The sequence below is a fragment of the Kitasatospora sp. NPDC053308 genome (assembly GCF_055585785.1).
On record NZ_JBVJJY010000005.1, the window covers coordinates 235,937 to 291,468 of the forward strand.

The following is a 55,532-nucleotide window of genomic DNA, read 5'->3' on the forward strand; positions in this document are numbered from 1 at the left end:
GGAACCCGGGCTTACCGGGATCTCGAAGAAGTCTGCTGAGTACCCTGGTGAGGTACGTGTAGACCTATGGAAGCGGAAGACATGGCGGAGCAGGCCGAGCAGCACGATCACTCGCACGAGCACGAGCACGACGTGGAGGGGGCGGCGCCCGAGGCCCCCTCGAAGGTGATCGGCGAGGAGCCCGACCTCACCAAGGGCACCGCCCGTCCGATCACCGTGGTCGGCAACCCCGTCCTGCACCGCGAGGTCAAGGACGTCACCGCCTTCGACGACGAGCTGTCCGCGCTGATCGACGACATGTTCCAGTCGATGTACGCCGCCGAGGGCGTCGGCCTCGCCGCCAACCAGATCGGCGTGGACCTGAAGGTCTTCGTCTACGACTGCCCGGACGACGAGGGCGTTCGCCACATCGGCCACGTGATCAACCCCAAGCTGGAAGAGTACCCGGCCGACCGCCGCCGCGTCCTCGACGACGGCAACGAGGGCTGCCTGTCCGTCCCCACCGCGTACGCCGAGCTGCCCCGCCCGGACTACGCCGCGGTGACCGGCGTCGACAAGGACGGCAAGCCGATCCGGGTCGAGGGCACCGGCTTCTTCGCCCGCTGCCTGCAGCACGAGACCGACCACCTGTACGGCACCCTCTACATCGACAAGCTGTCGAAGCGGGACCGCAAGGACGCCCTGCGGCAGATGGCCGAGGGCACGCCGAAGTACGCGACCGTGCCGAACGCGTAACGGCGGGAAGGCCGTTGGGGCCACCGTCGGGCCGAAGGCCGCTGCCGGAACGAAGGTAGCCGTCGGAACGAAGGCAGCTGTCGGAACGAAGGCCGGTACGGAGCGCTCCGTACCGGCCTTCGGCGTTCCCGGCCCCGGCCATGTCACGTTCTGCCGGTCCGCCCGGTCCATTCCCCAGGAGTGACCGAGCGGAAGGAGAACCGGCATGAAGGCCGTCATCGTGTGCGCGTCCGTGTCCCACGGCAACACCAGGAGGGTCGCCGAGGTCATCGGCCGGGTGCTGTCGGCGCCGGTGGTCGAGCCCGAACAGCTCGACCCGGCCGGGCTGGCCGACTACGACCTGGTGGGGTTCGGCTCGGGGATCTTCACGGGCCGGTTCCACCCCCGGCTGCGCGCGTTCGTCGGGGCGGTACCGGAGGGGCAGCCGGGCCGGGCGTTCGTGTTCGCCACCAGCGGGCTGCCGGAGCTGCCGGTCCGGCCCTTCACCCGCCCCCTGGCGCGGCAGCTCGAAGGCAAGGGCTTCGAGGTGGCCGGCACCTTCTCCTGCCGCGGCTTCGACACCTGGCTCCCCTTCAGGCTCGTCGGCGGCCTCAACAAGGCCCGGCCCCACGGCGGGGACCTGGCGGCGGCCCGGGCGTTCGCCGAGGGGCTGAGGCCTGCGGGCCCCGGTGGCGGCGAAGACTGAGACAGGGAGGCCGACGCGGAGGGTGAGCGGGCTCCTCGGGCTCCCGCCCGGCGTTCGCGCGCCGGGCGGGAGTTCGGCGGGTCGACGGGGACGTCCGGCCTGGTGGGGACGTCGTGCCGGGGCGTACGGAACGGCGCCGCGCCTTCGGGGACTTGGGCGGAGGCGTGAGGGTGGAGTCAGCTCCAGAGGCTGATACGGGTCGTGAGCTGGTCGACGGGAACTCGGCGGGGAGGGGCGTCCGGCTCGAACAGCGGCCGCACCAGGGCCCGGCCGTCCTCGGCACCGACGATCTCGACCAGCCGCCCGGTGGTGAGGTCCTTTCGGACCGGGTTGTTGTTGACCCGCTCCATGAGTTCCGCATGCGTACGGCGCCGCTTCGGCGCCGGGCTCGTCTCGCTCGACTGGGCGGAATTCGTGGCGCACATGGCGACTCCCGGGATTCTGGGGATGGTTCAGGGGAGCCACCAAGCTACGAGAGGCCCGGCGTGATCCCTACGCGCTTTCCTGTTCCCGCAAGAACTCGTCCGGGCTGCCGTTGTGGCGCAGGAAGTCGGACCGGCCGACTTCCTGCGCTCGGGTACCGGCGAGCCCTTCAGGAGTGGGGACTGGGGATCGCGTCTCAGCGGCTGCCGTCCTGCTCGGCCAGGAACTCGTCCCGGATGTCTTCGAGCATGCGTCGCATGGCGTCACCCGTCAAAGCCGTGAGCTCGAACCGGCTGAACCGAGCCAGGTAGAGCTCCACATCCTTCGGCTCGCTGGTGGTGATTTCCGCATGGGGGATCTCCACGATCACCATGCGGCTGTCGTAGACGACGAACGATGAGGACGGCGCCTCAGCCATGGGGGCCGTGAGTGGCACGATGCCGATCGACACATTGGGGAGGCGGGAGAGCGAGATGAGCCGGTCCAGCTGAACGGCCATTTCGGGTGGGGAGACGAGGCGCCAGCGCAGCACCGATTCGGTGATCAGGTAGCGAAAGGACTTGGCGGTCTCGAAGAGGACGGCTTGGCGTTGGAGCCGGGCGCCGATGGTCCGCGACAGCGTCTCCTCTGTCAGACCCTTCGAGCTGAGGATGGCCCGGACGTATTCCGGTGTCTGGCACAGGCCAGGGACACAGGATGGTTGGAAGACCCGTTGGACGGCAGTCTCGGCCTCCACGGCTCGAATGGCGTCCTGATGAAGATGGAACCCGCTGCGGCGGTAGAAGCGCCACGCCGTGGCCTCGGTAGCTTCCCGACGTGCCGTCTCGACCAGACCGGCCCTGATTTCAACCGACACCCCGATAGCGGTGAGGATGCGGTCCACGTCCATTGCCGTCGGGGCGATCTTCCCCGTCTCGATGCGGCTCAGCTTGGACGGAGACATGGCGGCGCCGCGGGCGACTGCTTTGGCCTCTTTTCCGCTGGCCTTTCGCAGTTCCCGCAGCGTGCTGCCGATGCGTCCTTTCACGTCCTGTTGTGTCGCCCCCACCAGTCCATGAACGGCTCAGCATGGTCCAGGGCCGTGTCTCGCCAGTGAACCCACTTGTGCACGTCGGGCTCTTCCTCCGCACCGAGGAACGCGCCCTCGTCGTCGTAGGTCATGGAGACGGTCCTGGACTCATCGAACATCCAGAAATCGGGAACGCCGTCGAGAGGGTTCGGGTTCTCCGTGATGTCGAGGATGAAGAACTCCTCGCCAGCGGTGGCGTTCGTCCGGTAACCCCAACCCATCTCGAACTGGAGATACGGCGTCAGCGGTCGGGTCAGGATGTGAACCCGGTACATTCGTCGGCCGGCGTCGGTGTTCCGCCGGACCTTCTCCAGCCATGCGGCGTTGTAGTCGGCCGGCTGAGCCTCCCCGGCCAAGAAGGCCTGATAGGCGTCGACGTTGCCGGACTTGCTGTAGTCGTCCAGCGTCTCCAGCCGGAACGCTTCCCGCCGGAAGTCGTCGAAGAGGGCGCCGAAGGCGTCAGGAGAGATGGCCACGGGCTACCCTCACCAGGAGATCGATCGGAATACGTACGGCAGTCTCGGTGTCCGGCAACCGCATCGTGGCCAGGGCTTCCGGGTCGTCCACCCGGAAGCCCTGGACGACCAGTTCCCCGGTGTCAGTGGCGTAGATCGTCGGGCACGGCCCGTTGTCGCAGGAGCTGTCGAGTTCGGTCAGCTTCATGGCTGCTTCCTCCCCGTGGCTTCTCGCTCGATGTTCCCGACTGCCGGGGACCCGGGTCAAGAATTCGATCTTTCGAGAACGAGAAATCGGTCTGGTGGGTGATGGCCGCCCCGGCCCGGCGCGAATGCCGGGCCGGGGCGGGGGAGTTCAGAGGGTGTGGGTGGTGATGGTGAGGGGGTGGGCGGTCCAGCGGGGCGTTTCGCCGAGGTAGAGGGTGGTGCTCCAGCTGCCGCTGCGGGTGAGGCGGTTGGCGACGGCGGCTCCGCCGCTCGGCCCGATGCAGAGGCGGATGAAGTCCCGGTGGGCCTCGCGGACCGGCAGGTCCCGCACCCGCTCCCACAGGACCGGCAGCGCATGGTCGAGTGTGGGGAAGAGAGCGGGCCTCATGATGCCGGTGATCCCCGCCCGGACGACGCTCACGCGACGGCCTGACACGGCACGGAGATGTGGCACCAGACGAACTTCCCGATGCCGCCGGCGCGCGGGCAGCAGCCCCAGCTCTCGGCCAACTCGTGGACGAGGAGCAGGCCCCGGCCCGTCTCCGCGGTGGCGGACGCGTCGCGGAGCGCGGGCTTCTCGCTGTCGGCGTCGTGCACCTCGATGCGGAGGGTGGCGTCCGGGGCGAGGTGGAAGCGGACGAAGATCAGGCGTCCGCGCGGGGCCCGGGCGTGCTGGACGGCGTTGGTCACCAGCTCGCTGACCAGCAACTCGCCGGTGGGGAGGAGGAGTTTGCCGGAGGGGTGGGGGAGGAGGAAGCCTCGCAGCTCCTGGCGGGCGGCGCGGGGGGACTTGCGGTGCCGGGGCAGCCAGCAGGTCTGCTCGGCGGGGGCGGGGGAGTCGGTTTCAGGCATGGCGGGGCCACCTCTGGAGTGTGCGGGTGACAGCGGCTGAAGAAGGCATGGGAATGCCCGGGTGATGAGCCCGCCATGATCACTTTGTGTCGTGAAGCGGACTACGTTGAGTAGCATGCACCTGTGGCGTTGCGGACTGCAAGCGAAACGAATGCAACGATGCAGAATGGGTCCTGGCTGGATTGACGCAACGTCACCATGCACACTGGGCAACGTCAGGGAGAGGATCCACGCATGGCTGAAGAACCGAGGCCGACCGTCCGGGCTCGCCGACTTGGCTCGGAGCTTCGTCGTCTCCGTGAAGCCGTGAACAAGGGCACGGACGACGCGGCGAAGGCCCTTGCCTGCTCCCGGGCGAAGATCAGCCGCATAGAGACCGGAGTCTCCGGTGTTCGCCGACTGGACCTCGGGATCCTGCTGGACCTGTACGGCGTGGTGGGGAAAGAGCGCGCCGCACTTGAGGAGTTGTCCAGGGAGAGCAAGAAGCGCGGGTGGTGGCACGACTACGGTGACACGATTCCGTCGGCCTATGTGGATGTGCTCGGGCTCGAAGACGACGCCCGGTACATCCGCATGTGGCAGACCATGGTCGTGCCGGGCTTGTTGCAGACGGAGCGGTATGCCCGGGCGCTGCTCGAAGCCAATCCGGCGGCTGTGCGACCGGAGCGCATCGATCAGCTGGTCGAAATCCGGATGGAGCGGAAGGAAGTCCTGGCGAAGCAGGATCCTGCCCGCTTCTGGGCGATCATCTGGGAACCAGCGCTCAGGTGCCCGGTGGGAGGGGCCGAGGTTCACGGTGAGCAGCTGGCGCACCTGACGGAGATGGCGCGGCTCCCCAATGTCACCCTGCAAGTGGTGCCACTGGGCGTTGGTGCCACCGCCGGTGCCTGCGGGGCTTTCGTGATGTACGGCTTCTCTGACTCGCCCACTCCGGGAGCGGTGTTCCTGGAGACGCTGACAAGCAGCCATTACCTGGAGCAGCAGGGCGAACTGGATGGCTATGGGTTGGTCTTCGAGTACCTGCGGTCAGCGGCTCTGAACCCCAAGGAGTCGCTGGATATGATCGCGGCCATCGCGGCGGAGACGTGACGACGAGATCGGACAAGAGGTGTGAGCGCATGACCGTGCCGGAGATCGCCGTTCGGGGTTGGTACAAGAGCAGCTACAGCGCCCAGGCGAACGAGTGTGTGGAGGCCCGCCGGCTCGTAGCGGGCGGAATGGCGGTCCGAGACTCCAAGGACTCCACCGGACCGGCTCTGCTCTTTCCGGCTGACGCCTGGTCCTCCTTCCTCGCCGGGGTCAAGTCCGGCGAGTTTCCGACCGATTGAGGTACCAGGGTGCCCCGCACGGGCTGTGGCCGGGCGGGGCACCCCTGGTCGATCAACTGAAGTTGTCGAACCAGAAGAAAACGGTCCTCAGAACCGCGCCCGGGGCGCCGGCGCCGAAGCCGACCACCATGGCCTGGCCGACCGCCACATCCGTCGGGTCGATGCCCTGGGACCAGGTGATCCTCGCGTCGAGGCCGGGGATGGTGCAGCCGGGGGAGTAGGAGCGGAACGTGCCGCGCGCATGGGCGATGAGGACCCCGTTGCGGCGCAGTTCGGCGTGGCGCAGGCTGGTGGGCCTTAGCTCGTAGCTCCGGTCGCCGACGACGGCGGTCCGGGTGCGGTTGCGGGCCCGGCTCAGCGGCACGTTCTGGCCGTGGACGTTCATCGCGCCGTGCTCGCGGTCGGGCACCACCGTGACGGTGGGCATCCCCGGCCCCTGGATCCGCGCCACGACGGCCGGCCGGCGGTCGTGGCTGAGCTGTATCGGCCCGAAGGGGCCGTCGATCACGCGCTGTTGGAGCTTGGGCATGCCTGGGCTACTCCTGAACACCGGGTATCGAACAGCGGAGCCGCCATGACGGCGGCTCCGCTGTTCGCTGAACGATCGTGCTTTAGAAGTCGTCGTCGAAGGAGACCGAACCCTCGACCGCGACCTGGTACGCCGACACGCGCCGCTCGAAGAAGTTGGTCAGCTCCTGGACGTTCTGCAGCTCCATGAAGCCGAACGGGTTCGTCGAGCCGTACCGGATCGGCAGGCCGAGCCGCGCCAGGCGCTGGTCCGCCACGGCCTCCAGGTACTGGCGCATCGACTCGGTGTTCATGCCGGCCAGGCCGTCACCACACAGGTCCTTGGCGAACTGGAGCTCGGCCTCGACGGCCTCCTCCAGCATCTCCGTCACCTGCTTGGCCATCTCGTCGTCGAAGAGGTCGGGCTCCTCCTCGCGGACGGTGTCCACCACCGACATCGCGAAGTCCATGTGCATGGACTCGTCGCGGAACACCCAGTTGGTGCCGGTCGCCAGGCCGTGCAGCAGCCCCCGGCTCCGGAACCAGTACACGTACGCGAACGCGCCGTAGAAGAACAGGCCCTCGACGCAGGCCGCGAAGCAGATCAGGTTGAGCAGGAACGCCCGCCTGTCCTCCTTCGTCTGCAGCGAGTCGATGTGGTCGACCGCGTTCATGTACTTGAAGCAGAACTTCGCCTTCTGCGCGATGGAGGGGATGTTCTCCACCGCGGCGAAGGCCGCCGCGCGGTCCTCCGGGTCCGGGAGGTAGGTGTCCAGCAGCGTCAGGTAGAACTGGACGTGCACCGCCTCCTCGAACAGCTGGCGCGACAGGTACAGCCGCGCCTCCGGGGAGTTGATGTGCTTGTACAGGCTCAGCACCACGTTGTTGGCGACGATCGAGTCACCGGTCGCGAAGAACGCGACCAGCCGGCCGATCAGGTGGCGCTCGCCCTCGCTGAGCTTCGCCAGGTCGGCGACGTCGGAGTGCAGGTCCACCTCCTCGACGGTCCAGGTGTTCTTGATCGCGTCGCGGTACCGGTCGTAGAACGACGGGTAGCGCATCGGGCGCAGGGTCAGCTCGAAGCCGGGGTCGAGCAGCATCTTGCGGTCTTCGTTCGGGGTGCTCACTGGCAGGCCTCGCAGGACTCGGGGTTCTCCAGGGAGCAGGCGATGGCGTCCTGTTCGGCCTGGGTCATGGTGGGGGCGGGAACCGGCACGGCGGTGCGGGCGGCGCCGGAGGCGGCCTGGGCGATCCGGGTGGCCGGGCGCGAGCGCAGGTAGTAGGTGGTCTTCAGACCGACCTTCCACGCGTAGGCGTACATCGAGCTGAGCTTGCCGATGGTCGGCGCCGCCATGAACAGGTTCAGCGACTGGCTCTGGTCCAGGTACGGCATGCGGGCCGCGGCCAGGTCGATCAGCGCGCGCTGCGGCAGCTCCCACGCGGTGCGGTAGAGCGAACGGACCTCGGCGGGCAGCCAGGTGAACTCCTGCACGGAGCCGTTGGCGTCGCGCAGGGCGTCCCGGGTCTGCTGGTCCCAGACGCCGAGCTCCTTGAGCTCGCGCACCAGGTACGGGTTGACCTGCAGGAACTCACCGCTCAGCGTCTCGCGCTTGAACAGGTTGGACACCTGCGGCTCGATGCACTCGTACACGCCGGCGATGGACGCGATAGTCGCGGTCGGCGCGATCGCGAGCAGCAGCGAGTTGCGCAGGCCGGTCTCGGCGATCCGGGCGCGCAGCGCCGTCCAGCGGTCGGCCCACTGCGGGGCGGCCGTCGGGAAGTGGTCGATGTGCAGCTCGCCGCGGGCGGCGCGGGTCTCGCCGTACGCCTCGTGGCGGCCGAGCTGCTCGGCCAGGTCGGCGGAGCGCTCGTACGCGGTGAGCATGATGCGCTCGGCGATGAGGGTGGAGAGGGTCTTCGCCTCGGCGGAGTCGAAGTCGATCCGCAGCTTGAAGAAGACGTCCTGCAGGCCCATCACGCCGAGGCCGACCGGGCGCCAGCGGGAGTTGGAGGTGCCGGCCTCGGTGGTCGGGTAGAAGTTGATGTCCACCACGCGGTCGAGGAAGGTGACGGCGGTGCGCACGGTGGCGTCCAGCCGCTCCCAGTCCATGGCGCCGAGCAGGTCGTCGGCGGTGGCGCCGGGGGCCACGTGGGCGCCCAGGTTGACCGAGCCGAGGTTGCAGACGGCGGTCTCGGAGTCGTCCGTGACCTCCAGGATCTCCGTGCACAGGTTGGAGGAGTGCACCGTGCGGCCCGGCAGCGCGGTCTGGTTGGCGGCGCGGTTGGAGGCGTCCTTGAAGGTCATCCAGCCGTTGCCGGTCTGCGCCAGGGTGCGCATCATGCGGGCGTACAGGGTCTGCGCCGGGATGGTGCGGACGGCCTTGCCGGCCTGCTCGGCCTTGCGGTACGCCTCGTCGAAGTCGGCGCCCCACAGGTCGACCAGCTCGGGCACGTCGGCCGGGGAGAACAGCGACCAGTCCGCGTTGGCGTTGACCCGGCGCATGAACTCGTCCGGGATCCAGTGCGCCAGGTTGAGGTTGTGGGTGCGGCGGGCCTCTTCGCCGGTGTTGTCGCGGAGCTCCAGGAACTCCTCGATGTCGGCGTGCCAGGTCTCCAGGTAGACGCAGGCCGCGCCCTTGCGCCGGCCGCCCTGGTTGACGGCCGCGACCGAGGAGTCCAGGGTGCGCAGGAACGGCACGATGCCGTTGGACTTGCCGTTGGTGCCGCGGATCAGGCTGCCGCGCGAGCGGATGCGCGAGTAGGACAGGCCGATGCCGCCGGCGTGCTTGGACAGCCGGGCGATCTGCGCGTAGCGGTTGTAGATCGAGTCCAGGTTGTCCAGCGGGGAGTCGAGCAGGTAGCAGCTCGACATCTGCGGGTGCCGGGTGCCGGAGTTGAAGAGCGTCGGCGAGGAGGTCAGGTACTCCAGCCGGCTCATCAGGCCGTACAGCTCGGCGACCTCGCGCACGGACTGCTCGGTGTCGCCGACCGCCAGGCCACAGGCGACGCGGAGCAGGAAGTGCTGCGGGGTCTCGACCACCTTGCGGGTGATCGGGTGGCGCAGCAGGTAGCGCGACTGCACGGTGCGCAGGCCGAAGTACTCGAAGCGGTCGTCGCCCTCGACGTCGATCAGGGCGTCCAGCGCGGCGGCGTGCTTGGCGACGAAGTCCGCCGTGGTGTCGCCGATCAGGCCCTCGGCGTGGCCGACGGCGATCGAGGCGGAGAAGGACGTGGCGCCCTGGCTGTTCGCCTCGTCGACGATCTCCAGGGCGAGCAGGCGGGCGGCCAGCTTCGAGTACTGGGGGTCCTCGGCGATCATCGACGCGGCGGCGTCCACGGCCAGCCCGCGCAGCTCGGCGAAGTCCGAGCCGGCGTGGCGGCCGCGCAGCGCGGCGGCGGCGACATGGCCGGGGTCGACCTCGGTGAGGTCGGCGCTGCGGTCGGTGAGCAGCCGCAGCAGGGCGCCGCCGGGGTCGGAGACCGTCGGGTCGGTGAAGGCGGTACCGGAGCCCTGGGCGGGCAGCGTGGCTGAGGCAGCGGTGGTCAAGGCGCTCTCTCCTGGCGGCGATCGGCGGCGGTGATCGGGGTCACCGGGCCGATCGGGGCAGGGGAGCACGGCACGAACGCAGACGGCGTCGCGCGACGGTGTCTCCCCGGCCCGCCCGCGAGGCCCGGAGGGGTACTGCTGGTGCTGGCGCGGCCTCTGCGGGAGGGCCGTGGCGCAGGCCGCCGGCAGGTCATCGGACTCGCGGGGACGGCTGCTCCAGCCGCCCGCACACCGCTGCGGGGCAGTCCCGGATTCCCACCGGGTTCCCCTGCATCGACAGCAGGAGTGAGCATACATGTAGTGGTGCCTCCCTGATGCGGCACCACATGTAGTGCGGCGCGGTGTGTCGGACCGATGACCGGCGGTACCGTGCGGGCGGCGCGGCGCGGGGCTTCCGGCTGCCTCGGACGCCCGCCGCGGGACGCCGGATCCCGGCGCTCGGGCGGTCCGGTTCCGAGCCGCGGAACCCCCGGATCCCGGCCGCGGGCGGTCCGGATCCGCGCCTCGGGAGTCCTGGTTTCGATACGGAACGGTCACCGGGCGATCGGTGGTCGGGATGATGCCCTACGATCTGGGCGCATGAGCGACGGAACTGGCGTACCTGGGCACGGGCCGCAGGGGACGCCTCCCGCCGGGCCGGGGGGCGCACAGAATCAGCAGCCGGCGGTGCCGGGACCGGTGCCGCCGCCGAGCGGTGGGTTCGGGCCGCCGCCGGCTTCGTACGGGCCGGTCGTGCCGTCCCCGCAGCCGCTTTCCCAGCCCGTCCCACCGTTGACCCAGCCCCAGCAGCCGGGCGCGCAGCCGCAGCCGGTCCCCTCGCCAGTGGCGCAGCCGGTGGCGCCGCAGCCGCAGCCGGTGCCCCAGCCGGTTCAGCCGATGGCGCCGCAGGCGCAGTGGCAGCAGCAGCCGCCCCAGCAGCCCCTGCCGCCGCAGCGCGTCGAGCCGGACTGGGCGGCGCTGGCGGACCGCAACGAGGCCGACGCCAAGCGCAAGCGCCGGATGAAGGTGATCGGCATCGCGATCGCGGTCGTCGTGGTCGGCGGCCTGGCCGCGGGCGGCGCGCTGCTCCTCGGCAAGAAGGACGACACCGGGAAGACCGCCGGTCCGGTGGCCACGGCGTCCGGCTCCGACAAGCCCACCCCCGGCCCGTCCAGCGCGAGCGGGAGCCCGGGCAGCCAGCCGGACGACCCGTCGAAGCCGATCTGGGAGGCCGCCACCGACCCGGCGCCGCAGGACGCGGGGGCGCTGTTCTCCGCGCTGCAGGTGACGATCAACGGTGCGACCTGGAACCGGACCGTGGTCGCGTTGGACCAGCCCTGCTGGGACGGGAACTCCACCACCGGCGGGCTCGGCAAGGTCCTCGGCGACCAGGGCTGCCAGAAGGTGCTCCGGGCGACGTACGTCTCGGGGGACAGCGCGGTGACCGTCGGTGTCGCCGTCTTCGACCACAAGATCCAGGCCGAGACCGCGATGAAGAACTACGCCGGCCAGCTCAAGGGCCTCCCCGCGCCCGGCGCCCCGGCGTTCTGCGCCAACCCGGGCTGTACCGGAACGCACAACAGCCTGGGCCGGTACGCCTACTTCACGGTCGAGGGCCCGGTGAAGGGCGGCAACGCCCCCGACGCCACCGCGACGGCGGCGGCCTCCGGATTCGCCGAGCACGTGAAGGGCCAGCTGCTCCAGCGCGCCAAGGCCGCGGGCTCGGCGACGCCCGGTTCGCAGGGCACCCCGGTCGGCTGACCTGCCGGGACACCCCGGCCCGGTGGATTCGCCTGCCGAGGCCGGGGATGTGGCAGGCTCTTGTGTCGGAGTCATTCGTACGCGTGTTCCGGTTGCGTCCGTGGGGATCGGTGCCGGCGAGCAACCGGAGGAGCGGTCCGTGGCCCTGCCCAGTGCCCTGCGCGGCAAGCCCGCCGTCCTCGCCGCGGCCGGGATCGTCGTCCTCGCGGGCACCCTCGTGCTGCTGGGCCGCGACGACCGGACCGACGCGGGGGAGCCCGTGCGGCTGCCGGTGTCGATCGGTCTGCCGGGACGCACCCTGCCGCCCGGCGTCGGCCGGGACCTCCTCGCCCGGGACCCGCAGGCCACTCCGAACGCCCGGGCCGTCCAGCAGTTCCTCGCCGACCTGGAGAGCCAGGCCCGTACCGGGCAGAGCGGCGGGACGGTGATCGGCCAGCACATCGAGGCGCACAACGAGCGGAACAACCCCGAGTACGGCGACTACCGCGGCACCAAGCAGGTCGGCTACTACTACAAGAAGGCCGCCGACATCACCGGCAGGCTCCCCGGCTTCGTCGAGACCGACCTCGGCCCCGGCTACGGCCAGAACGCGTGGGGCGTGGGCAACCCGCGCTCCTACTCGGCCGGCCGCTGGCCCAGCTGCCGGGCCGGCTGGCAGTACACCGACGACGCCGTCGACCTGATGACCGCCGTCTGGTCCGGTCACCCGCGGGCCGACGACGGGACCTACGACAGCTCCGGGGTGCAGCAGAACTGCGACGGCAGCAGCACCGACCTGCCGGACAACGGGGGCGCTCCGGCCGGGATCGTCGGCATGTCCTTCCACCAGCCCTACCCCGGATCGGACGTCAAGTCCTTCGACCGGGTGCTCTGTTCGAACTCCCCGGCGGCCAAGGACCCCGGCTGGTTCGGGCGGGTCGTGGACGCCGCGCACGACACCGCCGAGTACCGCGCGCTGATCAACGACCTGTCGTACCTGGCCGACCACCTGGAGTACCTGGCCGCCCACGACGTGCCGGTGCTGCTGCGCCCGTACCACGAGATGAACGTCCAGGACTGCTCGCGCAGGTTCTGGTGGGCGGGTCAGAAGCCGGCCGAGTACCAGGCGCTGTGGAAGATCACCTACAACTACCTGGTGGAGACCAGGGGGCTGCACAACCTGCTGTTCGCCTGGACGCCGGTCTCCTGGGACGGCGCCCCCGGCGTGGACCCCTGGGACTACTACCCGGGCGCGCAGTACGTCGACGTGGTCGGGGTGGACGACTACAGCGGCAGCCCCGCGCACCCGATCGGGACCGGCGAGGTGTGGACGAAGCGCTACTACGACGGGCTCGCCGCCTACGGCAAGCCGCGGATGCTCGCCGAGTCCTTCGCCGTGCCGGTCAACGCCCGTCAGCCGGACACGCTCCAGCGCACGCCCTGGACGATCTGGACGGTCTGGGGCCAGTCGCTCACCGCGGCCAACCTCGCCGCGGACCAGCCGCGCAACTCGAGCGCGGACGTCAAGGCGACCTACCACAGCCCGCTGGCGATCACCGGCGGCTCCGGGCCGTTCGGTGCGAGCGTCGACTGGGGCGGTCTGCACGTCCGCTGAGCCCCCGGGCGTGTCCGCGGGCCCTCGACCGACGGGAGCGGACCGAGCCGGACGATCCTCCGGTGCCCGCCGGGATCCCTCGAACAGGCTGGATTCCGGGTCCGTTGGGCCGTGTGGCATCCTGTGGCGGCGTGACCGAGGGCTGGCGAACGGTCGGGAGAAGGTCCGAAGGGGCGGGGGTAGGGGATGGCACAGACGCGTCCGATGCGCGGGGCGGGTGGCCTTGCGGTCGGCTGGGGTGTGGTGCTGCTCGCTTGGGCGGCGTACAACTGCTTCGGCCAGGTCGGCTTCGCCACCTACCTCAAGGGCATCCTCTACTACGGCGGATCCTCCGTGGACGCCGAGACCGGCAGCCTCAACTACGGCCTGCTGTACGTCGTTTCGGGGCTCCTGCTGCTGCGCGGGCGCACCTGGGCGCTCGGGGTGGCGGCGGGCGTCGCGCTGGTCGAGGGCTACAACCGGGTGCGCAGCCTGACCGGTGCGCTGCTGGACAAGCCGCAGCGGGAGTGGTTCACCGGTACGACCGAGGGCCAGCTCAAGCTCGCGACCTTCGCGCTCGGGGTGGTCATCACCGCGACGCTGATCCTGCTGCTGGCCCGGTCGAAGTGGCAGGAGCGGCGGGAGGGGGCGGCCGGGGCGCCGGGCGGTGAGGAGTACTGGCCGATCCGGCAGGGCGCCCCGTCCGCGCCGGCGTTCGCCCAGCCCGCGCAGTCGCAGCCGGGGTGGCCGCAGCAGCCGCCGGCGCAGCCCGCGTGGCAGCAGCCGATGCCGCCTCAGGCGGTTCAACCCCAGCCCCAGCCCCAGCCCGCCGCCTGGCCGCCCGCGCAGCCGCAGTCGGTGCCCCCGCAACCCCAGCCGCCGGTGCAGTACGGGCAGCAGCCCACCCAGCCGGCCCCGTACCCGCCGACCCTGGCCCAGCAGCAGTGGCCCGCCGCCCCGCCGGCCGCGCCCGCCCCGCCGGCCGCGCCCGGCCCGCCGGTCCCCGGCCCGGTGGTGCCGCCGCCGGCCGACCGCCCGCCCGCGGACCGTCCGCCGCAGGGCTGACCGCCCACGCATGACCCGCCCCGCCCGGGGCCGGACCGACACAGACGAGGAACGACTTTCGCCATGCCATCGACAGCCCCCGCACGGACGGTCATCACCACGTCCCGCGAGGCCGCCCGGCTCGCCGAGCGGCAGATGTCGTGGAAGCCCCAGGTGCTGCCGTTCTACGTCGCCTTCGTGATCATCTTCGCCTTCTCGCTCTGGGCGTACGTGCCCAACCCGACGCCGCTCGGCTGGGCGATCACCATTCTGTGGGGCATGCCGGTGTTCGGCGTGCTGATCGGCTTCCAGGGCGTGCTGATGGTCCGCCGACGGCTTCGCCAGGTGGACCGGATGACCCCGCCGGCGCCGGTCGAGGACGACTTCCTCATCGTGCTGGTGCCGACCATCGGCCGCCACGACACCTACCCGGCGCTGGAGCGCTCGGTGCTCTCGTACGTCGAGCACCTGCCGCCGTACTTCCCGTGGATGCGGGTGGACATCCTCACCGAGGAGGGATGCGCCGCCGCCGAGAAGATCGACGAGCTGGCCGAGCGCCACCCGCTGATCCGGGTGGTGACCGTGCCGAAGGCGTACGAGACGGCCAACGGCACGAAGTTCAAGGCCCGCGCCAACCACTACTCGCACGAGCTGCGGATCGAGGAGGGCGAGGCCGAGGACGACGTCTGGGTGCTGCACATGGACGACGACACGGGCGTCGGGCCGGACACCGCCGCCGCGGTCGCCCAGTTCGTCAACCGGCAGCGCCGGGCCGGGGACGATGCCAAGCACATGGCGCAGGGCATCCTGACGTACCCGCGGGAGAACGCCGTCTCCACCTTCACCTGGCTCGCCGACGCGATCCGCCCCGCCGACGACATCGCCCGGTTCCGCGCGATGACCGGCACCGGCACCCCGATCGCCGGCGTCCACGGCGAGCTGCTGATCGTGCGCTCCTCGGTGGAGGCCACCATCGGCTGGGACTTCGGGCCGAAGACGATCGTCGAGGACGCCCAGATGGCGCTGAACTTCTGCCAGCGCTACCCGGGCCGCAGCGACTGGTTCAACGGCCGTTGCTACGGGGCCTCGCCGGCCGGGGTCAAGGACTTCCTCAAGCAGCGCGAACGCTGGGCCTGGGGCCTGGTCGCGCTCTGCTTCAACAAGACGATCCCGCTGCGGTACCGGCTGTTCATCGGGATGGGCATGGTCAGCTGGGTGCTCGGCCCGCTGCAGCACGTCGGCCTGGTGCTCATGGTGGCCTGGTTCACCGGCACCTGGAACACCTCGCCGGTGACCCAGTCCGTGGTCCTGCTCTGGGCGATCAACTTCGCCTACGTCATCTGGACCTACTGGGAGGGACTGCGGCTGAACGTCGTCGCCTCGGCCAACCACCGGCGCAAGTGGTGGGAGCCGATCGTCGTGGTGGCCGGCATCCCGCTGTTCTCCTTCCTGGAGGGCTGGGGCGGCCTGCGGGGGCTGATCAAGTTCCTCAAGCGCGAGGAGAACAAGTTCGTCGTCATCGCCAAGCCGGCCTGATCGGAAGTCACGACCGTGAAGCGTCCCGCCATCTTCGCCCTGCCCGTCCTCGTGCTGGGCATCACCGTCGTCGTGCCCGTGGTCTGGGGCGACCACCCGATCAGGTTCGACCACAAGCGCCCGACCGAGGTGCACTGGGCCGGTGCCGCCACCGAGCAGGGCAGGGTCTGGGGCTTCGGCAAGGACGCGCCGCCGACCGCGGACACCGGGCCGAAGGTGGCCCGGCCGTGGACCAAGGGCAGCCCCGAGTGGGGTGTGCAGGTGTACTGGCTGGACGACCCGCAGGACCCGGACACCTTCGTCCAGGGCAAGGTCGACCGCATCGTCAAGTACGTGGTCGGGTTGAACGCCAACTCCCTGTCGGTGACGTTCCCGTACTACACGACGGGTACCAAGTCGAACGCCGTCGCGGCCCGGCCGACCTCCCCCAGCCCGGAGCGGCTGGCCCTGCTGCTGGACACCGCCCACAAGGCCGGTCTGCGCACCACCGTGCGGCCGATCATGGACGAGGAGGTGTTCGACTACGTCCACACCCTCAAGTGGCGCGGCAACATCGCGCCGACCGACCGGGACGCCTGGTTCGCCAGCTACGCCGCCTTCCTGGAGCCGTACCTGAAGACCGCCCAGGAGCACGCGGCCGCCGAGTTCACCATCGGGACGGAGTTCAACTCCCTGGAGGGCGACCCGCACTGGCAGGGCCTGATCGACCAAGCCCGCAAGACCTTCCGCGGCGAGCTGGTGTACGACGCGAACTTCGACAACTGGTCCCAGGGCGCGATAGCGGTACCGGCCGACGGGACGGGGGTGGACGCCTACCCCCCGGCCAAGAACGCCGACGACAACGCCCCGATCGCCGAACTGAAGGCCAGCTGGAACGCCTGGCTGGACAAGCGCGGCAAGGGCCCGCAGCCGGCCACCAAGCTCACCGAGGTGGGCATCCCGGCGCAGAAGGGCGCGTACAAGACGCCCGGTGAGTACTACAAGAAGACGGAGGTGAACGAGGCCGTCCAGGCGACCTGGTTCACCGCGGTCTGCCAGGTGGCGCAGGAGCGCAAGTTGCGCGGGCTGTACTTCTGGTCGCTGTACTTCGGCATCGACCCGACCCTGCCGACCACCCCGGACACCCCGCGGATGGACTACGCCGGGCGCCCGGGTTCGGAGAAGGCGATCCGCGACTGCTTCGCGCAGACCTACGAGGTCCCGCAGCCGTAGCGGCGGCCGGGGACGGCGCCCGGCCCTACGGGCTGTCGGGGTGGTCGCCGGCCGTCGCCCTCGCGGTCGGCGTCCTGGTCGGCTTGGCCGACGGCCGGCTCGTCGGCTTGGCGGTCGCCGTCGGTGTCGGGGCGGCCGTCGGTGTCGGCACGGTCGTGGCCGTCGCGGTGGGCGTCGGCGTCGGAGCGGTCGAGGACGGACCGGAAGGCGTGGGCGCCGGGCCGGCCGGCTGGTCCGGCTGGGCCCCGGACAGCGCGTCGGCGACCTGCTTCTCCAGCCACGGGGTCACGAACCGCATGCCGGCCGGGGTCAGGTGCACGCCGTCGTTGGCGGGGGTGACCCAGTGGCCGTCCTTGTCCTTCCAGACGCAGGTGTCGTACGGGCAGTAGAAGCCGTCGAGGTCGACCAGCCGGACAGTGCCGCCGGCGGACTTCACGAAGTCGCCGACCAGCTGGTTGTAGCAGGTGCCCCAGGTCTTGTTGATGGCGCCGTTCTCGACCCGCTCGTTCATCAGCAGCACCTCGGCGCCGGGCGCCTCGCGGCGGACCTGCTCGACGGCCTGGGCGAGCTGCGTGCGGTACCGGTTGCGGTAGTCCTCGTCGCAGGAGTTGAGCCAGGTGCCGTCCAGGTACTGCTCGGCGGCGTCCCATCCGAAGTGGAGCAGGACGGCCTTCGGCGCGACGGACGTGAGGTGCCGGGTCCACTCGGCCGTCCGGTCCCGGCAGTCCGTGCTGGTGTCGAACTCCGTCCCGGAGGTGGTGCGGACCTTGACCGGGTCGAACACGCCGCAGCCGCTGATGCCGCCGTCGACCACCCGGAAGCGGTCGCCCTGCCGGTACAGGCCGGTGGCGAGGTCCTGGGCGAAGGAGTCGCCGAGCACCAGGACCACGGGCTTGCCGCTCGGCCCGGACTTCATGTCGTGGGTGACCCACGCGGGCAGGTACCAGGCGCCGGCGACGGCCACCGCGGTGGTGACGGCCACCAACGGGACGGCCGGGAAGGCCCGCCAGCGCAGGACCCGCAGCTTCTCGGTGACGGTGTGCAGCAGCCAGGCCAGCACCCAGGACACCGGCCCGCCGATCAACAGCAGCCGCTGCGGCGAGATGTCGTCGACGTAGTGCTGGAGCAGCCAGTACACCGGCAGGTGGAGCAGGTAGAGGCTGTACGAGATGGTGCCGGTGAGCCGTACCGGGGGCAGCGACAGCAACCACACCAGGGGGCCGCGGTCGAAGCAGAGGGAGGCGGTCAGGACGGCGGCGAGCGCCGCGACCACGGCCAGCCCGCCCTGGTAGAGCCAGGGTCGGTGGTACGAGCCGATCGACAGGCTGGCCCAGACCAGGCCGCCGAGCGCGGCCGTGCCGACCAGGGTGGGCAGCACGGCGCCGCCCGGCAGCGCCGGCGGGGAGCCCTGGCCCGCTCCGTCGGCCGCCGCGTGGGCCCGGCGGCGCAGCCAGAGGTAGACCCCGAAGGCCGCGGTGGCCCCGGCGGCGAAGCCGACCGCTCGGGTCTCGGTGCCGAGGTAGAGGCGATCGCTGTTGGCGCCGTTCCACATGAGCGGGGCGACGGCGGCGGACACGGCGAACAGGACGGCGGTGACGGCGCCGGTCGCGCGCAGCGAGCGGCGGCACAGGCCGAAGACCATGAGCAGCAGCAGGGGCCACACCGCGTAGAACTGCTCGGTGATGCTGAGCGACCACATGGCGGCGAGCGGGTCGATCGAGGCGAAGTGCTGCCAGTAGGCGTCGCCGCGGGCCAGCTGGGCCCAGTTGGCGACCTGGCCGAGCGCGGCGAGCGCCTGCGGGCGGAGGTTCCTGACGTCCCGTAGCGGGCTGACCAGGGCCGACAGCGCGACCACCAGGATGATGGTGGCGAGCAGTCCGGGCAGCAGACGCTTGGCGCGGCGGCGGTAGAAGACGCCGAGGCGGATTCCGTCGGTGCGGTCCAGCTCGCGGATCAGCACCAGGGTGACCAGGAAGCCGGAGAGGACGAAGAAGACGTCCACGCCGAACAGGCCGTTCTGGAACCAGTCGGTGTGGTAGAGCAGCACGGAGGCGATCGCGAGGCCGCGCAGGCCGTCGACCGCCTTGAAGCGGACGGAGGGCGGCAGCGGTCCGCGCGGCCGGGGGGCCGGTGCGGGGATCGCGTAGCGGCTGACGACCGGGGCTTCGATGCCCCGGGCTTCGCGCATGTCCTGGAGCGTGGGGCCGCGTCCGGGCGTGCCGAGGCCGGGCACGTCGTCCATGTGGTGCGTCCCCCCGGGATCGATCGACTGTCGCGACGTGTCGAAGACATGTCTTGATCTGTGGTTTATATCAAAAGAGCTCGGCTGATCGTCTGCGGGTCATCGGAGAGGGGCCCGGTGGCCTGCCGCCGGGTCAGAACGCCAGCGTGTAGACCATCAGGTTCATCCCCGGGTACGGCGCCCAGTCGCGTTCGGGGGTGCGCCGGAAGCCGACGCGCTCGTAGACCCGGTGGGCGGCGGTCATCTCGGGGCGGGTGGAGAACGCCATGCCGGCCAGGCCGAGTTCGCGGCTGCGGGCGAGGGAGGCGCGGACCAGGGCCTCGCCGACGCCGCGGCCGCGGGCGGCGGTGTCGGTGGCGAGCATCCGGATCTCGCCCTCGCGCGCGGTGGCGATGTCGGCCCACTCGGTGCCGCCGACCGCGAAGGTCACGCAGCCGAGGACCCGCCCCACGGCCGGGTCGACCGCGACCAGGAGCTCGGCCTCCCGGGCCCGGCGGTCGGCGTCGCGCAGGAGCGCGACGTAGCTGCTGCCGGGTGAGGTGAAGCCGCCGCCGACGAAGGCCTCGACGGTGATGCGGCCGGCGTCTTCGAGGTCCTCGGGCAGGGCTCGGCGGATGAGGAAGTCCATGCGGTCAGTGTGCCGGAGCGGTCGGGGCCGCGAAGATCCGGGGTCGAACGGACGGCTGCCGCACGGGCGGCTGTCGCACGGTCGGCCGCTGAACGGTCGGCCGCTGAACGGAGGGCTGTCGCACGGTCGGCTGCCGAACGGTCCGAGGCGGGACGGGCCGCGGCCGAACGGACGGCCGCCGCACGGGTGGGGGCAGCGGTCGCGGGCGTGCCGTGCAGCCGGTCGGGGCGGGCGGCATCGGCCGGGTAGCCCCCCGGGCGGTGGTAGTTGTCGCGGCCGGCCGCCGGGCCGCGGGAGGCTTCGCGGCCGATCAGGCCGCCGAGCAGGCCGAAGCCGCCGAGGGCTCCGGCCAGGGCGAGTGCGCTGGCGAGGGTGTCGCTGTCCATGGGTTCCACTCTGCTCGGGCGGGGCGGCCCGAACGAGTGGCAGGAATGACCGATTGCCTCGAAATCCTGCCACTGCGGGGCATCCGGGGGCTTACGCCGACCCCGACCGGAACGGCATCCTGGACGACATGCTGAAGAACGTGGTCGCGGTGGTGCTGGAGGACATCCACCCCTTCGAACTGGGCGTGGCCTGCGAGGTGTTCGGCCTCGACCGGACCGCCGACGGGCTGCCCGGCTACGACTTCGCGATCGCCGGCGCCAGGCCCGGCCCGCACGCCACCCACGCCGGATTCGCGGTGGACGTCCCGTACGGCCCGGAGCGGCTGGCCGGCGCCGACCTCGTGGTGGTCACCGCGGCGGCGATCCGCCCGCAGTACCCCGAGCCGCTGCTGGAGGCGCTGCGAGGTGTGGTGGCGCACGGCGGCCGGGTGCTCTCCATCTGCAGCGGCGCCTTCGTCCTGGGCGCCGCCGGGCTGCTGGACGGCCGCCGCTCCGCGACCCACTGGCGGCACGCCGAGGCGCTGGCCGCCCGCTTCCCGCTGACCACGGTCGAGTCGGACGTGCTGTACGTGGACGACGACCCGGTGATCACCTCCGCCGGGACGGCCGCCGGCATCGACGCCTGCCTGCACCTCGTGCGCAAGGTGCAGGGCGCCGAGGTGGCCCGGGAGATCGCCCGCCGGATGGTGGTGGCGCCGCACCGGGAGGGCGGCCAGGCCCAGTTCGTCAACCGCCCGCTGCCCGAGGGCGACGGCGACTCGCTGGCCCCGCTGCTCGACTGGATGCGTCACCACCTGGACGAGGAGGCCACCGTCGAGCAACTGGCCGCCCGGGCGCACATGTCGCCGCGCACCTTCGCCCGCCGCTTCCAGCAGGAGACCGGAACCACCCCGCACCGCTGGCTGGTCGGGCAGCGGGTGCTGCTCGCCCAGCGGCTGCTGGAGTCCACCACCGAGCCGGTGGACGCGATCGCCGCCCGCTGCGGCTTCGGCAACGCGGCCGCCCTGCGGCACCACTTCGGCCGCCGGCTGGGCACCACCCCGCTGGCGTACCGGCGCTGCTTCGCCGATCCGGCGCTCCGCTGACGGGCCGTCGGCCGAGCTGTGCCGGTCAGCCCGGCGGCCTCCGTCAGCCCGCCTCCGCCGTCAGGTGGTCGACGCTGTTCCAGCGGTCCGGCCGCAGTCGTCCCTCCTGGGCCCGCCAGAGGCTGGTGGAGCAGTTGTGCACCGGCCCGAGCGCGGTGAGCTGGTCCTCGGTGAGCCGGTCCAGCGCGTAGCGGAGCATCAGCACCGTGCAGTCGTGCGCGACCAGCAGGACGGGCCGGCCGGCCTCCTCCTCGCAGACGTCCCGCAGCAGGCTGCGCACCCGCAGCGCGACGTCGGCCCAGGACTCGCCGCCGGGCGGGCGGTAGTACAGCTCGCCCATCTTGCGCCGTCGGGCCGCCTCCTCCGGGTGCTTGGCCTCGATGGCGGCCTTGGGCAGCATCTCCAGGACGCCGAGCTCGCGGTCGCGCAGCCGCTCGTCGTAGCGGACGGCCAGCGACACCGGGACGGCGCCGAGTCCGGCGGCCTGGGCCAGCGCGATTCGGGCGGTCTCTGCGGTGCGCACGTACGGCGAGCACCAGACGCTGCGCGGGCGGTCGGCGCTGGGCAGGGCGGCCCACCAGCGGCCGAGTGCCTGCGCCTGCTGCCGGCCGTGCAGGGACAGCGGGATGTCGGCGTCGCGGCAGCTGATCGGCACGCTGAGCGCGCCGGCCGCCTCGGCGAGCTGGAACTCCACGTTGGCGGTGGACTCGCCGTGCCGGGTGGCGATCAGGACGGACGGCAGCCGGGTGGCCGCCGCCGGGCGGTGTCCGGTGACGTGGTGGCCCTGCGCGGTCACGTGCGGGTTCTGCCCGGCGAGGTGCTGGGTCGGGGTGGTGACGGGCTGGTTCTGGGTGGACTGGTGCTGGCCGTTGAGGGTGGTACCGAGTTCTGCCATGGCCGCGAGCTCCCCGTGGTCGATCAGGTTCCGGCCGGTTGCCGGTCCGGTCTGGTGGTGCCCGGCGTGCACGCCTGTTCATACATATGATCGCGCCGCCTTCTCCAGTGTTCACGGAGAAGGCGGCGCGATCACAGGGCGCGTACGGCGCGAATCAGTGCGCCGCTACGGGCTCCGGCGCGCTCTTCAGCTCGTCGTCGCCGGCGTCGGCGCTGTAGTCGGACGGCTTGGTCTCGTCCGGGCCGTCCGGCGCCTTGACCGCCCGCAGCACCAGGGTGAGCACCACCGCGACGAGCAGGTTCAGCACGAAGGCGGTCAGGCCGATGTAGCCGATCTCGCCGATGCCGGGGATCTCGGCCGCGCTGCCGCCGAAGTGCTTGGTCTTGGGGCTGGAGATCCCGTACGCCTCCCAGGTGCCGTAGACCATGCCGGCCGCCCAGCCGGCGAACAGCGCCCAGTGGTGGAACCAGCGGGTGAACAGGCCGCCGACGATCGCCACGAAGGTCTGCAGGATCCACAGGCCGCCCAGCAGCTGGAGGTTGATCGCGGCCTGCTTGTCCATGCCGAGCACGAAGGCCAGCGCGCCGACCTTCACCAGCAGCGAGACCAGCTTCGCGATCCGGGTCTCGTCGGCGGGGGTGGCGGCGGGCTTGAGCCACTCCTTGTAGACGTTGCGGGTGAACAGGTTGGCCGCCGCGATGGACATGATCGCGGCGGGCACCAGCGCGCCGATGCCGATCGCGGCGAAGGCCACGCCGGTGAACCAGTCCGGGAACATGCTCGCGAACAGCTGCGGCACCGAGAGCTGGGCGTTGTAGTTCTTCTCGCCGGTGCCGACGCCGGCCGCGATCGCCATGAAGCCGAGCAGGGCCAGCAGGCCGAGCATCAGCGAGTACGCGGGCATGATCGCCATGTTGCGGCGCACGGTGTTGCGGGACTTGGACGCCAGCACGCCGGTCACCGAGTGCGGGTACATGAACAGTGCCATCGCCGAGCCGAGGCCGAGGGTGGCGTACGTCCATTGCTTGTTGTCCGGGACGGTCAGCGACCCGCCGCCCTTGGGGTGCGCCTTGAAGTAGGCCGAGGCCGAGTCGAAGATGTGGCCGAAGCCGCCCAGCCGGATCGGGATGTAGATCACCGCGACGATGATCACGATGTAGACCAGGGCGTCCTTGACGAAGGCGATCAGCGCCGGGGCGCGCAGGCCCGAGGAGTAGGTGTAGGCGGCCAGCACGCCGAAGGCGATGAACAGCGGCAGGTCCTTGACGAACCAGTTGGCGTTCTCCCCGCCGCCGATCCCCAGCACGTCCAGCACCGCCTGGATGCCGACGAGCTGCAGGGCGATGTACGGCATGGTGGCCAGGATGCCGGTCAGCGCGACCACCAGCGACAGCGGCCGCGAACCGTACCGGCCGCGCACGAAGTCGGCCGGCGTCACGTAGCCGTGCACCCGGGAGACCGACCAGAGCCGGGGGAGGAAGAGGAAGACCAGCGGGTAGGCGATGATCGTGTACGGCACCGCGAAGAAGCCCGCCGCACCGGTCGCGTACACCGCCGCGGGGACGGCGACGAAGGTGTAGGCGGTGTAGAGGTCGCCGCCGAGCAGGAACCAGGTCACCCAGGTCCCGAAGCTGCGCCCGCCCAGGCCCCACTCGTCCAGGTGCGCCGCGTTGTCGGCGCGGCGCCAGCGGGAGGCGAGGAAGCCCATCACGGTGACCAGGGCGAAGAAGAGCACGAAGACCGCGAGGGCCGGCACGTTGACGTCCTTCATCGCGCACCGCCCTTCCGGGCCGCGGCGCGGGCCTTCTCGTCCCGGGTGATCAACAGGTAGGCGGCGACGGTGAAGACGGCCGACAACGGCACCCACATCAGCTGGTACCAGTAGAAGAACGGCATCCCGGCCAGCTCCGGACCGGTCTTGTCGTACGAGGACACCCACAGCATGGCCACGATCGGCACCAGCAGGGCGAGGGCGGCGAGCACCCGCTCGGGCGTCACCGCCGGGACGGCGGCGCCGGCTGGCTCGGGCATGACAGCTTCGGGGGTATCGGGATCAGACGGCATCTTCGGCTCCGCTCCGGAGGGTTCCCCGTCGGCGCCGCAGCCCCGGAGGCGCCGGACGCCCCCGCGAGCCCGCCGAGCAGCACCATCGGTGATCGGCAGTCAGTACGGCTGCGCAATCTAGAGCATGGAGTGATCCATGTCACCGGAATTGGCGGATCTTCCCACCACTCGGACGCACACCGCCGGGGGCCGCCCGGCCGGGAGCCCGCCGGGAGCCCGCCCAGGGACCCGGCCGGGAGACCGGCGGGCGCCCGTGCCAAGCAGCCGGGCAGGGTCCCGCCTCCGGAGCCGGGCAGGGTCCCGCCTCGGGAGCCCGCCGGGGAGAGCCCCCTGCCGGACTGCGGCGCCGGGACGCACAAGGCACCGGCGCGCAGGCCGCGCGCGCCGGTGCCCGTGGTGGGAGAGAGGAGCGCGCCCTCCCCGAACGCGCCTACTCGGGTCGCCTGCTTCGGTCGCCTGCTTCGGCCGCTTACTCCGGCCGCTTCAGGCGGGTGATGAACTTGTAGCGGTCGCCCCGGTAGATGGAGCGGACCCACTCCACCGGGTTCCCCTCGCCGTCGAAGGAGTGCCGGGACAGCTGCAGCATCGGCAGCCCGAGGTCCGAGCCGAGCAGCCCGGCCTCGCGCGGGTTGGCGAGGGTGGTCTCGATGGTCTCCTCGGCCTCGGCCACGGTGACCCCGTACACCTCGCGCAGTGCCGCGTACAGCGAGTTGTGCTTGGCGAGGTTGCGCCGCAGGGCGGGGAAGCGCTTGGCGGACAGGTGGGCGACCTCGATGGCCATCGGGTCGCCGTTGGCCAGGCGCAGCCGCTCGATCCGCAGCACCCGGCCGCCCGGCTTGATGTCGAGCAGCGGGGCGAGCCGGTCGTCGGCGGTGATGTAGCCGATCTCGATCAGCCGGGAGGTGGGCTCCAGGCCCTGGGCCCGCATGTCCTCGGTGTAGGAGGTGAGTTGCAGTGCCTGGGCGACCTTGGGCTTGGCGACGAAGGTGCCCTTGCCCTGGATGCGCTCCAGCCGCCCCTCGACGACCAGCTCCTGCAGGGCCTGCCGGACGGTGGTGCGCGAGGTGTCGAACTGGGCGGCCAGCGCGCGCTCCGGCGGGACCGGGGTGCCGGCGGGCTGGGTCTCGGTGAGCTGCAGCAGGTGGCGCTTGAGGCCGTAGTACTTGGGGACGCGCGCGGTCGGGTCGGTGCCGGCCTGCGTCGGGAGGTTGTTCACCTCGGGGTCGTCGGCCTGGGCGGTGGTTCCCCCGTCGCTGCTCATCGGACCTGTTCTCCCGCTTCTCGCGGGGCCTTCACAGGCCCCGCCACATCGTTAACGGGTCACATCGTTGCATGTATGGCTACGGAACGAATACCTCATCACGCGATGAACGATGTGCGGTGTCGGCTTGATAACGGGTGGTCGAGTTGGGTCGAGCAGCCGTTGACAGGCCCATTGGTCTAGGCCAAGCTCCAGGCATCTGGTCTACACCACTAGGCCGGTCACTACGAATCCCCCCACCCGTTCGAAGGGGTCCGCGGCACCGATTCCCCCGCTTTGTGTGGGTCTGCCGCTGCCGCCCGACGGGGGTAACCCAGGCATCCCTCAGGAGGATGGCGTGAAGCGTCAGCTCATCGCGGCGGTCGGCGTCGCAGCAATGGTCGTCGGCCTGGCGGCTTGTGGCTCGGACGGCAAGAAGAGCGACGGCGACTCGAAGTCGTCGTCCGCCTCCGCGGCCGACAAGTACAAGGGCAAGACGCTCAAGGTGTGGCTGATGACCGGCTCGGCCCCGAAGGGCTGGACCGACGCGGTCAAGACCGAGTTCGAGACCACCTACCCGGGCTCCAAGGTCGACTTCCAGATCCAGGAGTGGGACGGCATCGGCCCGAAGGTCACCGCCGCGCTGTCCGAGGGCTCGGTCGACGTCCTGGAGATCGGCAACACCCAGACCGCCGGTTACGCGGCCTCGGGCGGCCTGCTGGACATCACCAAGGACAAGTCCGCCCTGGGCGGCGACGGCTGGGCCGCCAACCAGAACGAGGCCGCGATCCTGGACGGCAAGCAGTACGCCGTCCCGTGGTGGGTCTCCAACCGCGTGGTCGCCTACAACAAGGACCTGTGGGCCAAGGCCGGCCTGACCGCCGCCCCGAAGACCCTGGACGAGTTCTACGCCGACCTCGACAAGCTCAAGACCACCGACGGCGTCGCCGACCCGATCTACCTCCCGGGTCAGGAGTGGTACACCTACTTCGGCCTGCTGACCGGCGAGGGCGGCAAGATCGCCAAGAAGGACGGCGACAAGTGGGTCGGCGGCCTGTCCTCGCCCGAGGCGCAGAAGGCCTTCGAGACCTACAAGAAGCTGCAGAGCTACTCGGCCACCGGTCCGAAGGACAAGGACGAGGCCACCCCGCAGCAGAAGGACGTCTTCGCCAAGGGCAACGTCGGCGCCATGATCGCCCTCGGCTGGGAGCTGCCCAAGCCGGAGGAGATGCCCAAGGACAAGATCGGCTTCTTCCCGCTCCCGGGCAAGACGGCCGACAAGCCCTCCGGCGTCTTCCTCGGCGGCTCGAACCTCGCGGTCGCCTCGCAGAGCAAGAACACCGACATGGCCAAGGACTTCCTCAAGGTCGCGCTCAACGACAAGAACGAGGGCCTGGTCGCCGCCGCGGGCAACATCCCGAACAAGGCCGCGCTGAACAGCCAGATCACCGGTGACTTCGCGAAGGCCGCCCAGACCGCCGCGGCGGTCGGCGGCATCACCCCGAACACCCCGAACTGGGCCAGCGTCGAGGACAAGCCGAACCCGATCAAGGACTTCCTGACCGCCGCCCTGCAGGGCGGCGACTACGCGGCCACGGCCAAGAAGTACGACGACGAGATCGCGAAGCGGCTCAACCAGAAGCAGTAGGGATCGAGCGGCGTCGCTCACCGGCCCCCGGCGGAGGGCCGGTGGGCGGCGCCTGTCCGTCGTGGTCGGGTTGTGAGGAAGTGAGAACGATGGCTGTGCATTCAGAGCGGGTGCAGGCACCGTCCCCGGACGCGGGGCGGGCCGTGGTGGCCGGAACCGAGACGGGTGCCGCGGGCGGCGGCTCGAAGGGCGCCGCGCCGAAGCGCACCAGAACCGCGGGCGCCCCCGGCCTGGGCTCCCGCTTCGCCCCGTACCTGCTGCTGCTGCCGGCCGTCGTGGCGACCATCGCCCTGCTGGGGTGGCCGCTGGTCAAGACGGTCCTGCTGTCGTTCCAGAACCTCAACAGGCGCCAGCTGGTCATGCACCTCACGGAGTGGACCGGCTTCGACAACTACAAGGAGCAGCTGACCGACCCGGACTTCTGGTCGGTCACCGGGCGCACGGTCGTCTTCACCCTGGTCAACGTGGTGCTGATCATGGTCGGCGGCACACTGGTCGGCCTGCTGCTCAACCACCTCGGCAAGCGGATGCGGCTGGCGCTGTCGATCGCGCTGCTGATGGCCTGGGCCATGCCGGTGGTCGCCGCGACCACCGTCTACACCTGGCTGTTCGACCAGCAGTGGGGCGTCGTCAACTGGTTCCTGGACCAGCTCGGCTGGCACTCGATGGCCGACTACAACTGGCTCAGCTCGCAGTACTCGACCTTCTTCGTGGTGATCCTGCTGATCGTCTGGCAGTCGATCCCGTTCGTGGCGTTCAACATGTACGCCGGCCTGACCACCATCCCCAGGGAGCTCTACGAGGCCGCCCGGATGGACGGCGCGGGCTCCGGCAAGATCTTCAGCCTGGTGATCTTCCCCAACCTGAAGCCGTTCTTCCTCGCCACGACCTTCCTGGAGGTCATCTGGGTGTTCAAGTCCTTCACCCAGGTCTACGCGATCAACGGCGGCGGCCCCGAGAACCTGACCAGGACCCTGCCCGTGCACGCCTTCCTGGAGGGCTCGTCCGGCCAGCACTACGGCATCGGCTCCGCGATCGCGGTGCTCACCATCCTGATGCTCGGCGCGCTGATGGCGTACTACTTCCGGATCATGATCAAGCAGGAGGACGAGCTGTGAGGCGCTCTCTCTTCGGACGTACCTGGCCGAACGTGATCGCGGTCGTCCTCTTCGTCTTCTTCATCTTCCCCGTCTACTGGATGGTCGCGACCTCCTTCAAGCAGGACCGCGACATCATCAGCAAGACGCCGGTCTTCCTCCCGCTGAACGGCACGCTGGACCACTTCACCACCGCGGTGGACGCGCCGAACTTCTGGACGTACGTCACCAACAGCGTCACCGTCACGGTCGGCGCGGTGCTGCTCTCGCTGGCGATCGCCACCCTGGCGTCCTTCGCCATCGCCCGGATGAAGTTCCGCGGCCGCAAGGCCTTCGTGCTGGTCATCATGATCGCGCAGATGGCGCCCTGGGAGGTCATGACCATCGCGGTCTACATGATCTCCCGCGACAACGACATGCTGAACAGCCTGCTGCCGCTGACCCTCTTCTACATGATGATGGTCCTGCCCTTCACCATCTGGACGCTGCGCGGCTTCATCGCCGCGGTGCCGAAGGAGCTGGAGGAGTCGGCCATGGTGGACGGCTGCACCCGCGCCCAGGCGTTCGTGAAGGTGATCTTCCCGCTGCTGGCCCCTGGCCTGATGTCGACCTCGCTGTTCGGCTTCATCACGGCGTGGAACGAGTTCCCGCTCGTCCTGATCCTGAACAAGGAGGAGGGCAAGACCCTCCCGCTGTGGCTGTCCTCCTTCAAGACCGCCTTCGGCAACGACTGGGGCGCCACCATGGCCGCGTCCACGATGTTCGCCATCCCCGTGCTGATCCTGTTCATCTTCCTGCAGCGCAAGGCGGTCGGCGGTCTGACCGACGGCGCCGTGAAGGGCTGAGTCACCGTGAGCATCCTCGTTCCCACCGTGCCGGACAGCGACCAGCTGCACCGCGACGCCCTGACCGTCCTGCAGCCCGGCTTCGTCGGCACCGAGCCGCCGCAGTGGGTGCTGCGCCACCTCGCCGCCGGGCTCGGCTCGGTCGCGCTGTTCGACCGCAACGTGGTCGACCTCGACCAGCTCGCCGCGCTCACCCGGGCGCTGCGCGCGGAGAACCCCGACCTCCTGATCGCCATCGACGAGGAGAGCGGCGACGTCACCCGGCTGGAGGCGGGCTCCGGCTCCTCCTGGCCCGGCAACCTCGCCCTCGGCGCGATCGACGATCCGGCGCTGACCCGGGACGTCGCCCGCGAGCTCGGCCGGGCGCTGGCCGCGGCCGGCGTCAACTACAACTGGGCGCCCACCGCCGACGTCAACTCCAACCCGCGCAACCCGGTCATCGGGGTCCGCTCCTTCGGCGCCGACCCCGACCTGTGCGCCCGGCACACCGCCGCCTGGGTCGAGGGCCTGCAGTCGGCCGGCGTGGCCGCCTGCTCCAAGCACTTCCCCGGCCACGGCGACACCGCGGTGGACTCGCACCACGGCCTGCCGGTGATCGACGTCGACCTGGACGTGCTGCGGGCCCGCGACCTGATCCCGTTCCAGGCGGCGATCGCGGCCGGCACCAAGGCCGTGATGACCGCCCACATCATGATCCCCGCGCTGGACCCGAAGCTGCCGGCCACCCTGAGCCCGACCGTGCTGCGCGACCTGCTGCGCGCCGCGCCGGCCGACGGCGGCCTCGGCTACCAGGGCCTGATCGTCAGCGACGCGATCGAGATGGGCGCCATCGCCGACACCTTCGGGATGGGCGAGGGCACCGTGCTGGCCCTGGCGGCCGGCGCGGACGCGATCTGCGTCGGCGGCGGGCTGGCCGACGAGGAGACCGTGCTGATGCTGCGCGACGCCATCGTGGCGGGCGTGCGGGCCGGCCGGCTCGACGAGGAGCGGCTGGCGGACGCCGCCGCGCGGGTCCGGGCGCTGGGCAGCTGGGGCCGGATCTCGGCCCAGGGCGAGCGGCCGGAGCCGGACCTGGCGGTCGGCCTGCGGGCCGCGCGCCGGGCGCTGCGGGTGGTCCGGGCACCGGGCGTGGTGACGCCGCCGGTGAGCGAGCGCCCGTACGTGGCCTCGTTCTCGGACGAGCCGAACATCGCCGTCGGGGACGTCACCCCGTGGGGCGTGGCCGGCATGCTGGCCGACCGCTTCCCCGGCACCCGCACCCGTGAGGTGTCGGCGACCGAGGCCGCCCCGGAGCTGCTGGACGGCCTGGTCGGCGAGCTGCTGGCCGGCGCGGAGGGCCGTCGCCTGGTGCTGGTGGTCCGGGACGCGCACCGCTACCCGTGGATGACCGCGGTGCTGGGCCGCCTGGTGGCGGCCCGTCCGGACGCCGCCGTGGTGGAGATGGGGCTGCCCCAGTCCGAGCCGGTCGGCGCGCTGCACATCGCCACCCATGGCGCCGCCCGGGTCTGCGGGCTGGCGGCCGTGGAGGTGCTCACCGGGCAGCCGGGAGCGGTCGGCTGAACACCGGGCGGACGTCCCCCGGTGCCCCGGGGGACGTCGGCCGACGGGCCCGTCATGCGCATGCCGCATGGCGGGCCCGTTCTGTTGTCCGGGCGTCGACGGCGGGCCCGCGAGCTGACCGTGTTCCCTCAAGGGGGCCTTAAATCGAGCTTAAGGTCAACCGAGGGTGATGACGCCGCGACCGATCGCCACGGGGTACAACGGCTCTGCAACGGCCTTGGTCGCAAAGGGTTTTGGCCGTTGACACCGCCATTGGTCTAGGCCAGAGTCCATGCATCCGGTTCGACAATCGACCTCGCCGGATGTGGTATCGCGCCCTCCTCGTAGCTCTTCGCCGCCCCTGCCCGGACTCTCCGCCGCGGGCGCGCCAATCGCGCTGTCGGCGGGCAACACGGCACTGACACCCTCGGAGGATGGCGTGAAGAAGCGTCAGCTCGTCTCGACGCTCGCGACGGCGGCACTGGCGGTCGGCCTGACGGCCTGTTCCTCGGCCGGCTCACCGTCGGCGGACACCGGGAGCACCGCCTCGGACCCGAAGGCCGCCACCGGCAGCGTGACCGTCTGGCTGATGGACGACGCCCAGAAGAACTGGCCGGACCTGGTCCAGCGGGTCAACGACGAGTTCGCGGCGAAGTACCCGAAGGTCGGCCTGAAGCTCGCCTACCAGGGCTGGGCGGACAAGGTCACCAAGCTGGACAAGGCCATCGCCGCGGGCACCGCCCCCGACGTGGTCGAGCTGGGCAACACCGAGACGATGAAGTACGTGCTGTCCGGTGCGCTGGCCCCGGTGGACCGGAGCAGCTTCGACAACTCCGACAGCTGGATCAAGGCGCTCGCCAACACCTGCACCTACCAGGACAAGCTCTGGTGCGTGCCCTACTACGCCGGCGCCCGGGTCGCCATCTACAACTCCGCGACCTTCCAACAGGCCACCGGAAGCGCCGAGTTCCCGAAGACCGAGGCCGAACTGCTGGCCGCGCTGGACCGGATCGCGGACAAGAACAAGGCGGACCGGACCTTCTCCCCGCTCTACCTGCCCGGCCCCTACTGGTACGCGGCGATGAGCTACGTGGCCGCGTCCGGCGGCAGCATCGCCAAGTTCGACAGCTCCGGCAACTGGCACGGCACCCTGCACGACCCCAAGTCCCAGGAGGGCATCGGCCACTTCGTCGACCTGGTGCGCAAGTACAACAAGGGCGACCTCACGCTGAACGAGCAGAACCAGTACGAGGCGATGGCCCGCGGGCACGCCGCGTCCTTCTACGGCAACGGCTACGAGGCCGCCAGCGTCACCGCCCCGGTCACCGGCGACCCGAGCCTCAAGGACGCCGTCAAGGTGGCCACCATGCCCGGCCCGGACGGCAAGCCGCTGCCGACCTTCATCGGCGGCTCCGACCTCGCCGTCACCGCCAAGTCCCCGTCGGTGGCGCTGGCCACCGACTGGATCCGGATGTTCACCAGCGCCAAGTCCGAGCAGGCGCTGGCCGACAAGGACATCCTGCCGAACAACCTCACCCAGCTGAACCCGCTGAAGGGCAAGCCGTCCACCGCCGCCGCGGCCAACGCCGTCCCGGACGCCTGGTTCACCCCGCTGGCCCCCGGCTGGGGCGCGGTCGAGAAGCAGAAGATCATCCCCGACATGCTGACCGCGATCCTCAAGGGGAAGTCGGTGGACCAGGCCACCAAGGAGGCCGACGCCGCGATCGACCAGCTGATCAACAAGGCCTCCTGACCGACCCCCTCCGCCGCCCCCAGCCGCCCTCGGCCGCCCGCCGCCGTCCAGCCGCCGCCCTCCGCCGCTCCCACCGCCGGGAGCGGCGGAGGGCGGGGGCGGGCAGGGGAGTTCGGAGGTGCTCCCGGCCGGGCGCGCCCGTAGGATTGCCGCGCACGAAGAACCGCAGCGAGTGTGCGGACTCGCCGCCGTAGAGGTCCCCGCCGGGCAGCCGCCCGGGCGGGGTCGAACCATCTCATCGGAGGCAGACCCAGATGTCCGACCCGCAGACCGCTCCCGTGCCCGGCCGGATCATGGCGGCGGAGATGGCCGAGCAGCCGGCCGTCCTCCAGCGCATCCTCGACGAGGGCGCCCCGAAGATCCGCGAGATCGCGGCCGAGATCGCCGCCCGCAGCCCGCGCTTCGTCCTGCTCACCGCGCGCGGCACCTCCGACAACGCGGCGCTGTACGCCAAGTACCTGATCGAGATCCTGCTCGGCAAGCCGGCCGGGCTGACCTCGATGTCGACCACCACCGCGTACGGCGCCAAGCCCGACCTCACCGACGTCCTGGTGATCACCGTCAGCCAGTCCGGCGGCTCGCCGGACCTGGTGGCCTCCACCAAGGCCGCCCGCGAGGCCGGCGCCGTCACCCTCGCGGTCACCAACAACGCCGCCTCGCCGCTGGCCGAGGTCTCCGAGTTCCACATCGACGTGCTGGCCGGGCCGGAGAAGGCGCTGCCCGCCACCAAGACCTACACCGCCGAGCTGCTGGCGCTCTACCTGCTGGTCGAGGGGCTCCGGGGCGATGGGGGCACCGCCCGCCCGGGGGGTGGGGGAGGCTCGGCCGCCAAGGAGCTGCCGAACCTGGCCGCCGGCGTGCTGGCCCGGCAGGCCGAGGTGAGGGCGCTGGCCGAGCGCTACCGCTTCGCCCAGCGGCTGGTCATCACCTCGCGCGGCTACGGCTACCCGACCGCCCGAGAGGCGGCGCTGAAGCTGATGGAGACCACCTACATCCCGGCCACCCCCTTCTCCGGCGCGGACCTGCTGCACGGCCCGCTGGCCATGGTGGACAACGTCTCGCCGGTGATCGCGATCGTCCCGGACGGCAAGGGCGGCGAGGCCCTGCAGCCCGTCCTGGACCGGTTGCGCGGCCGCGGCGCCGACCTGGTCGTGATCGGCCAGCGGGCGCAGGTGGACGCCGCCTCGGCGGGCTTCGCGCTGCCGGCCGGCGTGCCCGAGGAGGTGCAGCCGATCCTGGAGATCCTCCCGCTGCAGCTGCTCGCCTACGAGGTCACCATCGCCCGCGGCCAGGACCCGGACGCCCCGCGCGCCCTCGCCAAGGTCACCGAGACCAGGTAGCCCGCCCGTTCGCCGGCCCGAAGGCGCCCGGGGCGGCGATGCGCGCGGCGCGGAGCCGGCTCCTCCGTCCACAGCCTGTGGACGGAGGAGCCGGCTCCCTGAGCGGCGTCACATGGTCGGGGAGGGGCCGGGCGGAGCCCGGAAAGCACTACGGGCCACGGCGCCGACACGGGACCCTCAACCCATGCGGCACCGCAGCCCGGAGCTGTCGTCGGTCACCGGGAACGACCGAGGACTGTGCGGGGTCCTCGCTCGACGGTGTCCGACCGAGGAAAGGCCGCGCGCGGTCAGGGCAGTTGCGCGGGAGACCTCTCCTTGGTGCTCCTTCATTGTGGACTAGACCAATCTCGGTTGTCCAGGCCGCTCGGGACATTGGTCTAAACAACTCACGGGTGCCTTCCGGAGCCCAGCCGGCCGCCCGCCCGTCCGCCGGTCGGTCCGCCGCGCCCCGCCCGGACCGGCGGCGCTACGCTCGCCATGTGCCCTCGCTGAACGAACTCGTCCGCCGCCACACCACCCTCACCGGGGCCGACGTGGAATGGCTCCACATGCTGGTCTCGGAGTGGCAGCTGCTCTCCGACCTCTCCTTCGCCGACCTGGTGCTGTGGATCCCCACCTGGGACGGCATCCGCTACGTCTCGGTCGCGCAGATGCGGCCCAACACCGGGCCGACCTCGTACCAGGACGACATGGTCGGGCACCTCGTCCCGCGCGGCCGGCGACCGCTGCTGGACGCCGCCTTCGACGAGGGCCGGATCGTGCGCGAGGGCGACCCGGAGTGGCGCGAGGAGGTCCCGGTCCGGGTGGAGTCGATCCCGGTCCGGCGTGAGGGCAAGGTGCTCGGCGTGATCGCCCGCAACACCAACCTGCTGACCGTCCGCACCCCCAGCCGGCTGGAGCTCACCTATCTGCAGAGCGCCTCCGACCTGGCCCAGATGATCGCGGCCGGCAGCTTCCCCTTCCCCGGCCACGAGCAGATCGACATGGACGCCGCCCCCCGGGTCGGCGACGGCCTGATCCGCCTGGACGCGGACGGCATCGTCACCTACGCCAGCCCCAACGCGCTCTCCGCCTACCACCGCCTCGGCCTCACCACCGACCTGGTCGGCAGCCACCTCGGCCGCACCACCGCCGACCTCGCCCCGCCGTCCCGCGGAGCCGTCCACGAGGCGCTGGTGAAGGTCGCCAGCGGCTGGGCGCCCCGGCAGACCGAGGTGGAGGCGCAGGGGGGAGTGGTGACCCTGCGGGCCATCCCGCTCAAGCCCAAGGGGACCCTGACCGGTTCGCTGGTGCTCTGCCGCGACGTCACCGAGCTGCGCCGCCGCGACCGCGAGCTGATGACCAAGGACGCCACCATCCGGGAGATCCACCACCGGGTGAAGAACAACCTGCAGACGGTCGCGGCCCTGCTGCGGCTGCAGTCCCGCCGGATGGAGTCGGAGTCCGGCCGGGCCGCGCTGGACGAGGCGGTGCGCCGGGTCGGCTCGATCGCGATCGTGCACGAGACGCTCTCGCAGGCGCTGGACGAGCAGGTGGCCTTCGACGAGATCGCCGACCGGGTGCTGGCGATGGTGATGGAGCTGTCCCAGGACGGCCGGGTGGCGACCCGCCGCAGCGGCAGCTTCGGCATCCTGTCCGCCGAGGTGGCCACTCCGCTGTCGATGGTGCTGACCGAGCTGCTGCAGAACGCCCTGGAGCACGCCTTCGGCCCGACGGCCTCCGGGAACCTGGAGGTGAGCGCGCTGCGCGGCCGGGCCCCGGCCACCGGGATGGGCTGGTCGGACAGCTGGAACGGCGGTGCCCGCCCGGAGGAGTACCTGCTGATCACGGTGCAGGACGACGGCCGGGGCATGCCGAAGGGCTTCGACCCGCAGACGGCGGGCAACCTCGGGCTCCAGATCGTCCGAACCCTGGCCACCGGTGAGCTCGGTGGCACCTTCGACATGGTGGCGGGCCCGAACGGCGGGACGAAGGTGGTCCTGGAGATCCCGGTCCGCTGAGGATGCGGTCCGCCGGGCACCCGCTCCGTCGGGCACCCGGTCCGTTGAGCGCTGCTCGACCCGCGGTCCGGCCGGGCTCCACCGGGATTCGGTGGCACGAAGGTGCGCGGCAGGGGCGCGCGCCCGGCCAGAGCGCCGGGTGCGCACCTCGTACGCCGGAGCTCGCCGAGGCTCGCCCACGCTCGCCGCACCCCCGCCGGAGCGCGTCCGGTGCCGTCCGGTGCCGTGCCGTGCCATCGGCACCGTCAGGCCGCGAAGGAGCGGGAACCGGTCGCGGAAACAGAAACGAGGCCCTGTCGACCGGGGGGGGTGGGTCGACAGGGCCTCTCAACCCGTTCCGGCCGTCGGGGGGAGTCGGCCGGAACGGGGGCTCTGGGTGGTGCGACACCTCGCCGGTGCGTTGCACACGGTGAGCGCCTCAGCTCCACAATATTGCTCTCAGTGAACAGTATCAAGTGGCTGGACGGGTCCGGTGTCGCGGGACCGAGTCGAGCACGTCGAGCAAGGTCCTTTGTGCGGAAGGCTTCACCAGGAAGAGCAGGGAAGCCTTTGATCATGTGTTGATCGGTACTGCGGTCACTGCTGGTGCTACGCCGTGTGATCAGCGATCAGGCGGTGCGGGCGCGGTTGCGGGCGGCACGGCGCTTCATCGCGCGACGCTCGTCCTCGCTCATGCCGCCCCAGACGCCGGCGTCCTGGCCGGTCTCGAGGGCCCACTGGAGGCACTGCTCCATGACCGGACAGCGGCGGCACACGGCCTTGGCTTCCTCGATCTGCAGCAGAGCAGGACCGGTGTTCCCGATCGGGAAGAACAGCTCCGGGTCCTCTTCGCGGCAGACAGCGCGGTGGCGCCAGTCCATGGTCGTCCAACTCCTCCTGCCGACGGGGGTGGCCCGGCGGCGTAATCGATGGCTTTGTGAATGTGAACGCTTTCACGAATCCCGCAACAGCAAAAGAGACCAAAGGCCTACCGGGCCCGGGTGGTCTGTGCTAGGGGGGATTCGGCGATTCGAGGGGCACTCCGCGGTCGGCGCTCCGTGGTTCCGGAGGCCGTCGCTGCGACGTGTCCCGATCGCCATGTAGAGGTTCGCAAACCTCGGGCTCGGATACAACCCCCTTCGGGGAGGAATTTTTGATTCTTCGGTGTCGCCTAGCTCACAGCCAGTACTTCTATGGAGTGAAGGGGGCTTGTGCGTTCGAGAAGAAGGGCGAAGCCCCCTTCCGGTCACACAATCACACGCAGTGCCCGCCGAACGCCTGTGAAACTGACGCGACTCCTGTCTCCAAGATGGTCGCCGTCGACCTGGAACGGGGTCGGTTCCTCTGAAACCAAGGTGAAGTGTCTGACGTCGTGATAGGAGACGACGTGCTTCCCGGACGGGCCGGCCGGCGGGGCGCCGTCGCTCGAAGGCGTGTGTGACCGCAGGATCTGACGGATCGTTCGAGCCGTACCGAACGCCGTCATCCGGGTGATGCCGAAGACGTCCAGATCCGTGTCGAAGGAGGCGAGGGGTGACGGATAGACCGGACGGTTGCCGAGGAACGTCCACGGCGAGGTGTTGCTGACTATCGACAGCACCAGCCCCGGCACGGCCTCCCGGCCGGGCAGTTCCAGGGAGACCGGGCCCGAACGGCGCTGCTCACGCTGGGTGAAGTAGTGCCGGACGGCCTGCTTGACGTAGAGCGCGTGGGTCGACTTGCGCCCGGCCCGGCGCTGCTCCTCGACCCGTCCGACCACCCCGGCGTCGAAGCCGAGGCCGGCGGTGAAGGTGAACCAGCGGTCCGGCAGCCCGTCGGTCATCGCCTTGCCCAGGCCGATCGGGCGCTCCTGCTTGCGCTCCAGCGCGTGCAGCAGGGCACCGGTGGCCTCCACGGGGTCGTTGGGCAGCCCCAGGGCGCGGGCGAACACATTGGTCGAACCGCCCGGCACCACGGCCAGTCGCGGGACCCGCTCGCCCGGGCCGTGCGCCAGCAGCCCGTTCACCACCTCGTTGACGGTGCCGTCGCCGCCCAGCGCCACCACCAGGTCGACCGAGCCGTCCTCCGCCGCCTCCCGGGCCAGGTCGCGCGCGTGGCCGCGGTACTGCGTCTCGGCCACGTCCAGCTTGAGGTCGCTGCGCAGCGCGTGGATCAGGACGTCCCTGGTCCGGCCACTGGTGGTGGTGGCCTTGTGGTTCACGACCAGGAGAGCGCGCATGGGGAAAGCCTACGGGGCGGTACGGACCAACCGGCGGCTACCCTGCTGGAGTGACCGCAGAAACCTCCGCACCCGTGCCCGCGGCCGGCGCCGGCCGTCCGGCGTCCCTGACCCTGGGCGCCGCCATCACCGCCCTGGAAGGCGCCGCGCTGGCCGTCGTCGGCGTCTGGGACATGGTGTCCGCGCTGTCCGGCCAGTCCAAGCAGCTGGCCCTGAACGAGTTCGGCGGCGTGGTCATCGTGCTGCTCGGCGTGCTGCCGGTGCTGGCCGCCCGCGCGCTGCTCAAGGAGCGCCGCTGGGGCCGCAGCCCGGCGGTGCTGACCAACTCGATCTGCCTGCCGGTGGCCTACTACATGATCGAGAGCGGCGGCGGGATGATCGGCGTCGGCGTGCTGGTCGGCCTGCTCGGACTGGTGGGCATCGGCTCGCTGCTGAACCCGAAGTCGACGGCGGCCCTGTACGCCCCGTCCGAGGACTGAGGACCCGAGGACCGGGAGCCCGAGGACTGAGAGCCCGCGGACCGACAGGCCGGGGCGGGGGCGCGCAGGGCCGCCGGACGACCGTACGGCCGCGCAGCCGGAGCTGAGCGGCCGTCAGTCCTACTCCTCCACCAGGAGCTTCTCCCGCAGCTGGGCCAGTGTCCGGGCGAGCAGCCGGGACACGTGCATCTGGGAGATCCCCACCTCGGCGGCGATCTGCGACTGGGTCATGTTCCGGAAGAACCGCAGCACCAGGATCTTCTGCTCCCGGGGCGGCAGTTGGGCCAGCAGCGGCTTGAGCGACTCGCGGTACTCGACGCCCTCCAGCGCCTCGTCGGTGGCGCCCAGGGTGTCCGCGACGGCCGGCGACTCGTCGTCGCTGTCCGGCACGTCCAGGGACAGCGTGGAGTACGCGTTGGCGGACTCCAGGCCCTCCAGGACGTCCTCCTCGGAGATCCCCAGGTGCTCGGCCAGCTCGTGCACCGTGGGGGAGCGGCCGTGCCGCTGGGAGAGCTCGCTGGTCGCCGTGGTGAGCGACAGCCGCAGCTCCTGCAGCCGGCGCGGCACCCGGACCGCCCAGCCCTTGTCGCGGAAGTGCCGCTTGATCTCCCCGACGATGGTCGGCGTCGCGTAGGTGGAGAACTCGACCCCGCGCTCGTGGTCGAAGCGGTCCACCGACTTGATCAGACCGATGGTGGCGACCTGGGTGAGGTCGTCCAGCGGCTCGCCCCGGTTGCGGAAGCGCCGGGCCAGGTGCTCGACCAGCGGGATGTGCATCCGCACCAGCTGGTTGCGCAGTTCGACCCGCTCCGGCGAGCCCTCGGGCAGCGCCGACAGCCGGACGAACAGCGCGCGGGCGGCCTCCCGGTCCGGGGCGCCGCTGCGGTGCGCGCCCTGGGCGGGCACGGCGCCGTGCAGCTCGGCCTCGGCCGGCTCCTCCGCCCGGTCCGCCGTGGCCGGCGTGGGTGCGGAGTCGGGCGTCGGCTCGGACGTCGGCTCGGTCGGGTGGCTCATCCGGTGGGCGTCCTTCGGGTGCGCTTCGTCGTGGGCGGCGAGGCCGGGAACGCTCGCCTGGGTCGGTACGGCAGGTCCCGCCGTCGCGAGGCCGGTACGGTCCAGATCACTCACGGCCATTCCCCCGTTCCGTTCCGGGAGCACCGGGGCCGACGGCCCCGGAATCGTCTCGTTGGTCGTACCGCCCTGGGCGGTACCGGGAGCCGCCCGCCGGGCCCCGGACGGGCTGGCGGCGGACGGCTCTTGCGCGGGTGCTGCTCGGTGCTGCGCGGTCGGCGCGGTGCGGTTCGGCGCCCGGCTAGTGGGCGGCGGACCCGCCGCGCTTCTTGTGCAGGCTGATCGACACGGTGTTGTCCTCGCCGACCGAGGAGTCCACCTCGCCGGCCAGCGCGGAGAGCACGGTCCAGGCGAAGGTGTCCCGTTCGGGAGCCTTGCCGTCGGTGGTCGGGGCTGCCACGGTCACCTTCAACGAGTCGCCGACCAGCCGGAACTCACAGGACAGGACGGAGCCGGGCACCGCCTGTTGGAGCAGGATGGCGCAGGCCTCGTCGACCGCGATCCGCAGGTCCTCGATCTCGTCGAGGGTGAAGTCCAGCCGGGCCGCGAGCCCGGCCGTCGCTGTTCGAAGCACGGAGAGGTAGGCCCCCGCCGCGGGGAGCCGGACCTCCACGAAATCCTGAACACCGAGATCGCCGTCGATCTGGGACACCCTTGCCTCCTGGGTGACGCGCTGTGCTTGCTTGGTACCCCGCTTGTTACCCCTGCTTGCCGCCCCTCAAAGGGGGACCGTGCCGCCCCCTCGCAGGGGCGCCGTGTCACCCCTCGAAGAGGGCCCGAGTCTGCGGGTCCGCCATCGCTCTGCCCTACCGCACCCCGGTTCGGGAGTCACTCATGGTAAGGCATTGCGACGCAGGGTGGCAGACCCTTTTCCGGACTCGGCCGGTCCGCTCAGCGGCGGCCGGCGGCGGCGAGCGCCTCGTCGGTGAGCCGGTAGACGGTCCATTCGTCCATCGGCACCGCGCCGATGGACTTGTAGAAGTCGATCGAGGGCTGGTTCCAGTCCAGGACCGACCACTCGACCCGCGAGTAGCCCCGCTCGACGGCGATCCGGGCGAGCTCCAGGAGCAGCGCCTTGCCGTGGCCGCCGCCGCGGGCCTCCGGGCGGACGTACAGGTCCTCCAGGTAGATCCCGTGGGTGCCGCGCCAGGTCGAGAAGTTGCGGAACCAGAGGGCGAAGCCGACCGGCTCGCCGGTGGTCCCGTCCTCCGCGATCAGCCCGAACACCGCGGGGTCCGCCCCGAACAGCGCCTGGTGCAGCTGCTCCTCGGTGGCCACGGCCTCGTGCGCGGCCTTCTCGTACTCGGCGAGCTCGCGGACCATGGCGTGGATGACGGGGACGTCGGTGGCGACTGCGGTGCGGATCATGCCTGCGAGCCTACTGCTCGGGCCCCGTCTCGTCCCAGGCCTGGATCGAGGTCTGGTCGACGATCCGCCCGTCCCGCAGGTCGGCCATCGAGGCCGTCAGCACCCGGACGCCGTCCGGATAGCGGCAGGACTCCATGAACGCGACGTGGTCGCCCTGGACGACCACCTGTTCCAGCTTGTGGGTCATCTCGCGGCCGTAGATGTCGCTCAGCATGGCGCCGATCTCCTCCCGCCCGTGCATCACCAGGGGGTGGCTGGGCTGGGTCTTGCGGTCGACCATGCGCAGTTCGGCGTCCTCCGCGTAGAGCGTCAGGAGGGCCTCGGCGTCGCAGCGCTCGATGCCCTCGCGCAGGGCGCGGGTGTCGAAGGCGGCGTGAGCCGCCGTGGTGGTCATGATCTCGCTCCTCCGGTCGGGGTCCGTCGGCTCGTACCTTGAGCGTACGCCCGGCGACCGGAGGAGCCGCCCCGGCCGGGCCGGGACCGGGTCAGGGGGTGGGGACGGTGCGCAGGTAGTCGGCGAGCGCGCCGATCGCGGCCGGGTTGCGGGGGCTCTCCACCAGGTCGGCGTAGTCCAGGACGAAGATCCGGCCGTTCCGCACCGCGGACACGTTCGCCAGCGGCGGGAAGGACATCAGGAACTTCCGCTTCTCCTCGGCGCCGGGGGTCGCGTAGTCGTTGATCACGATGACCTCGGGGTTCCGCTCCACCACGCTCTCCCAGCCGGCGGTGACCCAGGTGTCGGCGAGGTCGCCCATGATGTTGGTCCCGCCGGCCTTGGCGATGATCTGGTGCGCGGCGGCGAACCTCCCCGCCGTGTACGGCTTGTCCTGCCCGCTGTCGTACAGGAAGACGGACGGGCGGCGCGCGGGCTCGGGGACGGCGGCGATCCGCGCCTTGGAGTCGGCGATCAGCTTGTCGGCGCGGTCCTTGACGTCGAAGATCTCGCCGAGGTTGGCCAGGTCGGTGTAGAGCGCGTCCAGCGGGTCCATCACGCCGCGCCCGGTGCCCTGGCCGCTGCGGCAGGACTCGCTGAGCACGTACGAGTCGATGCCGAGCGCCTTGAACGCCTGCGGGGTGACGCCGGTGCCCTCGACGAAGCCGTAGTGCCAGCCGGCGAGGACCAGGTCGGCCTTGGCGTCCAGGGCGATCTCCTTGGTGAGCACCTTCTTGGAGAGCCACGCCGTCTGCTGGTAGCCGTCCTTCCAGGGCACCTGGTCCACCTTGCCCTTGTCGTCGGGCATGACGTACCCGGCCATCCGGTCGGCGAGGCCGAGGGAGAGCATCAGCTCGGTGATGTTGACGTCGTTGGTGACCGTCCGGGCCGGCTTCTGCGCGAAGGTCAGCCGCTCGCCGCAGTTCGTCACGGTCACCGGGTAGTGGGCGGAGGCGGTGGCGGCGTCCTTCGGTGCGATCTCGGCGCCGCAGGCGGTGAGCGCCAGGGCGAGCAGGGCGGCGGGGACAACGGCCTTGGTGCGCACGGTGGTTCCTCCGGGGGGTGGGTCGGGCGGTCGGGCGGTCTGGGCGGTCGGGCGGTCCGGGCTCCGGGAGTTCAGCGGGTCGAGTGCTCGGGGGAGCCGTCGGGGCAGCGGTCCGGGGAGCGGTCGAGGCGGTCGAACAGCAGCTGCGTGGCGCCCGTTCCCGGATGCCGGACGGGGGTGGCCCGGACGCCGAACACCTCGGCCAGCAGGGCGGGCCGGAGCACCTCGGCGGGCGGCCCGGAGGCGACGATCCGGCCCGCCCGCAGCACGTACAGCAGGTCGCAGTGGCTCGCCGCCAGGTTGAGGTCGTGCAGCGCCGTGAGCACCGTCGGCCCGGCTTCGCGGGCCAGCGCCAGGACCTCCAACTGGTGGGCGATGTCGAGGTGGTTGGTGGGTTCGTCGAGCACCAGCAGGCGCGGCTCCTGGACCAGCGCGCGGGCGAACAGCACCCGCTGCTTCTCGCCCCCGGACAGGCTCAGGAAGCCCCGTTCGGCGAGGTGCCCGGCCCGGACCTTGCGCAGGGCCCGCGCGCAGCGCTCACGGTCCGCCGCGGTCGGGGCGCCGAGGCCGCGCCGGTGCGGCAGCCGGCCCATGGCGACCACCTCGGCGACGGTGAAGTCGAACTCGGCGGAGTGCTCCTGGGTCAGTGCGGCCACCCGCCGGGCCGATGCGCGCGCGGTGAGCGCGTGCAGGTCGTCGCCGCCCAACCGCACGGCGCCGCCGGCCGGTCGGAGCACCCGGTAGACGCAGCGCAGCAGGGTCGACTTGCCGCTGCCGTTCGGTCCGACCAGCCCGACCACCTGCCCGGCGGCGGCCGCCAGGTCCACCTCGTGGACCAGCCGGGTGCCGGCCAGCTCCACGGAGACGGCGTCGACGTGGAGGTCCTGGGCCCCGGCCGGCTCCGGACGGTCGGTCGGGTCGGTCGGGCCGGTCCGGCGGGTCAGGGCGGTCACCGGGCACCGCCGAAGGCGTGGCCGCGACGGCGCATCATCAGCAGGAAGGCGGGCACGCCCAGGACGGCGGTGAACACCCCGACGGGCAGTTCGGCGGGCGCCAGCAGGGTGCGGGAGGCGATGTCCACCCAGACCAGCAGCAGGGCCCCGGCGAGCGGCGCGACCAGCAGCACCCGGCGGTGCCCGGCGCCGACCAGCATCCGCGCCAGGTGCGGCACCAGCAGTCCGACGAAGCCGATCGCCCCGCTGACCGCGACCACCGTGCCGGTGACGGCGGCGGTCACCACGAACAGCTCGCGGCGCAGCCGGTCCGGGTCCACGCCGAGCGAGGCGGAGGTCTCGTCGCCCATGGCGAGCGCGTCCAACCGCCCGGCGGCGCAGGCCAGGTGGGCCAGTCCGGCCAGGACGGTGGCGGCCGCGATCGGCACCGAGCCCCAGGTGGCTCCGCCCAGGCTGCCGAGCAGCCACATCATGGCGTCCCTGGCGGCCTCGCCGCGGTCGGCGGCGAAGACCATCAGCGTGGTGGCGGCGGAGAAGCCGTACGACAGGGCGGTGCCGGTGAGCACCAGCCGCAGCGGGGTGAGCCCGTACGCGGTGCGGGCGGCGAGGTAGACCAGCACCATCGCGACCAGCGCGGAGCCGAAGGCGGAGGCGGAGATCGCCCAGACCCCGAGCGAGGCGAAGGCGCCGAACAGCAGGACGGCGTTGGCGCCGACGGCGGCGCCCGAGGAGATGCCGAGCACGAAGGGGTCGGCGAGCGCGTTGCGCACCAGCGCCTGGACGGCGACCCCGGTGGCGGCCAGGCCGGCGCCGACCACGGCGGCCAGCACGGTGCGGGGCAGCCGGATCTCCCAGACGATGGCGTACGCCGCCGCCTCGCCGGCGTCCAGCCGACCGCCCGTCAGCCCAGCGCCCAGCAGACGCAGCACGTGCGGGAGCCCGATCCCGGAGGAGCCGAACGCGACCCCGCAGACCAGCGAGAGCAGCAGGGCGCCGGCGAGGCCGAGGGCGAGCGGGAGGGCGGGTACGCGCCGGTCGGGCGGGCCGCCCGCGCGGTCGGCGGGTGCGTCGTGCACGGGTGTGCCTTGCGGGGGTGCGCCGGTCACGGGTGCGGGGGTCACGGGTGCGCCTTGCCTCGGGCCGCGGGTGCGCCGGGGCGGGCGCCGGTCCCGGGCGTGCCGGGGCGCCGTTCCCCTCGCAGTCCGCGGCGAGTCGTCGGGAGGTCAGCGGCCGAGGGCGATCGGGCTGGCGCGGCCGTACGACGGGTACGGGCCGCGCTCACCGTTGCGGGTCAGCGCCGGATTCGCACCGGACTTCCCCCTCGGACGCCCTGGCAGCATAACAGGCACTCAGGGCAGGCAACCCTTACCGGGGTCGAGCGGGACGTGGACGCACGACCGCCCCCGTCCGGCGGTGCGGACGGGGGCGGTCGACTGGCGAGGTGTCAGGCTCAGGCCTGCTTGGTCTCCCAGAAGATCTTGTCGACCTCGGCGATCAGGTCCAGCAGGGCCTGGCCGGTGGCCGGGTCGGTGGACGCCTTGGCGGCCGAGGCGGCCTTCAGGGTGTCGTTGATCAGCTGGTGCAGCTGCGGGTACTTCTCGAAGTGCGGGGCCTTGAAGTAGTCGCTCCACAGCACCGAGATGTGGTGCTTGACGGCCTCGGCGCGCTGCTCCTTGATGATGATGGCGCGGGCGCGGAAGTGCGGGTCCTCGTTGGCCTGGTACTTCTCCTGGGTGGCCTTGACCGACTCGGCCTCGAGCTTGGCCTGCGCCGGGTCGTACACGCCGCAGGGCAGGTCACAGTGGGCGTGGGCGGTGGCGCGCGGTGCAAACAGACGAGAGAACATGGGAGTCCTTCCTTAGATCGTCTTCCCGCGCCCGAGATTACCCCTCCGGCCCCGCGGTTTCGCGATCGGGCGGTGGGCCTAGGGCGAAAGACGGACCCGGAACCGGGGTAATCCGGACATCGGAGAGGTGACGGCCTGTACGGCACACTGGGGGCCGGCGTGCGGGAGGAGGAGTCGTGGCACGGAGCACGGAACCGGGGGGCCGGGGCGGCGTGCTGCCCTTCGGCCTGGTCGACGTGGCGGGCCCGTCGATGGTCCCGACCCTGCGCGAGGGCGACCGGCTGCTGGTCCGCTACGGCGCGCCGATCCGGCCGGGTGCGGTGGTGCTCTTCCGCCACCCCTTCCAACAGGACCTGCTGGTGGTGAAGCGGGCCGCCGAACGCCGCGCCGGGGGCTGGTGGCTGCTCTCCGACAACCGCCCGGTGGACAGCGACAGCCGCAGCTACGGCGCCGTCCCGGACGAGCTGGTGCTCGGCCGGGTGCTGCTGCGGCTGCGCCCGCGCCCGGCGTGGCTGGCACCGGGCCGCCGGCTGGAGCGGCTGCTGCTCGCCCCCCGGGTCGCCCGGCTGCCGGGCCTGGCCCGCCGCCTCGGGGTCTGGGTGGAGGACGTCCGGTGAGCGGCCGGGAGGTGGCTCAGCTGCCGGTGCCCAGCGCGGCCTCGGCCTCCTGGCGCTTGCGGGCCCGGTAGGCGGCGACGTTGGCGCGGGTCGCGCAGCGGTCCGAGCAGTAGCGGCGGGAGCGGTTGGTCGAGGTGTCCAGGTAGGCGTTGCGGCAGGGCGCGGCCTGGCAGATGCCCAGCCGGTCGGCGCCCAGCTCGGTCAGGTGGACGGCCAGGCCCATGCAGGCGACCGCGCTGAAGTGGGCGGTGGCGGTGGCCGAGTTGTCGGCCAGGTGCAGGTGCCAGCGCGGGCGTCCGGCGTCGTCCAGGTAGTCGTGCCCGGAGATCAGCGGGCTGACGGGGTACTCCATCAGCAGGCTGTTCAGCAGGTCGACGCCCCGGACCTCGTCCCCTTCGGCGGCGGCCTCGAAGACTCCGCGCAGCCTGGTCCGCACCGCGCGCAGCCGGGGCAGGTCGGACTCCTCGGCGAGCGCGGCGGCCCGGGAGGAGTCGGAGAACAGGGCGCGCACCGCGTCCACGGAGGTCAGCGTGTCGGTGCCGCGCTCGGGTTCCTCGGTGTTCACCAGCCGAACGGCGAGATCGGCGTACGAGGCGAGCTCCACGACGGTCCTTCCAGAAGATCGGTAACGGGCTGACTGCCTCCAGCCTATTACTCGAACGGGGCTCCAACGATTCGTCCGGGCACCGGCGCCCGGCAGGAGCTGCCTGCCGGGCGCCGACGGCCGGGGTTCAGAGCACCTTGGAGAGGAAGGCCCGGGTGCGTTCGTGCTGCGGGTCGGTGAGGACCTCGCGGGGGTTGCCGGACTCCACCACCACGCCGCCGTCCATGAACACCAGCGCGTCGCCGACCTCGCGGGCGAAGCCCATCTCGTGGGTGACGACCACCATGGTCATGCCCTCCTCGGCGAGGCCGCGCATGACGTCGAGGACGTCGCCGACCAGCTCCGGGTCGAGCGCCGAGGTGGGCTCGTCGAAGAGCATCAGCTTGGGCTTCATCGCCAGCGCGCGGGCGATCGCGACGCGCTGCTGCTGGCCGCCGGAGAGCTGGGAGGGGTAGTTCTTCGCCTTGTCGGACAGGCCGACCCGCTCCAGCAGGGCCATCCCGCGCTCGCGGGCGTCGGCCTTGCTCTCGCCCTTGACCTGGACCGGGGCCTCCATGACGTTCTCTATGGCGGTCATGTGCGGGAACAGGTTGAAGCGCTGGAAGACCATGCCGATGTCGCGCCGCTTGAGCGCGACCTCGCGGTCCTTGAGCTCGTGGAGCTTGTCGCCCTTCTGCCGGTAGCCGACCAGCTCGCCGTCCACCCAGAGGCGGCCGCCGTTGATCTTCTCCAGGTGGTTGATGCACCGCAGGAAGGTCGACTTGCCGGAGCCGGACGGGCCGATCAGGCAGAACACCTCGCCCTGCTTGACCTCCAGGTCGATGCCCTTGAGCACCTCGACCAGGCCGTAGGACTTGTGCACGTTCTCGGCGCGGACCATGGGCTCGGCGGCCGCGGTGGCGTCGGCGGGGGTCTTGGTCAGATCGGTCATACGTGACCACCTCCCTCAAGCCCCGGGACGACGTCGGCGTTCGTCTTCGGGGCGGGCTTCCCGGCGAACAGGCCCCGCAGTCGCTGCAGCGGGGTGGGCGGGAGGGTGCGGTTGGAGCCTCGGGCGTAGTGGCGCTCGATGTAGTACTGGCCGACGGTCAGCACGGAGGTGAAGAAGAGGTACCAGAGGCTGACCACGATCAGCAGCGGGATGTTCTGGTAGTTCCGAGAGTAGATGACCTGGCCGGCCCGGAAGATCTCCTCCAGGGAGATCACGGAGACCAGCGAGGTGGTCTTGAGCATCGAGATGGTCTCGTTGCCGGTCGGGGGGATGATCACCCGCATGGCCTGCGGCAGGATGATCCGCCGCATGGTCTGGAACCGGCTCATGCCGAGCGCGTGCGCGGCCTCGGTCTGGCCCTCGTCCACCGACTGGATGCCGCCGCGGACGATCTCCGCCATGTAGGCGGCCTCGTTGAGGCCGAGGCCCAGCAGGGCGGCGACGAAGGTCGGGATCAGGACGTTGGTCCGCTCGGACCAGAACTCCGGGCCCCACGGGACGCCGATCGACAGCTTGGCCCAGATCAGGCCGAGGAAGTTCCAGAACACCAGCTGCACCAGCACCGGGGTGCCGCGGAAGACCCAGATGTAGACCCAGGCCGTGCCGGCCAGCAGCGGGTTCGGGGACAGGCGCATCACCGCGAGGACGATGCCGCCGACCACACCCATGAGCATGGAGAGCGCGGTCAGCTCCAGCGTCACCGCCATGCCGTGCACGATGCTGTCGTGGAACAGGTACTGACCGACGATGTCCCACTTGAAAGCGGGGTTGGTGAAGAGGGCGCTCAGCAGCATCGCCGCGAGCAGGGCGATGACGACGGCGCCAGCCCAGCGTCCGGGGTGGCGGACCGGGACGGCCTTGATGGTCTCAGGCCGTCCCTGCTGTCCCGCCGTCCCCTTGTCCAGAGAGTTCACGGTGTGGCCTCGGGGGAGAGATGAAGCGTACGAGGGGTCAGCTGACGGCGCCGTTGACGACCGACTTGTCGATCGCACCGGCCTCGACGCCCCACTTGGTGAGGATCTGCTTGTAGGTGCCGTCGTCGATCAGCGACTGGACGGCGCCCTGGATCGCCGGGGTGAGCTGGGAGCCCTTGGCGAGGGCGACGCCGTAGGGGGCCACGCCGTAGGTGTCGCCGAGCTTCTCCAGCTGGCCGCCGGACTGCTTGATCGCGTAGTCGACGACCTGCGAGTCGGCCATCATGGCCTGGTCGCGACCGGAGACCACGGCGTTGGTGACGTCCGTCTGGAGGTCGAACTTGTCGCCGTCGTTCTGGATGCCCGGCTTGCCGGCCTTGGCGCAGTCCGGGTTGCGGGTGTCCTTGATCTCGTCGGCCTGGGTGGTGCCGGTCTGGACGGCGACCTTCTTGCCGCAGAGGTCCTTCGGGTCGATCTTCTCCGGGTTGCCCTTCTTCACGGCGATGGCGCTGCCGGAGTTGAAGTAGGTGACCATGTCGACGATCTGCTCGCGCTCCTTGTTGTCCGTGAAGGACGACATGCCGAGCTGGAACTTGTTCGACTGGATGCCCGGGATGATCGCGGTGAAGCCGGAGTCCTGGACCTCGACCTTCAGGCCGAGCTTGGCGCCGATGGCGTTGGCCAGGTCGACGTCCATGCCGATGATCTTGCCGCTGTCGTCCTTGAACTCGTCCGGCGCGTACGAGGCGTCCGCGCCCACCACGAGCTTCCCGGCCGACTTGATGTCGGCCGGGACGAGGGCGACCAGCTTGTCGTCGGCCTTGACCGCGTTGACGGTCGCGGAGGCGTTGGGGGCACCGCCGCCCTCGCTGCTCTTGCTGCTGCTGCAGCCGGTCAGGACGAGGGAGACGGAAGCGGCGACCACACCGGCCGCGTAGAGCCGGTTGAGCTTGGTACGGGCGGTCATGAGGGGGAACTCCTCCTGGGAGAGAAGGTCGGGCGGACGCGCCGCGGGAGCGGCGCACCGGGGGGTGCGAGCCGTACGACGCCGTACGGGTGCGCGTCGTACGTCGTCGTACGTCAAGCCGGGTTCTGCAGTGCCTGGACGCTGGGACCGCCCAGGGTTGTGCGAGGTACTGCTTCCGCCACCCTCCGCCGAGGTGGACGTTGGCCGAACCGCCTCGACCAGTGGTCGGCATCGATCCGAGATGGGGGGAATCCTGCCATCTGCTGACGGTCAGGTGGCCCTGATCCAGATCAAAATCGGATAACGAGGGCTCGCACCGTCCGCTATTCGGACTCTTCCCGGGCCCCTGTCACCCTCCGCATAAGTATGCAGATCCCTCTGTGCTCGGCCCGGAGGCCCGCCGCCCGCCCGCTCAGATGCCCCCGTTGACCACCGCGTTCTGCGCCGCGCCGGCGCTGACGTTCCACTTCGCGAGGATCTTGTCGTACTCGCCGCCGCGGATCAGCTGGTCGACCGCCTTGGTCATCGCGTCGCGCAGCTCGGTGTCGCCCTTGCGCACCGCGATCCCGTACGGGTTGGAGGTGGACTGCCCGCCGGTCAGTTCGAAGCGGTTGCCGCCGTCGGTGGTCTTCGCCGCGTAGGCGGCCACCGGGAAGTCGTTCAGCCCGGCCGCGGCCGCTCCCGAGGCGACCTCGGCCAGCGCCTTGGCGTCGCTGTCCAGCTTGTGCGTGGTCAGCTGGCGGCCGGTCCGGGCGCAGACCGCCACCTGCCGGGTGACGATCTCGTCCTGGGTGGTGCCCTGCTGCAGCGCCACGGTCTTGCCGCACAGGTCGTCCAGGGACTTGATCCCCTTGGGGTTGCCCTTCGGGACGACGATCGAGGTGCCGGCGATGAAGTAGTCCACGAAGTCCACGCCGGGGTTGACCTGCTTGCCGTTCTCGTCCAGGCCGTCGCGGCGCTTGCGGATGTCGCTGATGGCCGACATCGCCACGTCGTACTGCTTGCCCTGCAGGTTCGGTATCAGCTTGTCGAACGTGGTGTCCACGAACTCGATCCGCACGTCGAGGATCTTGCCCAGGGCGGCGGCGATGTCCGGGTCGAGGCCGACCGGCTTGCCGTCCGGTCCGCGGAACTCCACCGGGGCGTAGTTGACGTCCATCCCGATCCGGAGCACGCCGGCCGAGCGCTGGGCCTTCGGCAGCTTGTCGCGGGCCTCCTTGACCGGGTCGGCGGCGGTGGCCTGCGTGCCGCTGTCGCAGCCGGTCAGCAGCAGGGCACCGGCGGTGGCCAGGACGGCGCCGGCCAGGAGCGGGCGGCGGACGGGGAGGGGGTGAGGCATGAGGGCTGCTCCTGTGGGAGGGACGTGCGGTCGCCACGGTGTCGCGGGGGTGTACGCCACATGGCAGACAAGCGATCCTGCCATCCCGGCCTGCCGGGCCCTGCGGCGGGTGTGTCAGAATGCCGTACCGGGTGACCCCCGGACGCTCGAACCAGACCGACGAGTCCTGACAGGCTCGGGGTGCTCGGGACCGGAAGTCCTCACGTGACTCCGTATCCGGAGCACCGAATCCCCCTCGCGTCTGCGTTCACTCCTGCGGGTGCGCGTGTGCTCATGCCGTTGCCGCCGCTGGAGCCCGGCGCTTCCGAAGCCGGGCCCCGGGACGCGACAGCGCGGCGATGAACCGCACGTGACAAGGACGAAAAGGCATAGGTGCGATGCCTTTGTCCGACCTAGGCTCGGCCCGGTTGCACTAACGCGGACAACACCAGACCCCATAAAACCCTCATCCGAGGGCGCCGCCCGACACAGCGCCCCGACCCCGACCCCGGGTCCGCTTCGGCGTACCCGGTTTCCGGTTTCCGGACGGGTCGCTCCGCCCGTCGGTCCCGCGTCCTCGCCAGAACAATGACGAAGAGGTCATCGTGGCAGCGGAGATCATCAGCAGCACCCAGGACACCGACGATCCGGTCGACGCGGTTTTCGCGCTCCACCGCGGCGGCAAGATGGAGATCCGGGCGACCGTCCCGGTGCGCGACGCGGACGACCTGTCCCTCGCCTACACCCCCGGTGTCGCCCGGGTCTGCACGGCCATCGCCGAGCAGCCGGAGCTGGTCAACGACTACACCTGGAAGTCCAACACCGTCGCGGTGGTCACCGACGGCACCGCGGTGCTGGGCCTCGGCGACATCGGCCCGCAGGCCTCGCTGCCCGTGATGGAGGGCAAGGCGATCCTGTTCAAGCAGTTCGGCGGCGTGGACGCGGTGCCGATCGCGCTCGCCTGCACCGAGGTCGACGAGATCGTCGAGACCGTGGTCCGGCTGGCGCCCTCCTTCGGCGGCGTCAACCTGGAGGACATCTCCGCCCCGCGCTGCTTCGAGATCGAGCGCCGGCTCCAGGACGCCCTGGACATCCCCGTCTTCCACGACGACCAGCACGGCACCGCCGTCGTCACCACCGCCGCCCTGTGGAACGCGGCCAAGGTGACCGGCCGGGAGATCGGCTCGCTGCGGGCCGTCATCTCCGGCGCCGGCGCGGCCGGCATCGCCATCGCCAAGATGCTGGTGGCCGCCGGCATCGGCGACGTGGCGGTCTGCGACCGCAAGGGCGTGGTGTACGACGGCCGCGGCGACCTCACCGACGTCAAGGCCGAGATCGCCGCCCAGACCAACCGCTCCGGCCTCAAGGGCTCGCTGGCCGACGCGCTGGCCGGCGCCGACGTGTTCATCGGCGTCTCCGGCGGCACGGTGCCGGAGGAGGTCGTGGCGACGATGGCCGAGGGCGCGTTCATCTTCGCGATGGCCAACCCCAACCCGGAGATCCACCCCGAGGTCGCGCACAAGTACGCGGCCGTGGTGGCCACCGGCCGCAGCGACTTCCCGAACCAGATCAACAACGTGCTGGCCTTCCCGGGCATCTTCGCCGGTGCCCTGCAGGTCCGGGCCAGCCGGATCACCGAGGGCATGAAGCTGGCCGCCGCCAAGGCGCTGGCCGGCGTGGTCGCGGACGAGCTGACGCCGCAGAAGGTCATCCCCTCGCCGTTCGACGAGCGGGTCGCCCCGGCGGTCACCAAGGCCGTTGCCGAGGCCGCCCGGGCGGAGGGCGTGGCCCGGGGCTGAGGACCGCCCGGCGGCCGGACTCGCCGATCCGACGATCCGACGATCCCTCGATCCGACGGTCCGGCGATCCGGTGGCCCGACCGCGGCAGTCGGCACAACGGCCCGAGGCCGGGACACGCGTCACATCCACGCGTGGTTCCCGGCCTCGGCCGTCGCCGCTATCGTCCGGATCATGTTTGCTGCCTACGCCGCACGTATCGATGCCGACGACCCGCTCAGCGGACTGGAGTTGGGCGAGCTCCCCGAGCCGCAGGCCCGCCCCGGGTGGAGCGTGGTCACGGTCAAGGCCGCCAGCCTCAACCACCACGACCTCTGGTCGCTGCGCGGGGTCGGCCTGCCGGCCGAGAAGCTGCCGATGATCCTCGGGTGCGACGCCGCCGGCGTCGACGAGAACGGCAACGAGGTGGTCATCCACTCGGTGATCGGCCAGAGCGGCCACGGGGTGGGCCCCGACGAGCCGCGCTCCATCCTGACCGAGCGCTACCAGGGCACCTTCGCCCAGCAGGTCGCGGTGCCCACCTGGAACCTGCTGCCCAAGCCCGCCGAGCTGAGCTTCGAGGAGGCCGCCTGCCTGCCCACGGCCTGGCTGACGGCCTACCGGATGCTGTTCACCAACGCCGGGGCCAAGCCCGGTGACACCGTGCTGGTGCAAGGCGCGGGCGGCGGCGTGGCGACCGCGCTGATCGTCCTCGGCAAGGCGGCCGGCCTGCGGGTCTGGGTCACCGGCCGGGATGAGGCCAAGCGCCGCCGGGCGGTGGAGCTCGGTGCCGACGCGGCCTTCGAGAGCGGGGCCCGGCTGCCCGCGCGGGTGGACGCGGTGATGGAGACGGTCGGCGCCGCGACCTGGTCGCACTCGGTGAAGTCGCTGCGTCCGGGGGGCACCATCGTCATCTCGGGTGCCACCTCCGGCCCCAACCCGAGCGCCGCCGAGCTCAACCGGATCTTCTTCCTGGAGCTCAAGGTGGTGGGCTCGACCATGGGCACCAAGGAGGAGCTGGCCGGTCTGCTCGCGCTCTGCGCCAACACCGGTGTCCGCCCGGTGATCGACTCGGTGCTGCCGCTGACCGAGGCCCGGGACGGCTTCGCCCGGCTCGCCAAGGGCGAGGTCTTCGGCAAGATCCTCCTCAACCCGTAGCAGGCGCGGACCGGCCCGGTGCTCCGCGCGGGAGCACCGGGCCCGGGTCCTTCGGACGACGGCGCCCGGCGTCAGCCGAGCAGCCGCTTCAGCCGCTCGCCCGCGGCGCCCAGCACCGAGCGGGCGTCGGCCAGCTTGTCCGCGCTCACCCCGCCGTCCCGGGCCGCGTCGCGGACCTGGTCGCGGAAGCGGTCGAGCAGCCGCTCCAGCTCACGGGCCGGGTCCCCGGCCGGGTCGGTGCGCGCCCACGGCGGCAGGTCGGCCGGGGCGGTGCTCCCGCCCCGCTCCCGGTCGTCCTCGTCCAGGTCGATCCGCGACACGGTGATCCGCTCGTCCGACCCGGTCGGCCCTTCCGCCGGCTGGCCCCAGCGGGCCGCGTCGGCCAGCCCGGACAGGCCCTTGGTCAGCTCGGCCAGGCCCTCGGCCAGCCCGGTCGGCCAGTCGCCCTTCGCGGCGTGCTCGCGCACCTGCTGCTCGACCCGGCGCTTGATCCGCAGCGCCTCCTGCTGCGCGGCGGTGCGGGAGGCCTTGGCCTGCTCACGCAGCCGGCGGGCCTCCTCCTCGGCGGCCTTCGCCTTGGCCTTGGCGGCCTTCTCCTGCTCCCGGGCGCGCTTGGCCTGTTCCTTGGCCTGCCGCTTGAACTGGGCGAACTCCTCCTTGGCGCGCTGCCAGGAGTCGTTGTCGCCCCAGGCGCCCGCCCACGGGTCGCCGCCGTCCTCGGTGGCGCGGTCCGGCCGGGGGGCCTGCTTGGCGGCCTTCCACAGCTCCTCGCGCAGGTCCTTGGCGCTGTCCCGGACGTCCTCGCGGATCGCCCCGGCCAGCTGTGCCACGGAGTCCCGGATCTCCAGCTCCAGCTCGTCCAACTCGCCGCGTCGCGCTTCGAGTTCGGCGCGACCGGCGTCGGTCAGCCGGTAGACCTTGCGGCCGCCCTCGGTGCTGTGGGTGACCAGGCCCTCCTGCTCCAGCTTGGCCAGCCGCGGGTAGACCGTCCCGGCCGAGGGCGCGTACAGGCCCTGGAAGCGCTCCTCCAGCAGGCGGATCACCTCGTAGCCGTGCCGCGGGGCTTCGTCCAGCAGCTTCAGCAGGTAGAGCCGGAGCCGGCCGTGGCCGAACACGGGGGTCATCTCAGGCCTCCTTGGTGAAGTCGGGCTTGCCGGGGGCGGCCGGGAGCTCCTTGGCCGGGCCGTCGTCCTCGGGCTCGGGGCGGCTCAGCACGGTGACCGCGCCGGAGACGGTGGTGACGTTGAGGCTGCCGCGGCCCTCGCCGAGCTGGCCGGAGAGCTTCTTGGCGCCCCACGTGCTGCTCAGCTTGAGCTGCTCGAAGCTGCTGGAGATGTCGCCGCTGGTGGACCCGGCCTCGACCTTGGCGTCGGCGCGGGAGGGGATCCGGACCACGACCGGACCGCTGACCGTGGTGACCTTGACGTCGGCCGCGCCCTCGACGTCGAGGTCCAGGGTGACGGCGCCGGTCACGGCGTTCGCCTGGACCCGCTCGGCGGTGCCGGCGACCACGGTGAGCTGCCCCGAGACGCTGTTGACGCGGAGCCGGCCGCCGATGGACTGGGCGTCCACGTCGCCCGTGACGGTGTTGGCGTCGGTCCGGCCGGTCAGGCCGACCAGGGTGGTGTCGCCGTTGGCGCTCTGCACCGAGACGTTCCCGGCGATGCCGGAGACGGTGGCGTCGGCGGAGACGGTGCCGACCTTGACCTCGGCGTCGGCCGGGACGGTCAGGGTGATGCCGGCCACCCGCTTGCGCTTGAGCGAGCCGAAGAAGCTCTTGACCGAGCCGACCGACTTGAGCCAGTCGCCGAACTCGCCCCAGCTGTTGATGTCCTTGTAGGTGACCGTCAGCACGCCGTCCACCAGGGTCACGTGCAGCGGGTCGCCCTGCAGCTCGGTGACCTCCAGGCGGGCCGGGCCCTCGGCGGCGACCACGTTCACGGTGCCGTCGATGATCCGTACGTGCAGGGCGCGGACCGGCTCCTCCACCGTGGTCCTGCCGGGTTCCTCGATCGTCCACTGGCTCATCTCTGCCGCCTCCCGTCGCGGATCGCGATGTATCGCGTTCTCTTCCAAAGACGATATATCGCGTGCCGGGAAAAGCAAGGGTGCCCGACCCC

54 protein-coding genes and 1 riboswitch (1 of these 55 cut by a window edge) are annotated in these 55,532 nt (G+C 71.3%); of the genes, 22 read left to right on the top strand and 32 right to left on the bottom strand.

Going from position 1 to position 55,532, the window contains the following annotated elements:
- The 3 genes from ACZ6Y7_RS14405 to ACZ6Y7_RS14415 all read left to right on the top strand — a co-directional run.
- Positions 1-39 carry the final stretch of a tetratricopeptide repeat protein gene (locus ACZ6Y7_RS14405; protein ID WP_465758212.1) on the top strand. It extends 954 nt beyond the left edge of the window, so 39 of the gene's 993 nt are visible here — the last part of the coding sequence; the start codon falls outside the window, past its left edge; it ends in the stop codon at positions 37-39.
- A gap of 42 nt (positions 40-81) precedes the next feature.
- On the top strand, positions 82-735 hold the full coding sequence (def, locus tag ACZ6Y7_RS14410; protein WP_465758213.1) for a peptide deformylase: 654 nt from the start codon (positions 82-84) through the stop codon (positions 733-735).
- 205 nt (positions 736-940) lie between these two features.
- Positions 941-1,420 carry a flavodoxin family protein gene (locus tag ACZ6Y7_RS14415; protein WP_465758214.1) on the top strand — a complete coding sequence of 160 codons (480 nt, stop codon included), beginning with the start codon at positions 941-943 and terminating at the stop codon, positions 1,418-1,420.
- Positions 1,421-1,596: 176 nt separating this feature from the next.
- On the opposite strand, the gene ACZ6Y7_RS14420 is transcribed toward ACZ6Y7_RS14415, so the two are convergent.
- The 6 genes from ACZ6Y7_RS14420 to ACZ6Y7_RS14445 form a co-directional block, all read right to left on the bottom strand.
- The gene (locus ACZ6Y7_RS14420; RefSeq protein ID WP_465758215.1) at positions 1,597-1,845 is read right to left on the bottom strand and encodes a hypothetical protein; all 249 of its coding nucleotides are present in this window, start codon (positions 1,843-1,845) and stop codon (positions 1,597-1,599) included.
- 194 nt (positions 1,846-2,039) lie between these two features.
- Positions 2,040-2,870: a helix-turn-helix domain-containing protein gene (locus tag ACZ6Y7_RS14425; RefSeq protein ID WP_465758216.1), complete on the bottom strand. Its 831-nt coding sequence runs from the start codon at positions 2,868-2,870 to the stop codon at positions 2,040-2,042.
- Positions 2,867-3,388, bottom strand: a complete 522-nt coding sequence (locus ACZ6Y7_RS14430; RefSeq protein ID WP_465758217.1) for a DUF6879 family protein — start codon at positions 3,386-3,388, stop codon at positions 2,867-2,869. Before ACZ6Y7_RS14430 ends, ACZ6Y7_RS14425 begins: the two co-directional genes overlap by 4 nt.
- Positions 3,372-3,575 (bottom strand): hypothetical protein, encoded by a 204-nt coding sequence (locus tag ACZ6Y7_RS14435; RefSeq protein WP_465758218.1) that lies wholly within the window; start codon positions 3,573-3,575, stop codon positions 3,372-3,374. Before ACZ6Y7_RS14435 ends, ACZ6Y7_RS14430 begins: the two co-directional genes overlap by 17 nt.
- A gap of 147 nt (positions 3,576-3,722) precedes the next feature.
- The gene (locus ACZ6Y7_RS14440; RefSeq protein ID WP_465758219.1) at positions 3,723-3,962 is read right to left on the bottom strand and encodes a hypothetical protein; all 240 of its coding nucleotides are present in this window, start codon (positions 3,960-3,962) and stop codon (positions 3,723-3,725) included.
- Positions 3,963-3,991: 29 nt separating this feature from the next.
- Complete coding sequence (locus tag ACZ6Y7_RS14445; protein WP_465758220.1) at positions 3,992-4,426, bottom strand: ATP-binding protein; 435 nt, start codon at positions 4,424-4,426, stop codon at positions 3,992-3,994.
- A 234-nt stretch (positions 4,427-4,660) separates the two neighbouring features.
- Between ACZ6Y7_RS14445 and ACZ6Y7_RS14450 the strand changes: the two genes are divergently transcribed.
- Both ACZ6Y7_RS14450 and ACZ6Y7_RS14455 read left to right on the top strand, forming a co-directional pair.
- Complete coding sequence (locus ACZ6Y7_RS14450; RefSeq protein ID WP_465758221.1) at positions 4,661-5,515, top strand: helix-turn-helix domain-containing protein; 855 nt, start codon at positions 4,661-4,663, stop codon at positions 5,513-5,515.
- 29 nt (positions 5,516-5,544) lie between these two features.
- Positions 5,545-5,754, top strand: coding sequence for a DUF397 domain-containing protein (locus tag ACZ6Y7_RS14455; RefSeq protein WP_465758222.1), 210 nt, complete (start codon positions 5,545-5,547; stop codon positions 5,752-5,754).
- 52 nt (positions 5,755-5,806) lie between these two features.
- Here the strand turns inward: ACZ6Y7_RS14455 and ACZ6Y7_RS14460 are convergent, their stop codons facing one another.
- From ACZ6Y7_RS14460 to ACZ6Y7_RS14470, 3 genes are all read right to left on the bottom strand, one after another.
- Positions 5,807-6,283 (bottom strand): hypothetical protein, encoded by a 477-nt coding sequence (locus ACZ6Y7_RS14460; RefSeq protein ID WP_465758223.1) that lies wholly within the window; start codon positions 6,281-6,283, stop codon positions 5,807-5,809.
- Positions 6,284-6,365: 82 nt separating this feature from the next.
- Positions 6,366-7,361 (bottom strand): ribonucleotide-diphosphate reductase subunit beta, encoded by a 996-nt coding sequence (locus ACZ6Y7_RS14465; RefSeq protein WP_465758388.1) that lies wholly within the window; start codon positions 7,359-7,361, stop codon positions 6,366-6,368.
- Between the two features lie 23 nt (positions 7,362-7,384).
- Positions 7,385-9,784 (bottom strand): ribonucleoside-diphosphate reductase subunit alpha, encoded by a 2,400-nt coding sequence (locus tag ACZ6Y7_RS14470; protein WP_465758389.1) that lies wholly within the window; start codon positions 9,782-9,784, stop codon positions 7,385-7,387.
- Positions 9,785-9,975: 191 nt separating this feature from the next.
- Positions 9,976-10,107: riboswitch (cobalamin riboswitch) on the bottom strand.
- Positions 10,108-10,579: 472 nt separating this feature from the next.
- On the opposite strand from ACZ6Y7_RS14470, the gene ACZ6Y7_RS14475 reads away from it, so the two are divergent.
- From ACZ6Y7_RS14475 to ACZ6Y7_RS14495, 5 genes are all read left to right on the top strand, one after another.
- On the top strand, positions 10,580-11,548 hold the full coding sequence (locus ACZ6Y7_RS14475; RefSeq protein ID WP_465758224.1) for a hypothetical protein: 969 nt from the start codon (positions 10,580-10,582) through the stop codon (positions 11,546-11,548).
- A gap of 139 nt (positions 11,549-11,687) precedes the next feature.
- Positions 11,688-13,142, top strand: a complete 1,455-nt coding sequence (locus ACZ6Y7_RS14480; protein WP_465758225.1) for a glycoside hydrolase family 26 protein — start codon at positions 11,688-11,690, stop codon at positions 13,140-13,142.
- A gap of 186 nt (positions 13,143-13,328) precedes the next feature.
- Positions 13,329-14,186: a hypothetical protein gene (locus ACZ6Y7_RS14485; RefSeq protein ID WP_465758226.1), complete on the top strand. Its 858-nt coding sequence runs from the start codon at positions 13,329-13,331 to the stop codon at positions 14,184-14,186.
- Between the two features lie 63 nt (positions 14,187-14,249).
- Positions 14,250-15,701 (top strand): glycosyltransferase family 2 protein, encoded by a 1,452-nt coding sequence (locus ACZ6Y7_RS14490; RefSeq protein ID WP_465758227.1) that lies wholly within the window; start codon positions 14,250-14,252, stop codon positions 15,699-15,701.
- Positions 15,702-15,716: 15 nt separating this feature from the next.
- Positions 15,717-16,913, top strand: coding sequence for a glycoside hydrolase family 113 (locus ACZ6Y7_RS14495; protein WP_465758228.1), 1,197 nt, complete (start codon positions 15,717-15,719; stop codon positions 16,911-16,913).
- 25 nt (positions 16,914-16,938) lie between these two features.
- Here ACZ6Y7_RS14495 and ACZ6Y7_RS14500 read toward each other — a convergent pair whose 3' ends face one another.
- Together ACZ6Y7_RS14500 and ACZ6Y7_RS14505 are read right to left on the bottom strand one after the other, a co-directional pair.
- A complete protein-coding gene (locus ACZ6Y7_RS14500; protein ID WP_465758229.1) occupies positions 16,939-19,155 on the bottom strand; it encodes an acyltransferase family protein in 2,217 nt (738 codons plus the stop codon).
- Positions 19,156-19,288: 133 nt separating this feature from the next.
- On the bottom strand, positions 19,289-19,783 hold the full coding sequence (locus tag ACZ6Y7_RS14505; protein ID WP_465758230.1) for a GNAT family N-acetyltransferase: 495 nt from the start codon (positions 19,781-19,783) through the stop codon (positions 19,289-19,291).
- A gap of 514 nt (positions 19,784-20,297) precedes the next feature.
- Here ACZ6Y7_RS14505 and ACZ6Y7_RS14510 point away from each other — a divergent pair.
- On the top strand, positions 20,298-21,254 hold the full coding sequence (locus ACZ6Y7_RS14510; RefSeq protein WP_465758231.1) for a helix-turn-helix domain-containing protein: 957 nt from the start codon (positions 20,298-20,300) through the stop codon (positions 21,252-21,254).
- Between the two features lie 43 nt (positions 21,255-21,297).
- On the opposite strand, the gene ACZ6Y7_RS14515 is transcribed toward ACZ6Y7_RS14510, so the two are convergent.
- The 4 genes from ACZ6Y7_RS14515 to ACZ6Y7_RS14530 form a co-directional block, all read right to left on the bottom strand.
- The gene (locus tag ACZ6Y7_RS14515; protein ID WP_465758232.1) at positions 21,298-22,149 is read right to left on the bottom strand and encodes a histidine phosphatase family protein; all 852 of its coding nucleotides are present in this window, start codon (positions 22,147-22,149) and stop codon (positions 21,298-21,300) included.
- A gap of 154 nt (positions 22,150-22,303) precedes the next feature.
- Positions 22,304-23,920, bottom strand: coding sequence for a monocarboxylate uptake permease MctP (mctP, locus tag ACZ6Y7_RS14520; RefSeq protein ID WP_465758233.1), 1,617 nt, complete (start codon positions 23,918-23,920; stop codon positions 22,304-22,306).
- The gene (locus ACZ6Y7_RS14525; protein ID WP_465758234.1) at positions 23,917-24,180 is read right to left on the bottom strand and encodes a DUF3311 domain-containing protein; all 264 of its coding nucleotides are present in this window, start codon (positions 24,178-24,180) and stop codon (positions 23,917-23,919) included. Before ACZ6Y7_RS14525 ends, mctP begins: the two co-directional genes overlap by 4 nt.
- Before the next feature lie 502 nt (positions 24,181-24,682).
- Positions 24,683-25,474 (bottom strand): GntR family transcriptional regulator, encoded by a 792-nt coding sequence (locus ACZ6Y7_RS14530; protein ID WP_465758235.1) that lies wholly within the window; start codon positions 25,472-25,474, stop codon positions 24,683-24,685.
- A gap of 337 nt (positions 25,475-25,811) precedes the next feature.
- On the opposite strand from ACZ6Y7_RS14530, the gene ACZ6Y7_RS14535 reads away from it, so the two are divergent.
- From ACZ6Y7_RS14535 to ACZ6Y7_RS14565, 7 genes are all read left to right on the top strand, one after another.
- Complete coding sequence (locus tag ACZ6Y7_RS14535) at positions 25,812-27,101, top strand: extracellular solute-binding protein (protein ID WP_465758236.1); 1,290 nt, start codon at positions 25,812-25,814, stop codon at positions 27,099-27,101.
- 89 nt (positions 27,102-27,190) lie between these two features.
- Positions 27,191-28,219, top strand: a complete 1,029-nt coding sequence (locus tag ACZ6Y7_RS14540) for a carbohydrate ABC transporter permease (protein WP_465758237.1) — start codon at positions 27,191-27,193, stop codon at positions 28,217-28,219.
- Positions 28,216-29,043 (top strand): carbohydrate ABC transporter permease, encoded by an 828-nt coding sequence (locus tag ACZ6Y7_RS14545; protein ID WP_465758238.1) that lies wholly within the window; start codon positions 28,216-28,218, stop codon positions 29,041-29,043. The genes ACZ6Y7_RS14540 and ACZ6Y7_RS14545 overlap by 4 nt, the downstream gene beginning before the upstream one ends.
- A gap of 6 nt (positions 29,044-29,049) precedes the next feature.
- Positions 29,050-30,603, top strand: a complete 1,554-nt coding sequence (locus ACZ6Y7_RS14550; protein WP_465758239.1) for a glycoside hydrolase family 3 protein — start codon at positions 29,050-29,052, stop codon at positions 30,601-30,603.
- Positions 30,604-31,021: 418 nt separating this feature from the next.
- Entirely contained in the window at positions 31,022-32,335 is a 1,314-nt protein-coding gene (locus tag ACZ6Y7_RS14555) for an extracellular solute-binding protein (RefSeq protein ID WP_465758240.1), read from the top strand.
- A 254-nt stretch (positions 32,336-32,589) separates the two neighbouring features.
- Positions 32,590-33,675 (top strand): SIS domain-containing protein, encoded by a 1,086-nt coding sequence (locus ACZ6Y7_RS14560; RefSeq protein ID WP_465758241.1) that lies wholly within the window; start codon positions 32,590-32,592, stop codon positions 33,673-33,675.
- 479 nt (positions 33,676-34,154) lie between these two features.
- Positions 34,155-35,675, top strand: a complete 1,521-nt coding sequence (locus ACZ6Y7_RS14565; RefSeq protein ID WP_465758242.1) for a sensor histidine kinase — start codon at positions 34,155-34,157, stop codon at positions 35,673-35,675.
- 608 nt (positions 35,676-36,283) lie between these two features.
- Here the strand turns inward: ACZ6Y7_RS14565 and ACZ6Y7_RS14570 are convergent.
- Both ACZ6Y7_RS14570 and ACZ6Y7_RS14575 read right to left on the bottom strand, forming a co-directional pair.
- Complete coding sequence (locus tag ACZ6Y7_RS14570) at positions 36,284-36,535, bottom strand: WhiB family transcriptional regulator (RefSeq protein WP_014138019.1); 252 nt, start codon at positions 36,533-36,535, stop codon at positions 36,284-36,286.
- 365 nt (positions 36,536-36,900) lie between these two features.
- Entirely contained in the window at positions 36,901-37,872 is a 972-nt protein-coding gene (locus ACZ6Y7_RS14575) for a diacylglycerol/lipid kinase family protein (protein WP_465758243.1), read from the bottom strand.
- A 50-nt stretch (positions 37,873-37,922) separates the two neighbouring features.
- Between ACZ6Y7_RS14575 and ACZ6Y7_RS14580 the strand changes: the two genes are divergently transcribed.
- Complete coding sequence (locus tag ACZ6Y7_RS14580; protein ID WP_465758244.1) at positions 37,923-38,351, top strand: hypothetical protein; 429 nt, start codon at positions 37,923-37,925, stop codon at positions 38,349-38,351.
- A 120-nt stretch (positions 38,352-38,471) separates the two neighbouring features.
- Here ACZ6Y7_RS14580 and ACZ6Y7_RS14585 read toward each other — a convergent pair whose 3' ends face one another.
- The 8 genes from ACZ6Y7_RS14585 to sodN all read right to left on the bottom strand — a co-directional run bounded on the left by ACZ6Y7_RS14585 (position 38,472) and on the right by sodN (position 45,067).
- Positions 38,472-39,479, bottom strand: a complete 1,008-nt coding sequence (locus ACZ6Y7_RS14585) for an RNA polymerase sigma factor SigF (RefSeq protein ID WP_465758245.1) — start codon at positions 39,477-39,479, stop codon at positions 38,472-38,474.
- Positions 39,480-39,663: 184 nt separating this feature from the next.
- Positions 39,664-40,074: an ATP-binding protein gene (locus ACZ6Y7_RS14590; protein WP_465758246.1), complete on the bottom strand. Its 411-nt coding sequence runs from the start codon at positions 40,072-40,074 to the stop codon at positions 39,664-39,666.
- A gap of 239 nt (positions 40,075-40,313) precedes the next feature.
- On the bottom strand, positions 40,314-40,790 hold the full coding sequence (locus ACZ6Y7_RS14595; protein ID WP_465758247.1) for a GNAT family N-acetyltransferase: 477 nt from the start codon (positions 40,788-40,790) through the stop codon (positions 40,314-40,316).
- Between the two features lie 10 nt (positions 40,791-40,800).
- Positions 40,801-41,184, bottom strand: coding sequence for a nuclear transport factor 2 family protein (locus ACZ6Y7_RS14600; protein ID WP_465758248.1), 384 nt, complete (start codon positions 41,182-41,184; stop codon positions 40,801-40,803).
- 91 nt (positions 41,185-41,275) lie between these two features.
- Positions 41,276-42,268, bottom strand: coding sequence for an ABC transporter substrate-binding protein (locus tag ACZ6Y7_RS14605; RefSeq protein ID WP_465758249.1), 993 nt, complete (start codon positions 42,266-42,268; stop codon positions 41,276-41,278).
- 71 nt (positions 42,269-42,339) lie between these two features.
- Entirely contained in the window at positions 42,340-43,128 is a 789-nt protein-coding gene (locus ACZ6Y7_RS14610; protein WP_465758390.1) for an ABC transporter ATP-binding protein, read from the bottom strand.
- Positions 43,129-43,217: 89 nt separating this feature from the next.
- On the bottom strand, positions 43,218-44,297 hold the full coding sequence (locus tag ACZ6Y7_RS14615; protein WP_465758250.1) for a FecCD family ABC transporter permease: 1,080 nt from the start codon (positions 44,295-44,297) through the stop codon (positions 43,218-43,220).
- Positions 44,298-44,671: 374 nt separating this feature from the next.
- Positions 44,672-45,067, bottom strand: a complete 396-nt coding sequence (gene sodN / locus ACZ6Y7_RS14620) for a superoxide dismutase, Ni (RefSeq protein WP_045699892.1) — start codon at positions 45,065-45,067, stop codon at positions 44,672-44,674.
- Positions 45,068-45,318: 251 nt separating this feature from the next.
- Between sodN and sodX the strand changes: the two genes are divergently transcribed.
- Positions 45,319-45,684: a nickel-type superoxide dismutase maturation protease gene (sodX, locus tag ACZ6Y7_RS14625; protein WP_465758391.1), complete on the top strand. Its 366-nt coding sequence runs from the start codon at positions 45,319-45,321 to the stop codon at positions 45,682-45,684.
- Between the two features lie 16 nt (positions 45,685-45,700).
- Here sodX and ACZ6Y7_RS14630 read toward each other — a convergent pair whose 3' ends face one another.
- The 5 genes from ACZ6Y7_RS14630 to ACZ6Y7_RS14650 all read right to left on the bottom strand — a co-directional run bounded on the left by ACZ6Y7_RS14630 (position 45,701) and on the right by ACZ6Y7_RS14650 (position 50,499).
- Positions 45,701-46,288 (bottom strand): CGNR zinc finger domain-containing protein, encoded by a 588-nt coding sequence (locus tag ACZ6Y7_RS14630; protein ID WP_465758251.1) that lies wholly within the window; start codon positions 46,286-46,288, stop codon positions 45,701-45,703.
- A 127-nt stretch (positions 46,289-46,415) separates the two neighbouring features.
- On the bottom strand, positions 46,416-47,219 hold the full coding sequence (locus ACZ6Y7_RS14635; protein WP_465758252.1) for an amino acid ABC transporter ATP-binding protein: 804 nt from the start codon (positions 47,217-47,219) through the stop codon (positions 46,416-46,418).
- Entirely contained in the window at positions 47,216-48,193 is a 978-nt protein-coding gene (locus ACZ6Y7_RS14640; RefSeq protein WP_465758253.1) for an amino acid ABC transporter permease, read from the bottom strand. Before ACZ6Y7_RS14640 ends, ACZ6Y7_RS14635 begins: the two co-directional genes overlap by 4 nt.
- Before the next feature lie 37 nt (positions 48,194-48,230).
- Entirely contained in the window at positions 48,231-49,160 is a 930-nt protein-coding gene (locus ACZ6Y7_RS14645) for an ABC transporter substrate-binding protein (protein ID WP_465758254.1), read from the bottom strand.
- Between the two features lie 412 nt (positions 49,161-49,572).
- Positions 49,573-50,499 (bottom strand): ABC transporter substrate-binding protein, encoded by a 927-nt coding sequence (locus tag ACZ6Y7_RS14650; protein ID WP_465758255.1) that lies wholly within the window; start codon positions 50,497-50,499, stop codon positions 49,573-49,575.
- A 584-nt stretch (positions 50,500-51,083) separates the two neighbouring features.
- Between ACZ6Y7_RS14650 and ACZ6Y7_RS14655 the strand changes: the two genes are divergently transcribed.
- Both ACZ6Y7_RS14655 and ACZ6Y7_RS14660 read left to right on the top strand, forming a co-directional pair.
- On the top strand, positions 51,084-52,277 hold the full coding sequence (locus ACZ6Y7_RS14655) for an NAD(P)-dependent malic enzyme (RefSeq protein WP_465758256.1): 1,194 nt from the start codon (positions 51,084-51,086) through the stop codon (positions 52,275-52,277).
- A 172-nt stretch (positions 52,278-52,449) separates the two neighbouring features.
- Positions 52,450-53,412, top strand: coding sequence for a zinc-binding dehydrogenase (locus ACZ6Y7_RS14660; RefSeq protein WP_465758257.1), 963 nt, complete (start codon positions 52,450-52,452; stop codon positions 53,410-53,412).
- Positions 53,413-53,483: 71 nt separating this feature from the next.
- On the opposite strand, the gene ACZ6Y7_RS14665 is transcribed toward ACZ6Y7_RS14660, so the two are convergent.
- Positions 53,484-54,536, bottom strand: a complete 1,053-nt coding sequence (locus tag ACZ6Y7_RS14665) for a PadR family transcriptional regulator (RefSeq protein ID WP_465758258.1) — start codon at positions 54,534-54,536, stop codon at positions 53,484-53,486.
- Between the two features lies 1 nt (position 54,537).
- Positions 54,538-55,440 carry a DUF4097 family beta strand repeat-containing protein gene (locus tag ACZ6Y7_RS14670; RefSeq protein WP_465758259.1) on the bottom strand — a complete coding sequence of 301 codons (903 nt, stop codon included), beginning with the start codon at positions 55,438-55,440 and terminating at the stop codon, positions 54,538-54,540.
- Between the last annotated feature and the right edge of the window lie 92 nt (positions 55,441-55,532).

Bases quoted from the DNA above. Each gene is read 5' to 3' on its own strand.
- def (WP_465758213.1), top strand. From the start codon at position 82: ATGGCGGAGCAGGCCGAGCAGCACGATCACTCGCACGAGCACGAGCAC.
- ACZ6Y7_RS14415 (WP_465758214.1), top strand. From the start codon at position 941: ATGAAGGCCGTCATCGTGTGCGCGTCCGTGTCCCACGGCAACACCAGG.
- ACZ6Y7_RS14420 (WP_465758215.1), bottom strand. From the start codon at position 1,845: ATGTGCGCCACGAATTCCGCCCAGTCGAGCGAGACGAGCCCGGCGCCG.
- ACZ6Y7_RS14435 (WP_465758218.1), bottom strand. From the start codon at position 3,575: ATGAAGCTGACCGAACTCGACAGCTCCTGCGACAACGGGCCGTGCCCG.
- ACZ6Y7_RS14440 (WP_465758219.1), bottom strand. From the start codon at position 3,962: ATGAGGCCCGCTCTCTTCCCCACACTCGACCATGCGCTGCCGGTCCTG.
- ACZ6Y7_RS14445 (WP_465758220.1), bottom strand. From the start codon at position 4,426: ATGCCTGAAACCGACTCCCCCGCCCCCGCCGAGCAGACCTGCTGGCTG.
- ACZ6Y7_RS14450 (WP_465758221.1), top strand. From the start codon at position 4,661: ATGGCTGAAGAACCGAGGCCGACCGTCCGGGCTCGCCGACTTGGCTCG.
- ACZ6Y7_RS14455 (WP_465758222.1), top strand. From the start codon at position 5,545: ATGACCGTGCCGGAGATCGCCGTTCGGGGTTGGTACAAGAGCAGCTAC.
- ACZ6Y7_RS14460 (WP_465758223.1), bottom strand. From the start codon at position 6,283: ATGCCCAAGCTCCAACAGCGCGTGATCGACGGCCCCTTCGGGCCGATA.
- ACZ6Y7_RS14465 (WP_465758388.1), bottom strand. From the start codon at position 7,361: ATGCTGCTCGACCCCGGCTTCGAGCTGACCCTGCGCCCGATGCGCTAC.
- ACZ6Y7_RS14485 (WP_465758226.1), top strand. From the start codon at position 13,329: ATGGCACAGACGCGTCCGATGCGCGGGGCGGGTGGCCTTGCGGTCGGC.
- ACZ6Y7_RS14490 (WP_465758227.1), top strand. From the start codon at position 14,250: ATGCCATCGACAGCCCCCGCACGGACGGTCATCACCACGTCCCGCGAG.
- ACZ6Y7_RS14500 (WP_465758229.1), bottom strand. From the start codon at position 19,155: ATGGACGACGTGCCCGGCCTCGGCACGCCCGGACGCGGCCCCACGCTC.
- ACZ6Y7_RS14505 (WP_465758230.1), bottom strand. From the start codon at position 19,783: ATGGACTTCCTCATCCGCCGAGCCCTGCCCGAGGACCTCGAAGACGCC.
- ACZ6Y7_RS14510 (WP_465758231.1), top strand. From the start codon at position 20,298: ATGCTGAAGAACGTGGTCGCGGTGGTGCTGGAGGACATCCACCCCTTC.
- ACZ6Y7_RS14515 (WP_465758232.1), bottom strand. From the start codon at position 22,149: ATGGCAGAACTCGGTACCACCCTCAACGGCCAGCACCAGTCCACCCAG.
- mctP (WP_465758233.1), bottom strand. From the start codon at position 23,920: ATGAAGGACGTCAACGTGCCGGCCCTCGCGGTCTTCGTGCTCTTCTTC.
- ACZ6Y7_RS14525 (WP_465758234.1), bottom strand. From the start codon at position 24,180: ATGCCCGAGCCAGCCGGCGCCGCCGTCCCGGCGGTGACGCCCGAGCGG.
- ACZ6Y7_RS14530 (WP_465758235.1), bottom strand. From the start codon at position 25,474: ATGAGCAGCGACGGGGGAACCACCGCCCAGGCCGACGACCCCGAGGTG.
- ACZ6Y7_RS14540 (WP_465758237.1), top strand. From the start codon at position 27,191: ATGGCTGTGCATTCAGAGCGGGTGCAGGCACCGTCCCCGGACGCGGGG.
- ACZ6Y7_RS14560 (WP_465758241.1), top strand. From the start codon at position 32,590: ATGTCCGACCCGCAGACCGCTCCCGTGCCCGGCCGGATCATGGCGGCG.
- ACZ6Y7_RS14570 (WP_014138019.1), bottom strand. From the start codon at position 36,535: ATGGACTGGCGCCACCGCGCTGTCTGCCGCGAAGAGGACCCGGAGCTG.
- ACZ6Y7_RS14575 (WP_465758243.1), bottom strand. From the start codon at position 37,872: ATGCGCGCTCTCCTGGTCGTGAACCACAAGGCCACCACCACCAGTGGC.
- ACZ6Y7_RS14595 (WP_465758247.1), bottom strand. From the start codon at position 40,790: ATGATCCGCACCGCAGTCGCCACCGACGTCCCCGTCATCCACGCCATG.
- ACZ6Y7_RS14600 (WP_465758248.1), bottom strand. From the start codon at position 41,184: ATGACCACCACGGCGGCTCACGCCGCCTTCGACACCCGCGCCCTGCGC.
- sodN (WP_045699892.1), bottom strand. From the start codon at position 45,067: ATGTTCTCTCGTCTGTTTGCACCGCGCGCCACCGCCCACGCCCACTGT.
- sodX (WP_465758391.1), top strand. From the start codon at position 45,319: ATGGTCCCGACCCTGCGCGAGGGCGACCGGCTGCTGGTCCGCTACGGC.
- ACZ6Y7_RS14635 (WP_465758252.1), bottom strand. From the start codon at position 47,219: ATGACCGATCTGACCAAGACCCCCGCCGACGCCACCGCGGCCGCCGAG.
- ACZ6Y7_RS14645 (WP_465758254.1), bottom strand. From the start codon at position 49,160: ATGACCGCCCGTACCAAGCTCAACCGGCTCTACGCGGCCGGTGTGGTC.
- ACZ6Y7_RS14650 (WP_465758255.1), bottom strand. From the start codon at position 50,499: ATGCCTCACCCCCTCCCCGTCCGCCGCCCGCTCCTGGCCGGCGCCGTC.
- ACZ6Y7_RS14660 (WP_465758257.1), top strand. From the start codon at position 52,450: ATGTTTGCTGCCTACGCCGCACGTATCGATGCCGACGACCCGCTCAGC.
- ACZ6Y7_RS14665 (WP_465758258.1), bottom strand. From the start codon at position 54,536: ATGACCCCCGTGTTCGGCCACGGCCGGCTCCGGCTCTACCTGCTGAAG.
- ACZ6Y7_RS14670 (WP_465758259.1), bottom strand. From the start codon at position 55,440: ATGAGCCAGTGGACGATCGAGGAACCCGGCAGGACCACGGTGGAGGAG.